The organism is Enterobacter cloacae complex sp. AR_0002, from assembly GCF_001922365.1.
Lineage (GTDB): Bacteria > Pseudomonadota > Gammaproteobacteria > Enterobacterales > Enterobacteriaceae > Enterobacter > Enterobacter hormaechei_C.
This window is the reverse complement of sequence record NZ_CP018814.1, coordinates 2810896-2867791: the sequence shown is the minus strand read 5'-3', so window position 1 is coordinate 2867791 and position 56896 is coordinate 2810896. Positions and strand designations below refer to the sequence as shown.

54 protein-coding genes, 3 tRNA genes, 5 pseudogenes and 1 other annotated feature (2 of these 63 running past the window's edge) are annotated in these 56896 nt (G+C 55.3%); of the genes and pseudogenes, 38 read left to right on the top strand and 24 right to left on the bottom strand.

Features of this window, described 5'->3' with window-relative positions; translation table 11 throughout:
• A pseudogene (locus AM329_RS14110) lies at positions 1-12 on the top strand (LuxR C-terminal-related transcriptional regulator); it begins 730 nt to the left of the window's first position.
• Positions 9-641, top strand: coding sequence for a DNA-binding transcriptional activator BglJ (gene bglJ, locus AM329_RS14105; protein WP_003856573.1), 633 nt, complete (start codon positions 9-11; stop codon positions 639-641). Before AM329_RS14110 ends, bglJ begins: the two are co-directional and overlap by 4 nt.
• A 37-nt stretch (positions 642-678) precedes the next feature.
• Here the strand turns inward: bglJ and AM329_RS14100 are convergent, their stop codons facing one another.
• The gene (locus tag AM329_RS14100; protein WP_003856572.1) at positions 679-1137 is read right to left on the bottom strand and encodes a YbaK/EbsC family protein; all 459 of its coding nucleotides are present in this window, start codon (positions 1135-1137) and stop codon (positions 679-681) included.
• A 328-nt stretch (positions 1138-1465) separates the two neighbouring features.
• On the opposite strand from AM329_RS14100, the gene AM329_RS14095 reads away from it, so the two are divergent.
• Complete coding sequence (locus AM329_RS14095) at positions 1466-2812, top strand: PTS cellobiose transporter subunit IIC (RefSeq protein ID WP_003856571.1); 1347 nt, start codon at positions 1466-1468, stop codon at positions 2810-2812.
• Positions 2813-2889: 77 nt separating this feature from the next.
• Here AM329_RS14095 and fhuF read toward each other — a convergent pair whose 3' ends face one another.
• Entirely contained in the window at positions 2890-3678 is a 789-nt protein-coding gene (gene fhuF, locus AM329_RS14090; RefSeq protein ID WP_032608458.1) for a siderophore-iron reductase FhuF, read from the bottom strand.
• A gap of 95 nt (positions 3679-3773) precedes the next feature.
• Complete coding sequence (locus tag AM329_RS14085) at positions 3774-4838, bottom strand: GGDEF domain-containing protein (protein WP_003856569.1); 1065 nt, start codon at positions 4836-4838, stop codon at positions 3774-3776.
• Positions 4839-5054: 216 nt separating this feature from the next.
• On the opposite strand from AM329_RS14085, the gene AM329_RS14080 reads away from it, so the two are divergent.
• Complete coding sequence (locus tag AM329_RS14080) at positions 5055-5324, top strand: DUF1435 domain-containing protein (protein WP_026080652.1); 270 nt, start codon at positions 5055-5057, stop codon at positions 5322-5324.
• A gap of 42 nt (positions 5325-5366) precedes the next feature.
• On the opposite strand, the gene AM329_RS14075 is transcribed toward AM329_RS14080, so the two are convergent.
• The 4 genes from AM329_RS14075 to rsmC form a co-directional block, all read right to left on the bottom strand.
• Positions 5367-5453: transfer RNA gene (locus AM329_RS14075), tRNA-Leu, on the bottom strand.
• Between the two features lie 32 nt (positions 5454-5485).
• Positions 5486-5571, bottom strand: a tRNA-Leu gene (locus tag AM329_RS14070).
• A gap of 28 nt (positions 5572-5599) precedes the next feature.
• Positions 5600-5686: transfer RNA gene (locus tag AM329_RS14065), tRNA-Leu, on the bottom strand.
• 145 nt (positions 5687-5831) lie between these two features.
• Positions 5832-6860: a 16S rRNA (guanine(1207)-N(2))-methyltransferase RsmC gene (gene rsmC, locus AM329_RS14060; RefSeq protein ID WP_023324121.1), complete on the bottom strand. Its 1029-nt coding sequence runs from the start codon at positions 6858-6860 to the stop codon at positions 5832-5834.
• A 102-nt stretch (positions 6861-6962) separates the two neighbouring features.
• Here rsmC and AM329_RS14055 point away from each other — a divergent pair, with 102 nt between their 5' ends.
• The 8 genes and pseudogenes from AM329_RS14055 (at position 6963) to AM329_RS14020 (ending at position 13328) form a co-directional block, all read left to right on the top strand.
• Positions 6963-7376 carry a DNA polymerase III subunit psi gene (locus tag AM329_RS14055; protein ID WP_003856566.1) on the top strand — a complete coding sequence of 138 codons (414 nt, stop codon included), beginning with the start codon at positions 6963-6965 and terminating at the stop codon, positions 7374-7376.
• Positions 7345-7788 carry a ribosomal protein S18-alanine N-acetyltransferase gene (rimI, locus tag AM329_RS14050; protein ID WP_003856565.1) on the top strand — a complete coding sequence of 148 codons (444 nt, stop codon included), beginning with the start codon at positions 7345-7347 and terminating at the stop codon, positions 7786-7788. The genes AM329_RS14055 and rimI overlap by 32 nt, the downstream gene beginning before the upstream one ends.
• Before the next feature lie 19 nt (positions 7789-7807).
• Positions 7808-8483 (top strand): annotated as a pseudogene (gene yjjG / locus AM329_RS14045) (pyrimidine 5'-nucleotidase).
• A gap of 92 nt (positions 8484-8575) precedes the next feature.
• Positions 8576-10165: a peptide chain release factor 3 gene (prfC, locus tag AM329_RS14040; protein ID WP_003856562.1), complete on the top strand. Its 1590-nt coding sequence runs from the start codon at positions 8576-8578 to the stop codon at positions 10163-10165.
• A 304-nt stretch (positions 10166-10469) separates the two neighbouring features.
• Positions 10470-11087 (top strand): molecular chaperone OsmY, encoded by a 618-nt coding sequence (osmY, locus tag AM329_RS14035; protein WP_003856559.1) that lies wholly within the window; start codon positions 10470-10472, stop codon positions 11085-11087.
• Between the two features lie 125 nt (positions 11088-11212).
• Positions 11213-11374: a DUF1328 domain-containing protein gene (locus tag AM329_RS14030; RefSeq protein WP_003856556.1), complete on the top strand. Its 162-nt coding sequence runs from the start codon at positions 11213-11215 to the stop codon at positions 11372-11374.
• 122 nt (positions 11375-11496) lie between these two features.
• A complete protein-coding gene (locus tag AM329_RS14025; RefSeq protein ID WP_003856550.1) occupies positions 11497-12549 on the top strand; it encodes a patatin family protein in 1053 nt (350 codons plus the stop codon).
• Positions 12546-13328: a TatD family hydrolase gene (locus AM329_RS14020; protein ID WP_032608462.1), complete on the top strand. Its 783-nt coding sequence runs from the start codon at positions 12546-12548 to the stop codon at positions 13326-13328. The genes AM329_RS14025 and AM329_RS14020 overlap by 4 nt, the downstream gene beginning before the upstream one ends.
• Here AM329_RS14020 and AM329_RS14015 read toward each other — a convergent pair.
• Both AM329_RS14015 and AM329_RS14010 read right to left on the bottom strand, forming a co-directional pair.
• Positions 13323-14182, bottom strand: a pseudogene (locus AM329_RS14015) (YjjW family glycine radical enzyme activase). The gene AM329_RS14020 and the pseudogene AM329_RS14015 sit on opposite strands and share 6 nt — an antisense overlap.
• Entirely contained in the window at positions 14157-15692 is a 1536-nt protein-coding gene (locus AM329_RS14010; protein ID WP_032608464.1) for a YjjI family glycine radical enzyme, read from the bottom strand. Before AM329_RS14010 ends, AM329_RS14015 begins: the two are co-directional and overlap by 26 nt.
• A gap of 262 nt (positions 15693-15954) precedes the next feature.
• On the opposite strand from AM329_RS14010, the gene deoC reads away from it, so the two are divergent.
• From deoC to deoD, 4 genes are all read left to right on the top strand, one after another.
• Positions 15955-16734 (top strand): deoxyribose-phosphate aldolase, encoded by a 780-nt coding sequence (deoC, locus tag AM329_RS14005; RefSeq protein WP_003856543.1) that lies wholly within the window; start codon positions 15955-15957, stop codon positions 16732-16734.
• A gap of 99 nt (positions 16735-16833) precedes the next feature.
• Positions 16834-18156, top strand: coding sequence for a thymidine phosphorylase (deoA, locus tag AM329_RS14000; protein ID WP_032608465.1), 1323 nt, complete (start codon positions 16834-16836; stop codon positions 18154-18156).
• Positions 18157-18209: 53 nt separating this feature from the next.
• Positions 18210-19433: a phosphopentomutase gene (deoB, locus tag AM329_RS13995; protein ID WP_003856540.1), complete on the top strand. Its 1224-nt coding sequence runs from the start codon at positions 18210-18212 to the stop codon at positions 19431-19433.
• A 125-nt stretch (positions 19434-19558) separates the two neighbouring features.
• Positions 19559-20278, top strand: coding sequence for a purine-nucleoside phosphorylase (gene deoD, locus AM329_RS13990; RefSeq protein WP_022650368.1), 720 nt, complete (start codon positions 19559-19561; stop codon positions 20276-20278).
• Positions 20279-20319: 41 nt separating this feature from the next.
• Here deoD and AM329_RS26130 read toward each other — a convergent pair.
• The 7 genes and pseudogenes from AM329_RS26130 to AM329_RS13955 form a co-directional block, all read right to left on the bottom strand.
• Positions 20320-20418: pseudogene (locus AM329_RS26130) on the bottom strand (hypothetical protein); the annotation flags it as partial.
• 86 nt (positions 20419-20504) lie between these two features.
• Positions 20505-20843 (bottom strand): annotated as a pseudogene (locus tag AM329_RS25900) (FimD/PapC C-terminal domain-containing protein); the annotation flags it as partial.
• 59 nt (positions 20844-20902) lie between these two features.
• Entirely contained in the window at positions 20903-21136 is a 234-nt protein-coding gene (locus AM329_RS13975; protein WP_022650371.1) for a hypothetical protein, read from the bottom strand.
• Positions 21137-21213: 77 nt separating this feature from the next.
• Positions 21214-21903 carry a DUF1120 domain-containing protein gene (locus AM329_RS13970; RefSeq protein WP_003856531.1) on the bottom strand — a complete coding sequence of 230 codons (690 nt, stop codon included), beginning with the start codon at positions 21901-21903 and terminating at the stop codon, positions 21214-21216.
• Positions 21904-21960: 57 nt separating this feature from the next.
• Positions 21961-22647 carry a DUF1120 domain-containing protein gene (locus AM329_RS13965; protein WP_022650372.1) on the bottom strand — a complete coding sequence of 229 codons (687 nt, stop codon included), beginning with the start codon at positions 22645-22647 and terminating at the stop codon, positions 21961-21963.
• Positions 22648-22885: 238 nt separating this feature from the next.
• On the bottom strand, positions 22886-23902 hold the full coding sequence (gene lplA / locus AM329_RS13960; RefSeq protein WP_023324128.1) for a lipoate--protein ligase LplA: 1017 nt from the start codon (positions 23900-23902) through the stop codon (positions 22886-22888).
• 39 nt (positions 23903-23941) lie between these two features.
• Positions 23942-24586, bottom strand: coding sequence for a YtjB family periplasmic protein (locus tag AM329_RS13955; protein WP_003856526.1), 645 nt, complete (start codon positions 24584-24586; stop codon positions 23942-23944).
• A 117-nt stretch (positions 24587-24703) separates the two neighbouring features.
• Between AM329_RS13955 and serB the strand changes: the two genes are divergently transcribed.
• From serB to nadR, 3 genes are read left to right on the top strand one after another with little or no spacing between them, the layout of a single operon-like run.
• Positions 24704-25672, top strand: a complete 969-nt coding sequence (serB, locus tag AM329_RS13950; RefSeq protein WP_003856524.1) for a phosphoserine phosphatase — start codon at positions 24704-24706, stop codon at positions 25670-25672.
• An 11-nt stretch (positions 25673-25683) separates the two neighbouring features.
• Positions 25684-27069: a DNA repair protein RadA gene (radA, locus tag AM329_RS13945; protein WP_003856523.1), complete on the top strand. Its 1386-nt coding sequence runs from the start codon at positions 25684-25686 to the stop codon at positions 27067-27069.
• 35 nt (positions 27070-27104) lie between these two features.
• On the top strand, positions 27105-28337 hold the full coding sequence (gene nadR / locus AM329_RS13940; protein ID WP_003856522.1) for a multifunctional transcriptional regulator/nicotinamide-nucleotide adenylyltransferase/ribosylnicotinamide kinase NadR: 1233 nt from the start codon (positions 27105-27107) through the stop codon (positions 28335-28337).
• Between the two features lie 97 nt (positions 28338-28434).
• Here nadR and AM329_RS13935 read toward each other — a convergent pair whose 3' ends face one another.
• Positions 28435-29436 (bottom strand): zinc-binding alcohol dehydrogenase family protein, encoded by a 1002-nt coding sequence (locus AM329_RS13935; RefSeq protein WP_032608467.1) that lies wholly within the window; start codon positions 29434-29436, stop codon positions 28435-28437.
• A gap of 108 nt (positions 29437-29544) precedes the next feature.
• Here AM329_RS13935 and AM329_RS13930 point away from each other — a divergent pair, with 108 nt between their 5' ends.
• Positions 29545-30444: a LysR family transcriptional regulator gene (locus tag AM329_RS13930; protein ID WP_022650376.1), complete on the top strand. Its 900-nt coding sequence runs from the start codon at positions 29545-29547 to the stop codon at positions 30442-30444.
• 91 nt (positions 30445-30535) lie between these two features.
• Here the strand turns inward: AM329_RS13930 and ettA are convergent, their stop codons facing one another.
• The gene (gene ettA / locus AM329_RS13925; RefSeq protein ID WP_003856515.1) at positions 30536-32203 is read right to left on the bottom strand and encodes an energy-dependent translational throttle protein EttA; all 1668 of its coding nucleotides are present in this window, start codon (positions 32201-32203) and stop codon (positions 30536-30538) included.
• A gap of 226 nt (positions 32204-32429) precedes the next feature.
• Here ettA and sltY point away from each other — a divergent pair, with 226 nt between their 5' ends.
• Positions 32430-34367 (top strand): murein transglycosylase, encoded by a 1938-nt coding sequence (gene sltY / locus AM329_RS13915; protein ID WP_032608468.1) that lies wholly within the window; start codon positions 32430-32432, stop codon positions 34365-34367.
• 55 nt (positions 34368-34422) lie between these two features.
• On the top strand, positions 34423-34752 hold the full coding sequence (gene trpR / locus AM329_RS13910; protein ID WP_003856511.1) for a trp operon repressor: 330 nt from the start codon (positions 34423-34425) through the stop codon (positions 34750-34752).
• 27 nt (positions 34753-34779) lie between these two features.
• On the opposite strand, the gene yjjX is transcribed toward trpR, so the two are convergent.
• On the bottom strand, positions 34780-35295 hold the full coding sequence (yjjX, locus tag AM329_RS13905; protein ID WP_022646994.1) for an inosine/xanthosine triphosphatase: 516 nt from the start codon (positions 35293-35295) through the stop codon (positions 34780-34782).
• Positions 35296-35343: 48 nt separating this feature from the next.
• Here yjjX and gpmB point away from each other — a divergent pair, with 48 nt between their 5' ends.
• On the top strand, positions 35344-35991 hold the full coding sequence (gene gpmB, locus AM329_RS13900; protein WP_006810187.1) for a 2,3-diphosphoglycerate-dependent phosphoglycerate mutase GpmB: 648 nt from the start codon (positions 35344-35346) through the stop codon (positions 35989-35991).
• On the opposite strand, the gene robA is transcribed toward gpmB, so the two are convergent.
• Positions 35988-36857 carry an MDR efflux pump AcrAB transcriptional activator RobA gene (robA, locus tag AM329_RS13895; protein ID WP_003856504.1) on the bottom strand — a complete coding sequence of 290 codons (870 nt, stop codon included), beginning with the start codon at positions 36855-36857 and terminating at the stop codon, positions 35988-35990. The two genes, gpmB and robA, sit on opposite strands and share 4 nt — an antisense overlap.
• 215 nt (positions 36858-37072) lie before the next feature.
• Here robA and creA point away from each other — a divergent pair, with 215 nt between their 5' ends.
• Positions 37073-37543: a protein CreA gene (creA, locus tag AM329_RS13890; protein WP_003856503.1), complete on the top strand. Its 471-nt coding sequence runs from the start codon at positions 37073-37075 to the stop codon at positions 37541-37543.
• A 48-nt stretch (positions 37544-37591) separates the two neighbouring features.
• On the opposite strand, the gene arcA is transcribed toward creA, so the two are convergent.
• The gene (gene arcA / locus AM329_RS13885) at positions 37592-38308 is read right to left on the bottom strand and encodes a two-component system response regulator ArcA (protein ID WP_003856501.1); all 717 of its coding nucleotides are present in this window, start codon (positions 38306-38308) and stop codon (positions 37592-37594) included.
• Positions 38309-38403: 95 nt separating this feature from the next.
• Between arcA and yjjY the strand changes: the two genes are divergently transcribed.
• The 7 genes from yjjY to AM329_RS13855 all read left to right on the top strand — a co-directional run bounded on the left by yjjY (position 38404) and on the right by AM329_RS13855 (position 45202).
• Entirely contained in the window at positions 38404-38544 is a 141-nt protein-coding gene (yjjY, locus tag AM329_RS25560) for a protein YjjY (RefSeq protein ID WP_001541509.1), read from the top strand.
• 399 nt (positions 38545-38943) lie between these two features.
• On the top strand, positions 38944-39630 hold the full coding sequence (locus AM329_RS13880; RefSeq protein WP_003856496.1) for a tRNA/rRNA methyltransferase: 687 nt from the start codon (positions 38944-38946) through the stop codon (positions 39628-39630).
• Between the two features lie 211 nt (positions 39631-39841).
• Positions 39842-39910, top strand: coding sequence for a thr operon leader peptide (thrL, locus tag AM329_RS13875; protein WP_015572623.1), 69 nt, complete (start codon positions 39842-39844; stop codon positions 39908-39910).
• Positions 39849-39966 (top strand) — a sequence feature (Thr leader region). Its footprint overlaps the gene before it by 62 nt.
• A 24-nt stretch (positions 39967-39990) precedes the next feature.
• On the top strand, positions 39991-42453 hold the full coding sequence (gene thrA / locus AM329_RS13870) for a bifunctional aspartate kinase/homoserine dehydrogenase I (protein WP_003856494.1): 2463 nt from the start codon (positions 39991-39993) through the stop codon (positions 42451-42453).
• A 1-nt stretch (position 42454) separates the two neighbouring features.
• Positions 42455-43384: a homoserine kinase gene (gene thrB / locus AM329_RS13865; protein WP_022650380.1), complete on the top strand. Its 930-nt coding sequence runs from the start codon at positions 42455-42457 to the stop codon at positions 43382-43384.
• 3 nt (positions 43385-43387) lie between these two features.
• A complete protein-coding gene (gene thrC / locus AM329_RS13860; RefSeq protein ID WP_003856490.1) occupies positions 43388-44674 on the top strand; it encodes a threonine synthase in 1287 nt (428 codons plus the stop codon).
• A gap of 246 nt (positions 44675-44920) precedes the next feature.
• Positions 44921-45202: a DUF2502 domain-containing protein gene (locus AM329_RS13855; protein ID WP_032608469.1), complete on the top strand. Its 282-nt coding sequence runs from the start codon at positions 44921-44923 to the stop codon at positions 45200-45202.
• A 31-nt stretch (positions 45203-45233) separates the two neighbouring features.
• On the opposite strand, the gene yaaA is transcribed toward AM329_RS13855, so the two are convergent.
• Positions 45234-46007 (bottom strand): peroxide stress protein YaaA, encoded by a 774-nt coding sequence (yaaA, locus tag AM329_RS13850; RefSeq protein WP_022650381.1) that lies wholly within the window; start codon positions 46005-46007, stop codon positions 45234-45236.
• Between the two features lie 66 nt (positions 46008-46073).
• A complete protein-coding gene (locus AM329_RS13845; RefSeq protein ID WP_023315364.1) occupies positions 46074-47507 on the bottom strand; it encodes a sodium:alanine symporter family protein in 1434 nt (477 codons plus the stop codon).
• A 262-nt stretch (positions 47508-47769) separates the two neighbouring features.
• On the opposite strand from AM329_RS13845, the gene tal reads away from it, so the two are divergent.
• The 3 genes from tal to AM329_RS13830 all read left to right on the top strand — a co-directional run bounded on the left by tal (position 47770) and on the right by AM329_RS13830 (position 50866).
• Positions 47770-48723, top strand: coding sequence for a transaldolase (gene tal / locus AM329_RS13840; RefSeq protein WP_003856481.1), 954 nt, complete (start codon positions 47770-47772; stop codon positions 48721-48723).
• Positions 48724-48833: 110 nt separating this feature from the next.
• Positions 48834-49421 carry a molybdopterin adenylyltransferase gene (gene mog / locus AM329_RS13835; RefSeq protein ID WP_003856479.1) on the top strand — a complete coding sequence of 196 codons (588 nt, stop codon included), beginning with the start codon at positions 48834-48836 and terminating at the stop codon, positions 49419-49421.
• A gap of 122 nt (positions 49422-49543) precedes the next feature.
• Positions 49544-50866 carry an MFS transporter gene (locus AM329_RS13830; RefSeq protein WP_032608470.1) on the top strand — a complete coding sequence of 441 codons (1323 nt, stop codon included), beginning with the start codon at positions 49544-49546 and terminating at the stop codon, positions 50864-50866.
• Here AM329_RS13830 and satP read toward each other — a convergent pair.
• Positions 50843-51409, bottom strand: a complete 567-nt coding sequence (gene satP, locus AM329_RS13825; protein ID WP_003856474.1) for an acetate uptake transporter — start codon at positions 51407-51409, stop codon at positions 50843-50845. The genes AM329_RS13830 and satP overlap by 24 nt on opposite strands.
• 295 nt (positions 51410-51704) lie before the next feature.
• Here satP and dnaK point away from each other — a divergent pair, with 295 nt between their 5' ends.
• The 4 genes from dnaK to nhaR form a co-directional block, all read left to right on the top strand.
• Positions 51705-53618, top strand: a complete 1914-nt coding sequence (gene dnaK / locus AM329_RS13815) for a molecular chaperone DnaK (protein ID WP_003856470.1) — start codon at positions 51705-51707, stop codon at positions 53616-53618.
• Between the two features lie 87 nt (positions 53619-53705).
• Entirely contained in the window at positions 53706-54851 is a 1146-nt protein-coding gene (dnaJ, locus tag AM329_RS13810) for a molecular chaperone DnaJ (RefSeq protein ID WP_008502040.1), read from the top strand.
• A gap of 173 nt (positions 54852-55024) precedes the next feature.
• The gene (gene nhaA, locus AM329_RS13805; protein WP_022650383.1) at positions 55025-56200 is read left to right on the top strand and encodes a Na+/H+ antiporter NhaA; all 1176 of its coding nucleotides are present in this window, start codon (positions 55025-55027) and stop codon (positions 56198-56200) included.
• A gap of 58 nt (positions 56201-56258) precedes the next feature.
• A protein-coding gene (gene nhaR / locus AM329_RS13800) for a transcriptional activator NhaR (protein WP_003856462.1) crosses the window boundary here: on the top strand, positions 56259-56896 show its 5' portion. The gene runs 262 nt beyond the window's last position; only the first 638 of its 900 coding nucleotides appear in the window; its start codon is at positions 56259-56261; the stop codon falls past the right edge of the window.

The window sequence follows — 56896 nt, the reverse complement described above, 5'->3', positions numbered from 1 at the left end:
GCTGCTCAATGAGCGCTGTGGGGTTGAAGCATCTCTTTGCGATGCCCAGCCTGAGCCATTACCAGGTGCACCTGTTTAGCAGATTCGCCAGCTTTAAAGCGGCGCTCTCGGATATCTCATTCTATGCGGTTATCTATTCACTGTCTGATGAGCGTGAGGAGCGGAGAAACTGTCTTGCCTGTTTACGGGATCTCACCTTCACCCACAGCGACGTCCAGCGTATTGTGCTGGCCTCTGACGAAATGGAGGCGAGGCTGGTCAGCCATCTTTCGCCTTCTCGCTTGCATGGAATCATCAGTAAATCGGTTCCGCTAAAGCAGCTAATGGAGGGCCTGAAGACATTACTCAGCGAAACGCATCAGGTGAACGACAACATGTACAATCACTGGTGTGTTAGCAATCGTATGTTAAGCCCAACCGAGAGGGCGATTCTGCGTTATATGTCATCGGGTTTTTCGATCCCTGAAATTGCAGCACAGCTTGAACGCAATATTAAAACTATCCGGGCGCATAAGTTTAACGCCATGGTAAAGCTGGGCGTCAATTCTGACGTGGGATTACTGGATGCGGCGGATATCCTGGCGCATCTCCCTGCCCGGGAAGTTCGTCGTTCCGCTCTCACCGTTCCTTCATTCTCTTAGCGTTAAATGATGCGCCAGAGTGCTTCTGGCGCATCGTTCAAATGCACACATCCACCCATTTTGCTGCGGTCAGTTCCGCCATTCTGTCGGGCGATATACGCACCGCACTGTGGATGGCGCCCGCTGCGGGTAACACTTCCGCGTATTGTTTTAATGTGATGTCACAGTAAACAGAAAGCGGGTTTTCCAGTCCGAAAGGGCAGACGCCGCCAACAGGATGACCTGTCAGGGTGACTACCTCATCGCTGCTGAGCATGCGGGCTTTTGCGCCGAATGTCTCTTTAAGCTTTTTGTTATCCAGACGCGCATCGCCTTTTGCAACCACCAGAATCACGTCATTTTTAATTTTTAGTGACAGCGTTTTGGCAATTTGGCCGGGTTCAACGTTGTGCGCGGCAGCAGCAAGGGCAACAGTCGCTGTGCTTTGGTTAAGCTCAATGATCTCTATATCCGGAGCGTGTTCGGCAAAAAACTGTTGTACAGACTGCAAACTCATTGATTCCTCCTGACAAATATCCTGCGTAATCTGTCATAAGAATTTAGTCGCTGTAAATATTCCTTAAGTAACAAATATCCGTCTGGGGCGATTTCTGGATCGCCTTCACATTCACAGAAACCGGTTACAGTAACCGGTTGCAGAGCGTGATGCAGAGATTAATACTGAGTGTGTAACTTCCCCTGTATCTAATAATAAGAGCTAATTATGAAACCATTCCGTTTGAGCAGTACCGCAGGTACACGATCCGGCAAGGTTGTGACGCTGATGTATGGAACAACGTGTGACGTGAGAACGTCCGAAACGAACGTATGACAGGAGATCTGCTATGTCTGCCAACCATGCTGCATTTAATCTGATTTTCCGCTTCGTTGAAAATTATGTTAGCCCTATTGCCGGGCGCATCTCTTCCCAGCGTCACGTTATGGCTATTCGTGACGGGTTTATCTCAGCGATGCCGTTTATGATTGTGGGCTCGTTTCTGTTAGTGTTCGCTTACCCACCTTTTTCGCCTGATACCACCTGGGGTTTTGCTCGCGCCTGGCTGGATATGGCGAAGCAGTTTGAAGGCCAAATTCTGACGCCGTTTGATATGACAATGGGGGTGATGTCCCTTTATATCTGTGCGGCTATTGCCTACAACCTGGGCAAACATTACGTTAAAACCCATCAGCTGGATCCGTTCATGTGCGCGATGCTGTCGCTGATGGCGTTCCTGCTGGTCGCCGCCCCTAAAACCAAAGGCGCTTTGCCGGTCGATAGCCTGGGAGGGACCGGTATTTTCACCGCGATTCTGGTGGCGATCTATTGCGTTGAGATGATGCGTTTCCTGAAAGCACACAATATCGGGATCCGCCTGCCAGACCAGGTTCCGCCGATGATCAAAAACTCGTTTGATCTGCTGATCCCGGTGCTGGTGGTGGTGCTGACGCTCTATCCGCTGAGTCTGCTGATCCAGTCGCAGTTCGGTATGCTGATCCCACAGGCCATCATGTCGATATTCAAACCGCTGGTCTCTGCGGCTGACTCGCTGCCTGCGATCCTGCTGGCGGTGCTGATTGGCCACCTGCTGTGGTTTGCCGGGATCCACGGCGCGGCGATTGTCTCCGGGATGCTGCAAATGTTCTGGCTGACGAACCTGGGGGCGAACCAGACCGCGCTGGCGGCAAGCCAGCCTTTGCCACACATCTTTATGGAAGCCTTCTGGACGTTCTTTATCGTTATCGGCGGATCGGGGGCGACGATGGGTCTGGTGTTCTGCTATCTGCGTAGCCGCTCCGCGCACCTGCGCTCTATTGGACGTCTGAGCGTGGTGCCAAGCATTTTCAATATCAATGAGCCGGTGATTTTCGGTACGCCGATTGTGATGAACCCGGTGTTCTTTATTCCTTTCCTGCTGGCGCCGATGGTTAATGCCGTGCTGGCATGGGCAGCGATGAAGTTTGATCTGATTGGCCGCGTGATTTCCGTCGTGCCGTGGACGGCACCGGCTCCGGTTGGTGCCGCCTGGGCGCTGGGCTGGGATTTCCGTGCAGCCATTCTGGTGCTGGTTTTGGCCTGCGTTTCCGCGATTATCTATTTCCCGTTCTTCAAGGTGTACGAGAAACAGTTGCTTCAGCAGGAAGCGGAAGAAGCACAGCGTAATGGAGAAGAGGAAAATCAGCAGGTCGCTTAGGTAAAAGCAAAACGGCAACGCAGGTTGCCGTTTTTAGTGTTGGTTCCCTCTCACTGCGGGTATCAGGCCGGGCCAGACTACTTAAGCGTGCAATCGCCGCACTGCTGGACGTCCGGCAGACGGTAGCGCTGACAGCAGGTACGACGTACCAGAAGTCCCTCACGCGGAACCACGGTGCGGTAAAGAGGGTTATCCCGTCCATCCGATAGCTGTCTGGCAAAGAAACAGCTCTGACGCAGTGCATCCACTTTCTCGTCGCCGAGCAGCGGCTTCATTTCCGTTAAATACCAGTGGATAAGATACCCGGTATTACTCCAGATCAGTTTGCCGTTAATCTCTCCCGTCGCTTCCAGCGCATCAATGACCGGAACCAGCGCTCTTGTAATCAGCCGTTCCATACGCGCCTGCGCTGACAGGTGTCTCGCGCTCGGATCTTCATGTACATCAATCCAGAAACAGGCAGCGCGCCCGGTTTCATGAAATTCAACATGAAAATGTTCCGACGAGAGATCGAGCATCGTTTCCTGGGTCAGCAGGGCTAGCATGACAGGCGGCACCATCAGCCCGATATACCACTGTGCCCAGAGGGATAACAGCGGTTTATTTTCCCGCGTCAGGGTAGGTTGGTTACGATAAATATGGTCGGAAAAGGTTGCCAGCAGCGACCGCAGCTCGGCAGGACGTTGCCACTCAGTCAGCGTCAGCGCATGATGCGGCGGTGCTTCATCCAGTTTGATGAAATCCAGCAGATGGGCGCGCGTTACGGCAATTTTTTCCCGAATGGCATCCGCAAGCGTCGTTTCCCCGGCGGAGAGTGGAGCTCGCCAGAGCAGGGGCTCAACGATGTGTGCGGTACGAGTCGCCATAGTGTGGATTACAAATCTAAATGATAATGATTGCCAATCCTAACTATAGATAAAACCAAGCGCAAGCGTTTTATCCTGGCGCTGTGAAGGCGGTTTCAGGCAGTATGAAGCTCTTCGCTCAGCAGAATGCTGTTACGTCCCATATGCTTGGCTTCATAGAGGGCTTTATCCGCTTTCGCCAGCGCGCCCTCAACGTCTTCACCTTCGAACATGGCGATGCCGATGCTGATGGTCACGTTAGTGGCGACGCTTTCGTTAAACATATGGGGGATTTTAAGATCGTAAACCTTCTGACGTATGCGTTCAGCCGTCTGGCGCGCTTGCTCCAGCGGGATGTTACTCAACAGCACCATAAATTCTTCCCCGCCAAACCGGGCGACAACATCGCGTGAGCGCACGGCGTCGCGTATCGCAGCCGAGACCCTGATCAAGGCCTGATCGCCCATCATATGGCCGTAATGGTCGTTGTAGGCTTTGAAGTGGTCGATATCCATCAGCAGCACGAAGTGCTCGCCAGCGTCAGGCCTGGGAAGGTTCTCCAGCCGGCTTTGCAGCCCGCGACGGTTATACAGGCCGGTGAGCGGGTCCATCATGCTGAGATCGGTCAGGGTTTCGCGCTCCTCCAGCAGTTCGGAAAGCAGCTCCTGGGCGAAACGGTCATTGCGCCGCTGAAGAACATGATGGATACCAATGGCGACCACCGGCAGCGCGAAAAAATAGGCCATTCTCAGCCAGTTTTCGGACGGGCTAAGCCACAGGCAGGATATAAATGCGGGAAATGAATGTAACGTAAAGGCTTTAATATTACTCGCGAACGCCAGAGACCCTATAAAAAGCACTGTTAATAGCGCCATCATTAAATAGGTCGCGTGATCGTGCGTGATTAACAGAAATTTAGAGACGATCTGCCAGGCCCATAAAAGACCAAAAATAGCTGAAACAACAGGGATATTTATTTTTCGCGTGCTGTTTTTCCAGTGCCAGATAAGTAAGCCTGTGCTGATAGTCAGTACGGCAAAGAGCGGGACTGATAACACACGTACGGAATAGAGAGGATTTGTTACCGAGAACAATGCTGATGCGGCGTTCAGAAATAAAAACAAACGTAAAGATAGCTGATATTTCTTGTTGACTAAAGACAGCCAGGATTGTGATGTCATATGCGTGCGTTTTTATTAAAACTCAATTAAAACAATGAGCAAGGTGTTGTTGTGTAATATTGGTCGCTACAAAATTGAATTTTTATTATCAGAAAAACTTTATCGGAAGTTAACAGGTGGGCAATTTATCACCTTACACATTCTCTGTCATTATGGGAAAGCAATTGCTGGCGCAATTTATTACGTCGCCTGCTGACAAGTGATAATTACTATCATATGATACTGGTTATCATTATCAGTGCGAGAGGTGAAACCATGTTGAGCAAAGCGCTGGGAAGTGGGTGGGGAATATTACTGCCTGGTTCCATTATCGGTGGGCTGATGTTTGCCGATCTCCCCATTGATGTCTGGAAAGCAATGATTGTTTCAGGCTTGCTGGTGACATCCGCGATGATCTGGCACAAACAGTTACGGCATTATGTCCTGCTGCCTTCATGCGTGGCGCTAATCAGTGGACTGCTGGTGATTCTGATGAGTTTGAAATAAAAGAGAAAAATAAGAGGGACTGCTGAGAGGATGTAAGATAATTGGTGCGAGGGGGGGGACTTGAACCCCCACGTCCGTAAGGACACTAACACCTGAAGCTAGCGCGTCTACCAATTCCGCCACCTTCGCACAGTCATCTTACTGGTTTGATATCGCCTCGTTGGTGCGAGGGGGGGGACTCGAACCCCCACATCCTAAGGACACTAACACCTGAAGCTAGCGCGTCTACCAATTCCGCCACCTTCGCCCAGTGCGAGCAATATCAACGTGATTTATGGTGCGAGGGGGGGGACTTGAACCCCCACGTCCGTAAGGACACTAACACCTGAAGCTAGCGCGTCTACCAATTCCGCCACCTTCGCATACCATCGACACTGTAAAAGTATCGTAACCACGGAGGCGCATTCTAGATGTTTTCAGCTTTACGTCAACAGAAAATTGCGCACGTTGTTTTGATTGCTGCAAAATTGGGCGATGGCAGCGTCAGCCATCGCCGGACCGGGGGGGTTACTTTTTCGCCTGGCGCGTCATCACGGTGCGATAGACCTTAAAGCGACCCGTCTGGGCGATCACTTCGTGGAAGCCAAAGGTTTCGTCCAGTACTTTCGGGTATGCGAGGAAGGCGTTCGCCACAATACGCAGCTCACCGCCGCTGTTGAGGTGACGGGTTGCGCCACGGATCAGCGTTTGCGCCGCTTCAAGGCTGGTCTCCATTCCGTCGTGGAACGGCGGGTTAGAGATGATCATGTCAAAGCGACCGGTCACGTCGGAGAAGACGTTGCTGGCAATCACGTCGCCTTCAATGCCATTCGCAGCAAGCGTGGCGCGGCTGGCTTCTACCGCCGGAGCGCTCACGTCACACAGGGTTAAACGCACTTTTGGTGAGTGACTGGCGAGAACCGTTGACAGCACGCCCGCGCCACAGCCGACGTCCAGCACTTTGCCCTTGGTATGAGGCGTCAGGGTGGACAGCAGCAGCTTACTGCCCGTATCGAGCGCATCACGGCTGAACACGCCCGGCAGGGTTTTAATGGTCAGGCCTTCAAGCTGGTACTCGTCCCAGAAGGCGTCGGCATCGAAGGTGGTCTGTTTTTCCAGACGACCATGGTACAGGCCGCAGCGACGGGCGCTGTCGATTTTCGTCAGCGGCGCCCAGGCTTCGAGCATCTGCTCTGCGCTACGCACCCCGCTGCGGTTTTCACCGACAACAAAAATATCGCAGCCGACCGGCAGCAGAGAAAGCAGGTTCATCAGCTGGAACTGGGCTTCCGGCTTGTTTTTCGGCCAGTAGTAAATGAGCGTATCGCAGTCAGCAATATCGCTCTGCTCCGCCGCCAGGCTAAAGCGCGCGCGCTCGCCCATCTGACGGCTCAGCACTTGCCAGTGGTGATAGTACTGGGTGTGGGCACGGCTTTCAGCACAGTCGAAACGTGCGGGCAGGTCATCCTGCATATCTCCGGCAAACAGAATACGGCTCTCTTCGAAATCATCACTGTGACGCAGCAAGACTTCACTTGCCGGGGTAAATGCAGACATGAATTGTTCCTCAATAAACTCAGGCGGGGATTATAGTAGGTAGATGGCGCAGTTTCGACACATTTGCTATATTTGCGCGCCTGAGAGACAGGAGTTTTCGCTATGACATCCCGACGAGACTGGCAGTTGCAGCAACTGGGCATCACCCAGTGGGCTTTGCGTCGCCCGACGGCGTTGCGGGGCGAAATAGCCATCTCCATCCCTGCGCATGTCCGCCTGGTGATGGTGGCAGAAGCGCCGCCTGCCCTGAACGAGCCCCTGATTGAGGATGTCCTTCGCAGCCTGAAGGTGACCCACGATCAGGTATTACAGCTGGCGCCCGAAAGCGTCGCGATGCTTCCCTCTGACAGCCGCTGTAACAGCTGGCGAATCGGGGCGGTGGATGAGCTACCCCTTGAAGGAAGCCAGATCAGTTCGCCAGCGCTGGACGAACTGAAAGCCAACCCAAAAGCGCGTAGCGCGCTATGGCAACAAATTTGCGAATATGAACACGATTTCTTCCCTCACGACGGCTGACCTGACCACCGCGTTCGCGATTGAAACCCGCGCCCATGCCTTTCCGTGGAGCGAAAAGACGTTTGCCAGCAATCAGGGCGAACGCTATTTAAATCTCCGCCTGGACGTTGACGGTGCGATGGCTGCGTTCGCCATCACGCAGGTCGTTCTGGACGAGGCGACGCTGTTTAATATCGCGGTCGATCCCGCATACCAGCGCCGCGGGCTGGGCAGGGAACTGCTTGAGCACCTCATTCGTGAGCTGGAAACCCGTGACGTTTTCACCCTGTGGCTGGAGGTGCGCGCATCCAATGTCGCCGCCATCGCGCTCTATGAAAGCTTAGGCTTCAACGAGGCGACTATCCGCCGTAACTACTACCCCACCGCAGAGGGACGTGAAGACGCCATTATCATGGCTCTGCCGATTGGATAACGAAAATAAGGTTGTAACGATGAAATGGGACTGGATTTTCTTTGATGCCGACGAAACGCTGTTTACGTTTGACTCGTTCGGCGGCCTACAGCGGATGTTTCTCGACTATAGCGTGACGTTCACCGCGGAAGATTTTCAGGACTATCAGGCGGTGAACAAACCACTGTGGGTGGATTACCAGAACGGAGCCATCACCGCGTTACAGCTTCAGCATCAGCGTTTTGACGTGTGGGCTGAACGGTTAAACGTGAGTCCTGGGGTGCTGAACGAGGCCTTCCTGAATGCGATGGCGGATATCTGCGCGCCGCTGCCCGGCGCCGTTTCTTTGCTGGATTCGCTGAAAGGGAAGGTGAAGCTTGGGATCATTACCAACGGCTTTACCGCGCTTCAGCAGATTCGCCTTGAACGCACCGGCCTGCGCGATCATTTCGACGCGCTGGTGATCTCCGAAGAGGTGCGTACCGAAGCCGGATCCGCGTATTTTCGATTATGCGCTGGCGCAAGCGGGCAATCCTGACCGCAATCGCGTGCTGATGGTGGGGGATACGGCAGAATCTGATATTCTGGGAGGTATGAGATCGGGCCTGTCGACCGTCTGGCTGAATGCGCATGACCGCATGCTGCCGGAAGGCATCGAGCCGACCTGGACCGTTACGTCATTGAACGAACTGGAGCAGCTCCTGTGTAAACAATGATTGCCTGCCCCCTGTTGATGGGTAAAATAGCCGCATTTTTCGTATTCCATGATGCGCGGCCTGCTGCCGCGCTTACCTAAGAAGAATTGATTATGACGTTGTCTCCTTATCTGCAAGAGGTGGCCAAACGCCGCACTTTTGCCATTATCTCGCACCCGGATGCCGGTAAAACGACCATCACCGAGAAGGTGTTGCTGTTCGGACAGGCGATCCAGACCGCGGGTACCGTTAAAGGCCGTGGCTCCAGCCAGCATGCTAAATCCGACTGGATGGAGATGGAAAAGCAGCGTGGTATTTCGATTACCACCTCCGTGATGCAGTTCCCGTATCACGACTGTCTGGTGAACCTGCTGGACACCCCGGGGCACGAAGACTTCTCCGAAGATACCTACCGTACCCTGACGGCGGTGGACTGCTGCCTGATGGTGATCGACGCCGCGAAAGGTGTTGAAGATCGTACCCGCAAGCTGATGGAAGTCACCCGTCTGCGCGATACGCCGATCCTCACCTTTATGAACAAACTCGACCGTGACATCCGTGATCCGATGGAGCTGATGGATGAAGTGGAAAACGAGCTGAAGATTGCCTGCGCGCCAATCACCTGGCCGATTGGCTGCGGCAAGCTGTTCAAAGGGGTTTACCACCTCTATAAAGACGAAACCTACCTGTACCAGACCGGTAAGGGTCACACCATTCAGGAAGTGCGCATCGTTAAAGGTCTGGACAACCCGGATCTGGACGCAGCGGTTGGTGAAGAGCTGGCCGCGCAGCTGCGCGATGAGCTGGAGCTGGTTAAAGGCGCGTCGCACGAGTTCGACCGAGAGCTGTTCCTGAGCGGTGAAATTACCCCGGTCTTCTTCGGTACCGCCCTCGGCAACTTCGGCGTTGACCATATGCTCGACGGTCTGGTGGAGTGGGCCCCGCAGCCAATGCCGCGTAAAACCGACACCCGCGAAGTAGAAGCAAAGGAAGAGAAGTTCTCCGGCTTCGTCTTTAAAATTCAGGCCAACATGGACCCGAAACACCGCGACCGCGTTGCCTTTATGCGCGTGGTCTCCGGTAAGTACGAGAAGGGCATGAAGCTGCGTCAGGTCCGTATCGGTAAAGACGTGGTGATCTCCGACGCGCTGACCTTCATGGCAGGCGACCGTTCGCATGTAGAAGAAGCCTATCCGGGTGACATCATTGGTTTACACAATCATGGTACCATTCAGATTGGCGATACCTTCACGCAGGGCGAGATGATGAAGTTCACCGGTATCCCGAACTTCGCGCCGGAACTGTTCCGCCGCATTCGCCTGCGCGATCCGCTGAAGCAGAAGCAACTGCTGAAAGGCCTGGTCCAGCTTTCCGAAGAGGGGGCTGTACAGGTGTTCCGCCCTATTGCTAACAACGATCTGATCGTGGGCGCGGTGGGTGTGCTCCAGTTTGACGTGGTGGTTGCCCGTCTTAAGAGCGAGTACAACGTGGAAGCGATTTACGAATCGGTGAACGTGGCGACCGCCCGCTGGGTTGAATGTTCAGACGTGAAGAAATTCGAAGAATTTAAACGTAAGAACGAAGTTCAGCTGGCGCTGGACGGTGGCGATAACCTGACCTATATCGCCCCGACCATGGTTAACCTGAACCTGACGCAGGAACGTTATCCTGATGTTCAGTTCCGCAAAACGCGCGAGCATTAATTCCCTCTCAAAGCACGGCAGCCGCCGTGCTCTTCTTTAATTCCTGTGTTATTAAACCCTTGCGGAATGTTCTTAATTCACCGCAATTTTTCGCTATTCGTTCGTTTTTTCCCCAATTCTGAATGCACCCCTCTGATTGTGATCTATATTTAACTCAGTGTTTAGCACCGGGCGTGGATGAATTAACTGTTCAATGCATGTCCATTGGTTCTCCATTTTGCCCCGGTGTTAATTCGCAATATATAAAACCAAGATTTAGGGAAGTATGTCGCCCAAATAACGGGCAAAACACAGGAATAAATCGATGAATATGACAAGACTGAAGATTTCTAAAACTCTGCTGGCTGTAACGTTGGGTAGTGTCCTGGTAAGCGGTTCTGCTCTGGCGGAATCCAGCACTATGGATAAAGCGCAAAGTTCCGCCAATACCGCAGGGGAAAAAATCGATAGCTCTATGAATAAAGTCGGTAATTTCATGGATGACAGCTCAATCACAGCAAAAGTGAAAGCCGCACTGGTGGATCACGACTCCATTAAGAGCACCGATATTTCTGTAAAAACCGACAACAAGGTTGTCACCCTGAGCGGTTTCGTTGAAAGCCAGACCCAGGCTGAAGAAGCCGTTAAAGTGGCGAAAGGCGTTGAGGGCGTAAGCTCCGTCAGCGACAAACTGCACGTACGTGACAGCAAAGAATCGTCCGTGAAGGGCTATGCCGGAGATGCAGCAACTACCAGCGAAATCAAAGCTAAACTGTTAGCTGACGACATCGTGCCATCCCGTATGGTGAAAGTTGAAACCACCGATGGTGTGGTCCAGCTGTCCGGTACGGTTGAGAATCAGGCACAGAGCGATCGTGCCGAGTCAATTGCGAAAGCTATTGATGGTGTGAAAAGCGTCAAAAACGATCTGAAAACGAAGTAAAGCAGTACCATTCGCCCGTAAGGCTTAAAACCGCGGGCGAAATAAAAACGATTCTGGAAAAGCCGGTGAGTGACCTGAGCGCTCACGTTTAGCGGCCGACATTAACTATGGTAAAGGAGAGGCTTATGTTTCGTTGGGGCATTATATTTCTGGTTATCGCGTTAATTGCCGCCGCATTGGGCTTTGGTGGACTGGCGGGTACCGCGGCATGGGCAGCGAAAATTGTCTTCGTCGTCGGTATTATTCTGTTCCTGGTCAGCCTGTTTACGGGTCGACGTCGCCCGTAGCAAACGCAATATTTACTAAACAAACTCAAGCCAGTCCTCGTGACTGGCTTTTTCTCGTTTGAGAACCACCGGGGAAGTGCGTTACTGTGTCTCATCACAATAATGAAAACAGGAAGGCATAGGTGGGGCAACGAATTCCCGTTACGCTCGGCAATATTGCGCCGCTGACGTTAAAACCGTTTCATGCAGGCCAGCTTGCGCTGGTCTGTGAAGGGGGAGGGCAGCGCGGTATTTTTACCGCCGGCGTGCTCGACGAATTTATGCGCGCGCAATTCAACCCGTTCGATCTCTATTTCGGTACCTCTGCCGGGGCGCAGAACCTCTCCGCCTATGTCTGCAACCAGCCCGGCTATGCGCGCAAAGTGATTATGCGCTATACCACCTCGAAAGAATTCTTCAATCCGGTACGCTTCGTGCGCGGCGGGAACCTGATCGATCTCGACTGGTTACTGGATGCCACCTCCAGCCAGATGCCGCTGGCCATGGATACCGCGTCACGACTGTTCGATACCGGCAAAGAGTTCTGGATGTGCGCCAGCCGTGGCGATGACTATTCGCCGGGTTACTTTTCGCCGCAGAAAGAGAACTGGCTGGATATCATCCGCGCATCCAGCGCGATCCCGGGATTCTACCGCACCGGCGCGTTGCTGGAGGGGATAAGCTATCTTGACGGTGGTATCAGCGACGCGGTGCCGGTACAGGAGGCGGCGCGGCGCGGGGCAAAAACCATTGTGGTGATCCGCACGGTGCCTTCGCAGATGTATTACACCCCACAGTGGTTTAAGCGGATGGAACGCTGGCTGGGCGACAGCAGCCTGCAACCGCTGGTGAATATTGCGAAGCAGCATGAAACCACCTACGGCGCGATGCAGCGTTTTATTGAAAAACCACCGGGCAAGCTGCGCATCTTTGAAATTTATCCGCCGAAGCCGCTGTTGAGCATGGCGCTGGGCAGTCGGTTGCCTGCGTTGCGTATGGATTACAAAACGGGGCGGCTGTGCGGGCGTTACTTCCTGGCGACCGTCGGGAAAATGCTGGCCGAGCAACCGCCTCTTCATCGGCATAAAAGCATCATTTTGCCGCCTGCCGTTGTGGCCAATGACGCGGTGGCGATGCCGCTGGTGGACGCGCCGCAGGCCAACGATGGCTTACTCGATAACGAGGATCTGGCGTGACGCGCTGCTTTATCGATACCCATTGCCACTTTGATTTCCCGCCGTTTAGCGGGGAGGAAACATCCAGTCTTGCGCGTGCGGCTGAGGCCGGTGTGAGAGCCATTATTGTGCCCGCTATTGAAGCGGCGAGATTCGACAAAGTTCTGGCGCTTGCCCGGGGGCACGATGCGCTGTATGCCGCGTTGGGTCTGCATCCGATCGTTATTGAGCACCATCTTGATGACCATCTCGACAGGCTGGATGCCACGCTGCAAAACGCGGATACGAAGCTGGTTGCCATCGGTGAGATCGGCCTCGATCTCTATCGTGAAGATCCGCAGTTTGAACGCCAGCAGACGATTCTGGACGCGCAGCTCCGGTTGGCAAAGCGCCACGATCTGCCGGTGATCCTCCACTCCAGACGTACCCATGACAAACTGGCGATGCACCTGAAGCGCATCGACGTGCCGCGCAGGGGCGTGGTCCATGGTTTCGCTGGAAGCCTTCAGCAGGCGCAGCGTTTTATCGAGCTGGGCTATAAAATTGGCGTCGGTGGCACCATTACCTATCCGCGTGCCAGCAAAACCCGTGATGTGATGGCACAGCTCCCGCTGACCTCGCTCCTGCTGGAAACGGATGCCCCTGACATGCCGCTGAATGGTTTTCAGGGCCAGCCTAACCGTCCGGAGCAGGCGGCGCGCGTTTTTGATGTGCTGTGTGAGTTGCGTCAGGAGCCTGAAGATGTGATTGCCAGCGCGCTGCTGGAAAATACCCGAGCGGTCTTCGGCATCACGCTATAGATAAAGGGCCGGGCGGATCACCGTGATCTGCTGCCGTTCCAGGGCCTGCGCCAGCGGCTCGATGTCCTCCGGCGTGGCGCTCCGCCATCGCGCCGCCTCCCCGTAAACCCCATGGGCATGAAACGCGTTGATCCGCACCGGAACGTTCCCCAACGTGTGGATAAAAGCGGTCAGCGATGGCAGATGTTGCAGATAATCACACCGATCGGGGATCACCAGCAGGCGCAGCTCCGTCAGGCGATGACGATCGGCCAGCCAGCGGATGCTCTGCTTGATCAGCGTGTTTTCGCGCCCGGTCAAAAACGGTGATGTTCATTGCCCCAGGCTTTCAGATCCACCATCGCGCCGTCAAACACCGGAAACAGCTTTTGCCAGCCGGTTTCGCTTAACAGGCCGTTGCTGTCCACCAGGCACGTCAGATGGCGCAGGGACGGATCGGCTTTGATTGCGGTGAAAAGCGCAACCAAAAACGGCAGCTGCGTGGTGGCCTCACCCCCGCTGACGGTCACGCCCTCAATAAACGGCGCGCACGTGAGAACCCGGGAGAGGATCTCCTCGACGCTATAGCGCTGCGCCATCGGCGTCGCCTGCTTCTGACACAGGTGCAGGCAGGTGTCGCACTGCTGACAGTGATTCTCCTGCCACCAGACGCGCCCGGCCTGAATCGTCAGCGCATCATGCGGACAGTGGGGTAAACAGTCGCCGCAGTCGTTGCAGCGCCCTATCGTCCACGGGTTGTGGCAGGTTTTGCAGCGCAGGTTACAGCCCTGGAGGAACAACGCCAGGCGGCTGCCCGGCCCGTCCACGCAGGAGAAGGGTATGACCTGACTAACTAAAGCGCATCTGCTGTTCATGACTTATCACGCGCGGCTGACGTTCCAGAATACGGGTATTGCGCGCGGCCTCCTCGCCGAGCCAGGTGGTGTTGGTGCGCGAGCCGGCCTCCCGGTATTTCTCCAGATCGGAGAGCCGCACCATATAGCCGGTAACGCGCACGAGATCGTTACCCGCAACGTTGGCGGTAAACTCGCGCATACCGGCGTTGAACGCCCCCAGGCACAGCTGCACCACAGCCTGAGGATTGCGTTTAACCGTTTCCTCCAGGGTGAGAATGTCGCTGATCCCGGAAGCGTAGTGCTTGTGGTGCGGCGCAACGGCCAGCAGGTGGCTGATGGGATCCGGCTCGCCGCCGTAGGGCAGGCGTGCGCCCGGCGTGGTGCCCGAGTCAGAGCTGATCCCCGACTGCGCATGTAGCATCGCGCGGTGCTGCCAGCCGTGTTTCACCGGCGTGTTTTCGACAAACTCCGCAAGCTGTTCACTGATGCGGTAGCCCAGCGCATTGGCCTGTTCGTTCTTACCGTAACGTCCCGTAATGCCTGCTTTCTCGCACAGCACGTTCACCGCTTCGGCCAGACCGTACATGCCAAACATCGGCACAAAGCGATCGGCATCAATCAGCCCCTCTTTTACCAGGAAGCTATTCTCAAAGAAGCCGGATTGTTCATATAAAAAATCGCAGCGCGCATTGATGATCGCGATTTGTTGCTGGCAGTAGTGGGGAAGGGTACGGGTGAAAAAGTCTTCCGGTGAGCGGCTGTGTTCCGCAATCGCTTTCAGGTTTAGGCGCACCAGCGTGCTGCCGCCGCCCGCCAGCGGCAGGGAGTTGTAACAGCTCACCACGCCATAGCGACCTTTTGTGAAAATTTTATCATTCACCGGGCCATTAGAAATATGCGGTTTACTACATTCACAAATGTTTTTCGCCACGCTCAGCAGCAGATCGCTGGGGGTTACATCCGGGTCGTAGATAAAGGTCAGGTTCGGCGCAACCTGCTTTAGTTCTGCATCCGCGCGAAGGATGGCTCGGGTGACAGGCGTATCCGCCGGGCCGATATTGGCATGCATAAACGCATCGGGCAGGGTTCTGTCCAGGTAACGCCAGAAACGTTTTATTCGGCTATCGATTTCATCCTGTGTTAGAATTTTAACATAGGGGCTGAGGATTTCATCGAGCTGGCCCAGATAGACCGGCATCGATGTGACGGACGGAACATGGTGATAAAGGATAGTGAGCAGCGAGAGGGCATCATCCAGATCTTTCGCCCCTTCCAGCTCCAGCCATTCTGAGCCGTTAGCCAGAAATTTAGCGTAGTCCGGCAGCACGTAGCGCGGTTTGTAAGGCGCATGGCCTTCGAACATGTCGCAGATGAATCCCTCGTCCAGCGCGGCGCGGGCCGCCTCTGGCAGAGCGGGATAGGGCAGATTGTTCTCCGCTTCCAGCGCCAGAAAATGACGTTTTTGTTCTGGGGTTAACACCGGGCTGGTCACAATGTGCTGGCAACGTTGTTGCAGGGCGTCGGGCATGTTCACTTCCTTGGTTGTTCTGCGGATAGTGAACGAATTGTAGGAAGCCAGCCTGGTGGCGCTTTTGATCAGAAAGGGGATATCGCCGATTTAGTCAGCAATTAACGCACTAAAATTTGAAGCAGATCTCATTACAGTAATGCAAATTTGCACACAGTTTTCATTAACTGTGATGAATGTCGAAGTGTGGATGCGGGTGAATGTTAGAATACTCACAGACCCGCAAGGTAAAATTTATACGGCACTGCCGTTGGAGAATGTTATGACCGATTTAACTGCAAGCAGCCTGCGCGCGTTGAAACTGATGGACCTGACCACCCTGAACGATGACGACACCAATGAAAAAGTCATCGCTCTGTGCCATCAGGCGAAAACGCCAGTGGGTAACACCGCCGCCGTCTGTATCTATCCGCGCTTCATCCCGATTGCCCGCAAAACTCTGAAAGAGCAGGGCACGCCGGATGTGCGCATTGCCACCGTAACTAACTTCCCGCACGGCAATGACGATATCGAGATCGCGCTGGCAGAAACCCGCGCAGCGATTGCGTACGGCGCAGACGAAGTTGACGTGGTATTCCCGTACCGCGCGCTGATCGCCGGCAACGAGCAGGTCGGTTTTGACCTGGTGAAAGCCTGTAAAGACGCGTGTGCGGCAGCAAACGTGCTGCTTAAAGTGATCATTGAAACCGGCGAGCTGAAAGAAGAGGCGCTGATTCGTAAGGCGTCTGAAATCTCCATCAAAGCGGGCGCGGATTTCATTAAAACCTCTACCGGTAAAGTGCCGGTCAACGCTACCCCGGAAAGCGCACGCATCATGATGGAAGTCATCCGTGATATGGGCGTGTCCAAAACCGTTGGCTTCAAACCGGCAGGCGGCGTGCGTACCGCAGAAGACGCGCAGCAGTTCCTGGCGATTGCCGACGAGCTGTTCGGCGCCGACTGGGCGGACTCCCGCCACTACCGCTTCGGCGCGTCCAGCCTGCTGGCCAGCCTGCTGAAAGCGCTGGGTCACGGCGACGGTAAGAGCGCAAGCAGCTACTAAGTTGAATTGCCGGGTGGCGCTACGCTAACCCGGCCTAAAGGATCGTGGGGCGGGTCAACATACCCGCCGCCATTCACCCGATTCCGCATGGAGGTTACCGTGTTTCTCGCACAAGAAATTATTCGTAAAAAACGTGATGGTCATGCATTAAGCGACGAAGAAATCCGCTTCTTTATCAATGGCATTCGTGATAACACCATCTCTGAAGGGCAGATTGCGGCTCTGGCGATGACCATTTTCTTCCACGATATGTCGATGCCTGAGCGCGTGTCGCTGACCATGGCGATGCGAGATTCAGGAACCGTTCTGGACTGGAAAAGCCTCAACCTCAACGGCCCGATTGTGGACAAACACTCCACCGGCGGCGTGGGCGACGTGACCTCCCTGATGCTTGGCCCGATGGTGGCAGCCTGCGGGGGTTACATCCCGATGATTTCCGGGCGCGGCCTGGGCCACACCGGCGGTACGCTCGACAAACTGGAAGCCATTCCGGGCTTCGATATCTTCCCGGATGACAACCGCTTCCGCGACATTATTAAAGACGTTGGCGTGGCGATTATCGGCCAGACCAGCTCTCTTGCTCCGGCTGACAAGCGTTTCTACGCGACGCGTGACATTACCGCGACCGTAGACTCCATCCCGCTGATCACCGCCTCTATCCTTGCCAAAAAACTGGCGGAAGGTCTGGATGCGCTGGTGATGGATGTGAAAGTGGGCAGCGGCGCGTTTATGCCAACCTATGAACTCTCTGAGGCGCTGGCCGAAGCGATCGTTGGCGTTTCCAACGGCGCGGGCGTGCGCACCACCGCACTGCTGACGGACATGAACCAGGTGCTGGCCTCCAGCGCCGGTAACGCGGTTGAAGTCCGCGAGGCTGTGCAGTTCCTCACAGGCGAATACCGTAACCCGCGCCTGTTCGATGTCACCATGGCGCTGTGCGTTGAGATGTTAATCTCCGGCAAGCTGGCCAAAGACGACGCTGACGCGCGCGCGAAGCTTCAGGCGGTGCTGGACAACGGCAAAGCGGCGGAGATCTTTGGTCGGATGGTGGCGGCGCAGAAAGGCCCGACCGACTTCGTGGAAAACTACGCGAAATACCTGCCCACCGCGATGCTCAGCAAAGCGGTCTATGCGGATAGCGAAGGCTTTGTCTCGGCTATGGATACCCGCGCGCTCGGCATGGCTGTCGTGTCTATGGGCGGCGGTCGTCGTCAGGCATCGGACACCATTGATTACAGCGTCGGCTTTACCGATATGGCCCGTCTGGGCGACAGCGTTGACGGCCAACCTCCGCTGGCGGTGATCCACGCGAAAGATGAAGCCAGCTGGCAGGACGCGGCGAAAGCGGTGAAGGCGGCAATATCTCTTGACGATAAAGCACCGGAAACCACACCGACGGTCTATCGTCGTATCACTGAATAGCGGTATACTGATCTGATCGCATTTTTATGAAGCACTAAGTACGGAGAACAATTATGAAACGTGCATTTATTATGGTGCTGGACTCATTCGGCATCGGCGCAACCGAAGATGCAGAACGATTTGGTGACGTGGGTTCCGATACCCTGGGTCACATCGCGGAAGCCTGTGCAAAAGGCGAAGCGGACAACGGTCGTAAAGGCCCTCTGAACCTGCCAAACCTGACCCGTCTGGGGCTGGTAAAAGCGCATGAAGGCTCTACCGGTAAGATCGCAGCCGGTATGGACGGTAACGCGGAAGTGGTGGGCGCCTACGCGTGGGCGCACGAGCTCTCTTCCGGTAAAGATACTCCGTCCGGCCACTGGGAAATCGCCGGCGTGCCGGTGCTGTTCGACTGGGGTTACTTCTCCGATCACGAGAACAGCTTTCCGCAAGAGCTGCTTGATAAGCTGGTGAAGCGCGCCAACCTGCCGGGCTACCTCGGTAACTGCCACTCTTCCGGTACCGTGATTCTGGACCAGCTCGGCGAAGAGCACATGAAAACCGGCAAGCCGATTTTCTATACCTCTGCTGACTCCGTGTTCCAGATCGCCTGCCATGAAGAGACGTTTGGCCTGGATAAACTGTACGAGTTGTGCGAAATCGCCCGTGAAGAGCTGACCGAAGGCGGCTACAACATTGGCCGCGTTATCGCGCGTCCGTTTATCGGCGACAAAGCGGGTAACTTCCAGCGTACCGGCAACCGTCACGATCTGGCTGTGGAGCCACCGGCGCCGACCGTGCTGCAAAAACTCGTCGACGAGAAAGACGGTCACGTGGTTTCCGTGGGTAAAATCGCGGACATTTACGCCAACTGCGGCATTACCAAAAAGGTCAAAGCGACCGGTCTGGATGCGCTGTTCGACGCCACCATCAAAGAGATGAAAGAAGCGGGCGATAAGACCATTGTCTTCACCAACTTCGTGGACTTCGACTCCTCCTGGGGCCACCGTCGCGACGTCGCCGGTTATGCTGCGGGTCTGGAGCTGTTTGACCGCCGTCTGCCAGAGCTGATGGAGCTGGTGGGAGAAGATGACATTCTGATCCTGACCGCTGACCATGGCTGTGACCCGACCTGGACCGGTACCGACCACACCCGTGAGCACATTCCGGTGCTGGTGTACGGCCCGAAAGTCAAACCGGGCTCGCTGGGTCACCGTGAAACCTTCGCGGACATCGGCCAGACGATTGCGAAATACTTTGGTACGTCTGACATGGAATATGGCAAGGCTATGTTCTAAACGGATTGGGTGAGGCCTGATGCCCTCACCCCGACCCTCTCCCACAGGGAGAGGGAAAACAGAATGTAGGCCGGGTAAGGCGCAGCCGCCACCCGGAAAAAACAACAATGTAAAAGGAACTGAAGATGGCAACTCCTCACATTAATGCAGAAATGGGTGATTTCGCTGACGTCGTATTGATGCCGGGCGACCCGCTGCGCGCGAAGCACATTGCAGAAACCTTCCTCGAAGACGTGCGTGAAGTGAACAACGTGCGCGGCATGCTGGGCTTCACCGGTACCTATAAAGGCCGCAAAATCTCCGTGATGGGTCACGGCATGGGTATCCCATCCTGCTCCATCTACACCAAAGAGCTGATCACCGATTTCGGCGTGAAGAAAATCATCCGTGTCGGCTCCTGCGGCGCGGTTCGCATGGACGTTAAGCTGCGTGACGTGGTGATCGGCATGGGCGCGTGCACCGACTCTAAAGTCAACCGCATTCGCTTTAAAGATCATGACTTTGCGGCCATTGCTGACTTTGACATGGTGCGTAACGCGGTTGACGCGGCAAAAGCGCTGGGCGTTGACGCGCGCGTGGGCAACCTGTTCTCTGCCGATCTGTTCTACTCGCCAGAAGGCGACATGTTCGACGTGATGGAAAAATACGGCATTCTGGGTGTGGAAATGGAAGCGGCCGGTATCTACGGCGTGGCGGCTGAATTCGGTGCGAAAGCGCTGACCATTTGCACCGTGTCTGACCATATCCGTACTCACGAGCAGACCACCGCTGCCGAGCGTCAGACCACCTTCAACGACATGATCAAAATCGCGCTGGAATCCGTTCTGCTGGGCGATCAAGAGTAATTTCGTTTTCTTCAGGGGGGCAGGTTTGCCCCCTATGGTGCTTACTTCGTCAACACTTCCCACATCAAATTGCTTTCCAGCGTCACCGTATCACCTACGTGATTAAACTGGCGGTCATTCAGCACCGGGGTGAGGGTGAGCTGGCACTCATCGGCGGACCACGAGGCAGGCGTAAAAAGCGTAGCCATTAGCGAAAAAGTCATCAGTAAATGTTTACCCAGGTGTTTCATTTACAGACTCCTTTAGCAGTTTCATAAAACGATTCTTTGTCCTGAGTCTCACTCAGGGATTAATCGATGCGGCAGATGCGCTGCATATTATCGTCAACGGCATAAAGTGCCGGGCTATTGGACATATCAGTGACAAAAACACGCCCGCTGTCCACCGCGCTGACCAGGTAGTTGTTTTTCTCATCCACGATACTGGTCCCTTTTGACAGTCACGAGCCGTCTGCACGTTTCACTTCGAGCATTACGCGACGGGTATTCAGTACTTTGAAATCCAGCTCCCTGAAGGCTGTATGGGCGACAGAAATGTTCTTGATGCCGTTGGGCAGATCCTGACTCAGGTTAAAGCCGATCCACATATGTTTATCGGTGTTTTTCGGCGGGATAGCCTCAAGGGTCACGCGTTTAACGTCACGCCTGTATCGTCAGGAAGATCGACAATGATGGTATAGATCAGGGCCGGGAAGGTGTCGGTATTTTTTACGTTCATGGTGCCGCTGTGAGTCGACTCTTCAATAACCAGCAGCGTGGTTTCTGGCACCATTCCGGCGGCATACGCCTGAGCAAAGAGAGCAGAGAATAATAACGGTGCGGCAATGGCGCACTGAGCGATCGTGGATTCAACTGACATCAAGATTAATCCTTTAACCTGACAAAATACCTCCTCTGTTAAGAGGAGGCATAGTTCACACTTTATCGGGTTGATAATCAGAGATATTTAACGGTAATCGTGGCCTGACCATCCAGGTTGGTATCATCGGTAATCGCGAGGGCCGCGGTATTCTGAATCGCCAGGGAGGTTTTCAGCGGAAATACTGCGGTCGTGAAAGGCAGCGGCGCAGTGGTGCCGGAAGCGGCCACGGTCATCATTTCCATGTTGGCGTTTTTGATGATACCGGTAGCGGTTTTCTGCCAGGACGGGCTGTCCACGGTACCGGAGATAACGTCTGATTTCACGCCGTCGGCGGTGACGTTCGCCACATCAGCAAAGATGGAGTAAGCGCCAATTTTCACGCCGCCCGCGGTTTTGCCCACGCCGTAGGACTGGGTGGTGTCGGAAACGTTGCCGCCCGCCGCGTCTGCGGTGTTAATGGTGATCACAGAAGCACCCGGATGGGTGTCTGCGCGGTCATCGCTGATGGTCCAGCCAGCTTTAGTGGCTACCGGGCAGGTGATGGTCAGGGAGATATCTTTCTGACCCAACTGGTTAACGCTGGTCGCGGAGAGATCCGCCAGGTGGATAAGACCATAATCCACCTCGCCGCCGCCGCTTAACTGCGGGGTGCAGGCGGCAACGGAGAGTAAACCGGTCACTTTCAGTACGGCGGTAGAGGCGGCGTTAGCGGCAGTCGCGGAGAGGGCCAGCGCAACGGCAGTGGCAACTAAAATCTTTTTCATTGTTGTTCCTTAACAAATGCAGGCCATCACGCTCAGTTCACAAGCGAAATGAGCCAGTTACAGATAATGCAAAGTGATGGTGGCCTGGCCGTCGATCGGGGTATCGTCGGTAATTGCCAGGGTGTCAGTTTTCTGCACCGCCAGCGCAACGCGCAGCGGGAATACGGCATTCATAAAGGGAACCAACGTCCGATCACTGCTATTTAGTGCGCTATACTGGATAGAACCGTCACTATGAGTGACGAGCTGCGAACCCGTATTCGCAAGTAACCACATTGGATCATCTGCTATCGCAGAATAACCTAATGCTTTGACGTTTCCATCTACGGTTACATTCGAATTCATACCCACGGAGTAAGCGCCGATATTGACGCCGCCAGCCGTTTTACCTACGCCGTACTGGTTAGTTGAACTCCATGCCTGATCGCCCGCGAAAGTGGCGTTATCGATGGTCATTTTCTTCATTGAATCTGCGTGATCATCGGTAATGGACCACGCTACTTTCGTTGCGGCAGAGCAGTTGATAGTCAGAGAAATATCTTTATAACCCAGCTGGTTATCTGCCGTTGCGGAGAGCGAGCTGATATATTTAGTGCCGAAATCAACGACAGCGCCATCGCTCAGCGTTGGGGTACAGGCGTTGTTGGTTAATACGCCTTTTAATTTTAATACCGCAGTAGAGTCGGCATGTGCAGTCGCAGAGAGGGTCATTGCAACAGCGGTTGCAATAATGATTTTTTTCATCGTTAATCCTTAACGTTCGAAACAGACTTGTGGAGAAGAAATAGAAAAACTATTTCTTGCTGTCTATTATTCTAGAGGAAAAGCTAACTTTACATTAAGGAGTGTTAATTTTTGAATGTAATTCCCCTTAATATATAAGCTATAAATATATATTTTGTGTATGTTTCCTGTTTATTTATATACGTGTGTTAATTTTCAGGAATAAGGGAAGCGTATTCACTTCCCTTATGTGTTTTTATTAACGCACCGCGCCAGCGATCCATTGGGAGAGATCCCGTAGCTCGCGCTCGTGGTCCGGGAAATCCACCCACAGCGCTTCGCACGCCTGTTGCAGACTGTCTGCATGATACAGACAGCCCTGTAAACGTGCGGCCAGCGCCTCCAGCGGTGCAGGATTGAGACTATCCGTAAAGACCTGCGTGCGGGTAATATGGCCCTTCTCCACGTCAAAGTGCAGTTCCACGCCGCCCCAGGTAAACCGTTCGTCCAGCAGGTGTGAAAAGGCCGGTGCCTGGCCGAAGTTCCACTCCCAGCTGCTCTGGCGCGCAAAGGTTTCCGCGAAGTTGGGCAGGTCCGGTGTTTTGTCAGGGGAGATCACTTCAGCTTCTACCCGCTCACCGTAATGTTCGAAGAAGGCTTCACGGATCGCATCGCAAATCTGCTCATGAGTAATCCCGGGCAGCAGTTCCACCAGATTCGCCACGCGCCCGCGCACGGAGGTAATACCCTTAGCCTGTAGCTTTTTCTTATCTGGATTAAGGTAGTTAGCCAGACGGCTCAGATCGGCATTCAGCAATAATGTGCCGTGGTGGAATCCCCGATCCATCGTTTCGCGATAGGCAGAGCCGGATACCTTGCGGTCGCCATCGGGCGTTTTGACCACCAGATCGTTACGTCCCGAGGCTTCAGCCGTCACGCCGAGCGAATTGAGCGCATTAAGCACAATGGAGGTCGAGATGGTTTTGTCGTATTCCGGCTTGCCCGCCATAAAGGTAAAGCAGGTATTGCCCAGATCGTGGAATACCGCACCGCCGCCGCTGCTGCGGCGCGCCAGGCGGACGTTGTCCTCTTCCATACGGCGGGTGTTACACTCTTTCCACGGATTTTGCGCGCGGCCAATAACGACCGTATCAGCGTTGCGCCAGAGAAACAGGACGCGCTGGGTGGCAGGCATCTGGCGGAAGATGCACTCTTCTACCGCCAGGTTAAACCAGGGATCGTAAGAGTCAGAGATTAGCAGGCGTAACGTCGACATGGCAGAGTTCCTTTTCCGAATCATCCGCCTACTTTATCACTATTCTTTCTTCTCGCTCTCTTCCTCTTCGGGAACCGACTTGCTGGCGGTTAACAGGAACGGCGACTGCTGCCAGCGGGTGCGCTTGCCCTGGAGCAACGTACGTGCCAGTACCACGCCAATCGCCAGCGAGAGCAGCAGCATCAGGCGCAAAATATTGGTGGTGTTATCTACCTGTTTGGCTTCGGTTGGCAGGGTGTGGGTGTCGAGTGTCAGACGTAAATAGCCGAGCGGACCATTTTTGCCCTGAATGGGTTCGACGATTTGTTGGTTGAAATAACCACCGGCTTTTTTGCCATCCAGCGCCAGCCTGTCGCGCACGTCGACATGCTCACCCGCGCGGGCAATCAGGTCGCCCTGTTCATCGTACACGCCCGCATCCAGAATGCGGCTGTTTTCCGTAAGCTGGCGCAATACCAGGGCTATTCGCTTATCATCCGGCGTTTCGGTGCGCATAGACGGCGCAACGTTGAGCGTCACCTGGCGCGCCAGCGTCCGGGCCAGCTCCTCAAACTGCGGGTTACGCTGTCGTTGGTGATTCTGGCTAAACCAGGATGCCCCCTGCATCAGCGCCACTAATAGTGCGAGACAGATCAGGACAATCACGGCGCGATGAAGCCGGAATTTCAGTTTTGCGCGAGCCATATTCCACCTGCTTAAAATTTACGGCTTAATGTTGCCAGAAGTGATGGTTACAGGGTAGCCTCATGCGTTATTTTCCCTCTGGAACCTTCCGGCGCGAACGAAATTACAGGAGCTTCAATGCCGAACATTACCTGGTGCGACCTGCCAACGGATGTCTCTTTATGGCCAGGATTGCCGCTCTCTTTAAGTGGCGATGAGGTGATGCCTCTCGATTACCACGCTGGCCGTAGCGGCTGGCTGCTGTACGGACGCGGCCTGGATAAGCAACGCCTCACCCAGTATCAAACCAAACTGGGCGCAGCGATGGTCATCGTTGCGGCCTGGTGTGTGGAAGATTATCAGGTCATTCGCCTGGCGGGTTCCCTGACGCAGCGCGCCACGCGTCTGGCGCACGACGCCGGGCTGGACGTTGCTCCCCTCGGCAAAATTCCGCACCTGAAAACGCCCGGCCTGCTGGTAATGGACATGGACTCCACCGCCATTCAGATCGAGTGTATTGACGAGATTGCTAAACTGGCGGGCAGCGGAGAGCTGGTGGCGGAAGTCACCGAGCGCGCGATGCGCGGCGAGCTGGATTTCACCGCCAGCCTGAGACAGCGCGTGGCGACCCTGAAGGGGGCCGATGCTAACATTTTGCGTCAGGTGCGCGATGAACTGCCCCTGATGCCTGGGCTTACGCAGCTGGTACTCAAGCTGGAGACGCTCGGCTGGAAAGTGGCGATTGCCTCCGGCGGGTTCACCTTCTTTGCCGACTACCTGCGTGACAAGCTGCGTCTGACCACCGTGGTGGCAAACGAGCTGGAGATCATGGACGGCAAACTCACCGGACAGGTCATCGGCGACATCGTGGATGCGCAGTACAAAGCCAATACGCTGACGCGTCTGGCAGAGAAATATGCCATCCCGGTCGAGCAAACCGTCGCCATCGGCGATGGCGCGAACGATCTGCCGATGATCAAAGTTGCCGGGCTGGGTATTGCCTACCATGCCAAACCGAAAGTGAATGAAAAGACGGAAGTCACTATCCGTCATGCTGATCTGATGGGGGTGTTCTGTATTCTCTCCGGCAGCATTAATCAAAAATAACGAGGTAAACCGTGGCGAAAGCTCCAAAACGCGCATTTGTCTGTAATGAATGTGGTGCGGATTATCCGCGCTGGCAGGGGCAATGCAGCGCCTGTCATGCCTGGAACACCATCACCGAAGTGCGTGGTGTGGCGGCTTCGCCGAGCGTGGCCCGCAATGAACGGCTGAGCGGCTATGCGGGCAATGCAGGCGTGTCGAAGGTACAAAAACTTTCGGATATCAGCCTTGAGGCGCTGCCGCGCTTCTCAACCGGATTCAAAGAATTTGACCGCGTGCTCGGCGGTGGCGTAGTGCCGGGCAGCGCCATTCTGATCGGCGGTAACCCGGGCGCGGGTAAATCGACCCTGCTGCTGCAAACGCTCTGCAAGCTCGCCGAACAGATGAAAACCCTGTACGTCACGGGGGAAGAATCACTCCAGCAGGTGGCGATGCGCGCGCACCGCCTCGGCCTGCCGACCGGCAATCTGAATATGCTGTCGGAAACCAGCATCGAGCAGATCTGCATGATCGCCGAAGAAGAGCAGCCGAAGCTGATGGTGATCGACTCCATTCAGGTGATGCATATGGCTGACATTCAGTCGTCACCGGGAAGCGTGGCGCAGGTGCGTGAAACCGCGGCCTACCTGACGCGCTTTGCCAAAACGCGCGGCGTGGCGATTGTGATGGTTGGTCATGTGACCAAAGACGGCTCGCTGGCGGGACCGAAAGTGCTTGAACACTGTATCGACTGCTCGGTGATGCTCGATGGCGATGCGGATTCCCGTTTTCGTACCCTGCGCAGCCATAAAAACCGCTTTGGCGCGGTGAATGAGCTGGGCGTGTTTGCCATGACCGAGCAGGGGCTTCGCGAAGTCAGCAACCCGTCGGCCATCTTCCTGAGCCGTGGCGACGAGATCACGTCCGGGAGTTCGGTGATGGTGCTGTGGGAAGGAACGCGTCCGCTGCTGGTTGAAATTCAGGCGCTGGTGGATCACTCGATGATGGGCAATCCGCGGCGCGTGGCGGTCGGTCTGGAACAGAACCGCCTGGCGATCCTGCTGGCGGTGCTGCACCGTCACGGCGGTCTGCAAATGGCGGATCAGGATGTGTTCGTCAACGTGGTTGGTGGGGTGAAGGTTACGGAAACCAGCGCGGACCTGGCGCTGCTGCTGGCAATGGTCTCCAGCCTGCGCGACAGACCGTTGCCGCAGGATCTGGTGGTATTTGGTGAGGTAGGGCTGGCCGGCGAGATCCGCCCGGTGCCGAGCGGTCAGGAGCGTATCTCCGAAGCGGCAAAACATGGCTTCCGCCGCGCGATTGTTCCGGCCGCCAACGTGCCGAAAAAAATTCCGGAAGGGATGCAGGTTTTCGGCGTTAAAAAACTCGCAGATGCGTTAAATGTCTTTGACGACTTATAATTACGTATTCGATTTTGCAGGAGGCACCGTAATTTATGTCATCATTTGACTACATCAAGACCGCTATCCGCCAGAAGGGCTGCACGTTGCAGCAGGTGGCGGACGCCAGCGGCATGACCAAGGGCTACCTGAGCCAACTGCTGAACGCCAAAATCAAAAGCCCCAGCGCGCAGAAGCTGGAAGCGCTGCACCGTTTTCTGGGGCTTGAATTTCCGCGGATGCAAAAGAACATTGGCGTGGTGTTCGGTAAGTTCTACCCGCTGCATACCGGGCATATCTATCTGATCCAGCGCGCCTGTAGCCAGGTCGACGAGCTGCATATCATCATGGGTTATGATGAAACCCGCGATCGCCAGCTGTTTGAAGACAGCGCCATGTCGCAGCAGCCCACCGTGCCGGACCGCCTGCGCTGGCTGCTTCAGACCTTTAAATATCAGAAAAATATTCGTATTCATGCCTTTAACGAAGAGGGCATGGAGCCGTATCCGCACGGCTGGGACGTGTGGAGCAACGGCATCAAAGCGTTTATGGAAGAGAAGGGCATTGCGCCTAACTGGATCTACACCTCTGAAGAGTCCGACGCGCCGCAGTTCCGCGAGCATCTGGGTATCGAGACGGTGCTGATCGATCCTAAACGCACCTTCATGAACATCAGCGGGGCGCAGATTCGCGAGAACCCGTTCCGTTACTGGGACTACATCCCGACCGAGGTGAAGCCGTTCTTCGTGCGTACGGTGGCGATCCTCGGCGGCGAGTCGAGCGGGAAATCGACGCTGGTCAATAAGCTGGCGAACATCTTCAACACCACCAGCGCGTGGGAGTATGGCCGCGATTATGTCTTTTCACACCTTGGCGGCGACGAGATGGCGTTGCAGTATTCCGACTACGATAAAATCGCGCTCGGTCATGCCCAGTACATTGATTTCGCGGTGAAATACGCCAATAAAGTCGCCTTTATTGATACCGATTTCGTCACCACGCAGGCGTTCTGCAAAAAGTACGAGGGGCGCGAGCACCCGTTTGTGCAGGCGCTGATTGACGAATACCGCTTTGACCTGGTGATCCTGCTGGAAAACAACACCCCATGGGTGGCCGACGGCATGCGCAGCCTGGGCAGCTCCGTGGACAGGCGTGAGTTCCAGACCATGCTGGTAGAGATGCTTAACGAGAACAACGTTGAGTTTGTCCATGTGGAAGAGTCGGACTACGACACCCGTTTCCTGCGCTGCGTCGAGCTGGTGAAGGAGATGATGGGGGAGCAGGGGTAAAAGATTTACCCCTCACCCTAACCCTCTCCCAAAGGGAGAGGGGACTTTAATCACCCTCTCCCTTTAGGAGAGGGCCAGGGTAAGGGAATCAGTCCAATCAATACTCAACCACCACCTTCCCACGCATATGCCCCTCCAGCACCTTGCGGTGCGCTTCGGTAATGCTTTCCACGCTTAGCCCGTGCAGCGTTTCGCTGAGCGAACTTTCCACTACGCCGTTATCCACCAGCTTCGCGACTTCGTCCAGGATCTCTCCCTGACGCGCCATATCCGCCGTCTGATACATGCTGCGGGTGTACATAAATTCCCAGTGCAGCGCGGCGGATTTGGACTTCAGCTTGTCCTGGTTCAGCGGATGTTCATTCTCAACGATGGAACAGATATGCCCCTGCGGTGCAATCAGGTCGCTGACCGCATCCCAGTGCCCGTCGGTGTCGTTGAGGATGAAAATGTAATCCACAAAGGTCAGCCCGTGCTTCGCCAGTTCGCCTTTCAGATCGCGGTAGTTCACCACCACATCTGCACCGCGATCGCGGCACCACCGGGCGGAATCTTCACGGGACGCCGTTGCGATCACCTTTACCTTGCTGTTGTGCTTCGCAAACGGGATCGCCAGCGATCCCACCCCGCCCGCGCCGCCAATAATCAGCAGCGTTTTATCTGCGTCGGCATCCTGAATCTTCAGCCGTTCAAACAGGCCTTCCCACGCGGTGAGCGCCGTCAGCGGCAGTGCAGCCGCGGCGGCCCAGTCAAGGCTTGCAGGCTTGTGCCCGACAATGCGCGCATCGATCAGCTGATGTGTGGTATTGCTGCCCGGTCGGGTGATATCCCCCGCGTACCACACTTCGTCACCCGGTTTGAATCCGGTGACGCCAGCCCCAACGGCTTTTACGATCCCGCTGGCATCCCACCCGAGAATGTGCGGCTCCTTCAGCCCGCTTTTAGCAATGCCTGCATGTACCTTGGTGTCCACCGGGTTTACGGAGACGGCTTTCACCTCCACCAGCAGATCGTGTTCGCCGGGCTGCGGCATCGGCGGGGTGATTTCAACGAAGGTGGAGGGATTTTCTGGGTTAACGGCAATGGCTTTCACTGACATGGTGTGCTCCTCAATGGCATTCGTTTTGTTGAGGCTAGTCTATTAAGTGGTCAGCCGCATGATAAGATGGACAATCCAGAACTCAGCGTTCGTACAGAGTGAACAATCATGTTTAAACAGCTTCAGGATATGGCACTGTTTGCGCTGGTGGCCGAGATGGGCAGCTTTACCGCGGCGGCGCAGAAGGCGGAACTGCCAAAATCCAGCGTCAGCCAGCGCATTAGCCAGCTGGAGCAGCAGGTGGGGATCCGTCTGTTGAATCGCACGACGCGCAGAATAAGCCTGACGTTTGCGGGCGAGCACTATCTGGTGCACTGTCGCGAGATGCTGGCGGCCAGCGAGCGCGCGGAGTATGCCATTCAGCGGCTGCGAGAAAACCCCAGCGGGCGGCTGCGGATCACCTGTCCGGCAGGAATTGGCGCGACGCTGCTGGCGCATATGAATGCCGAGTTCCAGCTTCGCTATCCGGACGTGTCACTGGATGTGTCGATCTCAGACGACGTGGTGGATCTGGTCGAGTCTGGCTTTGACGTGGCGCTGCGCACCGGCAAACCGCAGGATTCTTCCCTGATTGGCCGCATGATTGGGCACTGTCCGCGCTACATGCTGGCCTCGCCCGACTACCTGGCACGCCGGGAGCCGTTAATTCATCCCCGACAGCTGGTGGAGCATCGCTGCATTACGCACCGGGCATGGTCGGAGTGGCTTCTGCGAAGCGAGAATGAGGATTACCGCTACCTGCCGGATAACGCTCATATGACGGATAATCTGGTGTACGCCAGGGAATGCGCCATTGCCGGGGCGGGGATCACGCTGTTACCCGCATTCCTGCTGGAAGATAAGATCGAAAAGGGCGCGCTGGTGAAGGTGTTGTCGGCGTGGAGCGTTGAGGGAAACGATCTCTGGCTGGCCTACCCGAGTCGTAAGCTCAATTCGCCTGCGCTGATGAGCTATATCGACTTTGCGATGCAGTTTGATGAGGTGAAGCGGTATTACGTGGGCGGGTGATTTTGTGCGGCCTGATGCCCTCACCCTGGCCCTCTCCCATGGGGAGAGGGAACAAACATAAAAAACGGCAACCGAAGTTGCCGTTTTGCTTTTATTTCGCAATACGCTTGTACTTAATACGCTTCGGCTCCAGCGCGTCTGCGCCCAGCGTGCGTTTCTTGTACTCTTCGTATTCGGTGAAGTTACCTTCGAAGAACTCCACCTTACCTTCGTCCTGGTAGTCCAGGATGTGGGTCGCGATACGGTCCAGGAACCAGCGGTCGTGCGAGATAACCATCGCGCAGCCCGGGAACTCCAGCAGGGCGTTTTCCAGTGCGCGCAGGGTTTCGATGTCCAGGTCGTTGGTGGGTTCATCGAGCAGCAGAACGTTGCCGCCAACCTGGAGCAGTTTTGCCAGGTGCAGACGACCGCGCTCACCGCCGGACAGCTCGCCCACGCGTTTGCCCTGGTCGGTGCCCTTGAAGTTAAAGCGGCCAACATAGGCGCGGCTTGGCATCTCGGTGTTGCCGATACGCATGATATCCAGACCGCCGGAGACTTCTTCCCACACGGTTTTGCTGTTGTCCATCGCGTCGCGGAACTGGTCAACGGAGGCCAGCTTCACGGTCTCACCCAGGGTGATAGAGCCGCTGTCAGGCTGTTCCTGACCAGACATCATGCGGAACAGGGTGGATTTACCCGCGCCGTTCGGACCGATGATGCCGACGATAGCGCCTTTCGGAACGGAGAAGGTCAGATCGTCGATCAGCACGCGGTCGCCGTAGGACTTACGCAGGTTAGTCACTTCAACCACTTTATCCCCCAGACGAGCTCCAGGTGGAATAAACAGTTCGTTGGTTTCGTTACGTTTCTGGTATTCGGTGTTGTTCAGCTCTTCGAAGCGTGCCAGACGGGCTTTGCCCTTAGACTGACGGCCTTTCGCGCCCTGACGCACCCACTCCAGCTCTTTCTCAATAGACTTACGGCGGGCGGCTTCCTGAGACGCTTCCTGCGCCAGACGCTGGTCTTTCTGCTCCAGCCAGGAGGAGTAGTTGCCTTCCCACGGAATACCTTCGCCGCGGTCCAGCTCCAGGATCCAGCCCGCAACGTTGTCGAGGAAGTAACGGTCGTGGGTAATCGCTACCACGGTGCCTTCGAAGTCATGCAGGAAGCGCTCCAGCCACGCCACGGATTCGGCATCCAGGTGGTTGGTCGGTTCGTCGAGCAGCAGCATGTCTGGTTTTTCCAGCAGCAGGCGGCACAGCGCCACACGGCGGCGTTCACCACCGGACAGGTTTGCGATTTTCGCATCCCAGTCTGGCAGACGCAGGGCATCAGCCGCGCGCTCCAGCTGCACGTTCAGGTTGTGACCGTCGTGCGCCTGGATAATTTCCTCATATTTGCCCTGCTGAGCGGCCAGTTTGTCGAAGTCCGCATCCGGCTCGGCGTATTTGGCATACACTTCATCCAGACCTTTCAGGGCGTTAACCACCTCGGATACCGCTTCTTCAACGGATTCACGCACGGTGTGCTCCGGGTTCAGCTGAGGTTCCTGCGGCAGGTAGCCAATCTTAATGCCAGGCTGCGGACGGGCTTCACCTTCGATGTCTGTATCGATGCCGGCCATGATGCGCAGCAGGGTGGACTTACCGGCACCGTTGAGACCCAGAACACCGATTTTTGCGCCCGGGAAGAAGCTCAGCGAGATATTTTTAAGAATATGACGTTTCGGCGGGACAACTTTGCCGACACGATGCATGGTATAAACGAATTGAGCCACGTTGGACTTCGCCTCTTTTATCGTGATGAGAATGAATTTCAGCCTCGAAGTGTAGCCTTTTTCACGCCCTAATCCCAGCCAGGAACGTCGGGAGTGTTAAAACGCGCAAGAAAGGTAAAAAAGTGTCCATGACGTGGCGCGTTGTGGGATGCCTGGTTAGCATAAGTTGATGTAACTTTGACGTGGCAAGACGCTGCAACTGACGAAAAACAATGAGGAAGAGCTTGTGGAAAAAGCCAAACGGGTGGTCTGGCGTCTGCTGGCTGCCAGCGTATGCGTAATGGCGGTAAGCCAGGCGGTGCATGCCGATTCACTGGACGAACAACGTAGCCGCTATGCCCAGATTAAGCAGGCATGGGACAACAGGCAGATGGATACCGTGCAGGCGCTGATGCCGACGCTGAAGGATTATCCGCTGTATCCGTATCTGGAGTATCGCCAGATTACTGACGATCTGATGAATCAACCAACCGTCACCGTGAACAACTTCATTCAGGCGAACCCGACCCTGCCGCCTGCGCGCACCCTGAAGTCCCGGTTCGTGAACGAGCTTGCCCGTCGCGAAGACTGGCGCGGCCTGCTGGCCTTCAGCCCGGACAAGCCGGGCGCGACGGAAGCGCAGTGTAATTACTATTACGCGAAATGGGCTACCGGCCAGCAGGAAGAAGCGTGGGCCGGCGCAAAAGAGCTGTGGCTGACGGGCAAAAGTCAGCCCAACGCCTGCGATCCGCTTTTCAGCGCCTGGCGCGCGTCGGGGCAGCAGGATCCGCTCTCCTACCTCGAACGTATTCGCCTGGCGATGAAGGCCGGGAACACGCGGCTGGTCACCGTGCTGGCGGGGCAAATGCCGGCGGATTATCAGACCATTGCTTCTGCCGTTATCGGCCTGGCAAACGATCCGAACACCGTCCTGACGTTTGCGCGTACCACCGGCGCGACCGATTTTACCCGCCAGATGGCGGCGGTGGCCTTTGCCAGCGTGGCGCGTGATGATGTGGAAAACGCCAGGCTGATGATCCCGCAGCTGGTGCAGGCCCAGCAGCTTAATGACGATCAAACTCAGGAGCTGCGCGATATCGTGGCATGGCGACTGATGGGAACAGATGTCACCGACGAACAGGCGCGCTGGCGTGATGATGCGGTGATGCGTTCAAACTCTGTCTCGCTGGTGGAGCGTCGCGTGCGCATGGCGCTGGGAACGGGCGATCGTCGTGGCCTCAATACCTGGCTGGCGCGTCTGCCGATGGATGCCAAAGAGAAAGATGAATGGCGTTACTGGCAGGCAGACCTGCTGCTGGAACGTGGTCGTGACGATGAAGCCAAAGAGATCCTCCACTCCCTGATGCAGCAGCGCGGATTCTACCCGATGGCGGCGGCGCAGCGTCTGGGCGAGGAGTACACGCTGAAGATCGACAAAGCGCCAGCCAACGCGAACCCGGCGCTGACGCAGGGGCCGGAAATGGCGCGCGTGCGCGAGCTGATGTACTGGAATCTGGATAATACCGCGCGCAGCGAATGGGCGAATCTGGTCACCAGCCGTACCACTGAAGAGAAAGCGCAGCTTGCCCGCTATGCGTTTGATAATCGCTGGTGGGATCTGAGCGTGCAGGCGACGATCGCCGGCAAACTGTGGGATCATCTCGAAGAGCGTTTCCCGCTGGCTTATAAGGATCTGTTCGATCGCTACACCAGCGGCAAAGATATTCCGCAAAGCTACGCGATGGCCATTGCCCGTCAGGAGAGCGCCTGGAACCCGAAAGTGCGTTCACCAGTGGGTGCCAGCGGCCTGATGCAGATTATGCCGGGCACCGCGACGCACACGGTGAAGATGTTTAATATTCCAGGCTCCAGCAGCCCGTCCCAGCTGCTGGATCCGGAGACCAACATCAACATCGGTACCAGCTACTTGCAGTACGTCTATCAGCAGTTCGGTAATAACCGTATCTTCGCGTCAGCGGCGTACAACGCCGGGCCAGGCCGCGTGCGGACATGGCTTGGTAACAGCGCAGGGCGTATCGACGCCGTGGCGTTTGTCGAGAGCATTCCGTTCTCGGAAACGCGCGGCTATGTGAAGAACGTGCTGGCCTATGACGCCTACTATCGCTACTTCATGGGGCAGAAAGATACCCTGATGAGCGATGCCGAGTGGCAGAGACGTTACTGATCGGCGTGGGTTGTGTTATGCTGTACTCGCTAATGAGTACAAGAGGCAGCATAACATGACCCAGCATTCCCCGTATTCCTCGGCCATGGCCGAACAGCGTCATCAGGAGTGGCTTCGTTTTGTGGAGTTGCTCCGCCAGTCTTACGACAAAGATCTGCATTTACCGTTGCTACAGCTGATGCTGACGCCCGATGAACGCGAAGCGCTGGGCACGCGGGTACGCATTATTGAGGAACTGCTGCGCGGCGAAATGAGCCAGCGCGAGCTGAAAAACGAGCTGGGCGCGGGCATCGCGACCATTACCCGTGGTTCAAACAGCCTGAAGTCGGCGCCGGTTGAACTGCGTCAGTGGCTGGAAGCGGTATTGCTGAAAAACGCCGGATGACGGCTTCGCCTTATCCGGCCTACAGACTTAACGATAAATCGCGTTATGGAACGGACTTAACGCCAGAATTACGGCCTGGTGGTAAACGCTCGAACGGGTGAGCTTGCCCGCGGTAAAGACGCCAATCGCCCCCTCTTTACGACCAATCTCATCAATGCCGGTATAGTGCGACATTACCGGCCCCAGCGCCTCACCCGCGCGGACTTTCTCCAGTATGACCTCCGGCAGCGGCAGCGTGGCAGAACGCGCTTCGCCGCGCTGCTCGCGGCTTTCGATGACAACCCAGCTGAAGGTCGCTCCTTCGTCGATACCAGCTTCAATCGCGACCCAGAAGTCAGCGTCTGGCGCGGCGGCTTTTGCATTCGCCACGCGATTTCGTGCGCCAGCGCGTGTTTCCTCGCTGCCAAACGGCTGTTCCGGCACACCGCTCTCGACGCCGACGGCGTCAATATGGCAGGATCCTTCGCCAAAGATCTCTTCAAATGCCCTTAGAATTGCCTGAATTTTGGCAGGATTGGTGGTAGCAGAGACAACATGGTGCATAATTAAGCTCGATTTAAAAAATTCATCGCAGTATAACGGAAAAAAAGCATGTTACAGGTATACCTTGTTCGCCACGGTGAAACGCAGTGGAACGCCGAGCGACGTATTCAAGGCCAGTCAGACAGTCCTCTCACCGACAAAGGTGTGCAGCAAGCGTGGCAGGTGGCGGAGCGCGCCAGAACGCTGGGCATCACTCACGTCATCTCCAGTGATTTAGGCCGCACACAGCAGACGGCACGCATCATCGCCGATGCCTGTGGCTGCGACGTGACCCTCGAACCGCGTCTGCGCGAGCTGGATATGGGCGTGCTGGAAAAACGTCCTATCGATACGCTGACGGAAACCGAAGAAGGCTGGCGCCGCACGCTGGTGAACGGCACTGAAGATGGTCGCATCCCTGAGGGTGAATCCATGCAGGAGCTGAGCGTGCGCATGCATGCCGCGCTGGCCGAGTGCCTGAAACTCCCGGCAGGTAGCCGACCGCTGCTGGTGAGCCACGGTATCGCGCTGGGTTGTCTGGTGAGCACCATTCTGGGACTGCCGGCTTACGCCGAACGCCGTTTGCGTCTGCGCAACTGTTCCATTTCCCGTATCGACTATCAGGAAAGTGCCTGGCTGGCATCGGGGTGGGTGGTTGAGATGGCAGGGGACATTTCGCATCTTGATGCCCCTGCACTGGACGAATTGCAGCGTTAACGACGTACCGGAATCAGGAATTCCATACGCAGATTGATAGGGCCTTCTTCCGGTTTAGCATCTTGCGCCGGATAGTAGCGCTCAATGTCCTGACCTTTACGGCGATTCAGATTCAGCATCGGCATGCAGGTCCCGTAAACGGTCAGGATGAACTCCTGAACGCCCGTTCCTAAACCTTCGTATGAGAACATCACATACTCGCCGCCTTCCAGCACGACAGGCTTCGAGCCATGAATGTAACCGTTCGCCATATCAGGCGTCAGCGCCGTGGTATAGAACACCTCCTGCTCGTCATCTTTTTCCTGGCTTGGATGCGTTTCGTTCAAACCATACAGAATCGGCGGGATCGCCGGAGCATGGCTTAAAAATTCGCGCCAGAACTGAACGCGCATCTGATGGCGGAACTCGGAGATCTGCTCAAGGGAACAGGAGTAGCTCTGCGTGGTGCCGACCAGGTGCGTTTCTGGCAGGGTGATGATTTCATATTTTGGCATCGCAAACTCGCCCAGACGCAGCGGCGGACGCATACCAAAGGAGCTCCAGTCCGGCGAGCGGCGATAAAGCGCTGGCGTTAACGAGAACTGCTTTTTAAAGGCGCGGGTGAAAGTTTGCTGTGAATCGAAACGATATTGCAGGGCAATATCAAGGATTGGTCGCGCGGTCAGGCGCAACGCAACAGCAGACTTTGATAAACGACGTGCGCGAATATAGGCACCGATAGCATGACCGGTGACATCCTTGAACATCCTTTGCAGATGCCACTTGGAATAGCCTGCTTTTGCCGCCACATTATCCAGTGACAATGGCTGGTCGAGATGACCTTCCAGCCAGGTGAGCAGGTCGCGAATAATTCCAGCCTGATCCATATACTATCCTCATCCTTAAAACTGCCGCAGGTGCCTGTTTACAGGTTAGCGGATAATAGCATTTTTTGACGTTTTAGCATTCAGTGTTTTTTTTGCGCATAAATGCTTTTTATGGTGATTTATGTGCGGATATATTCTAATCCTGTGATCTTGCTACATTTTTATCTAACCTGTTGAATAATCGCTCAGCGTAATTTTTTATGAATGGTAACAATATGAAATACAAGGTTTTAGTCTTTGCAGCACTGGCGCTGATGGCAGGGCGCGTGGCGCAGGCGGAGCAAATTGGCTCCGTGGATACCGTGTTTAAAATGTTTGGGCCGGACCACAAAATTGTGGTGGAGGCGTTTGACGATCCGGACGTTAAAAACGTCACCTGCTATGTCAGCCGGGCGAAGACCGGCGGGATTAAAGGCGGCCTGGGGCTGGCTGAAGACACGTCTGACGCGGCCATCTCCTGCCAGCAGGTTGGACCGGTGGAATTGAGTGACAAAATTAAAAACGGCAAAGCGCAGGGCGACGTTGTATTCCAGAAACGGACCTCGCTGGTGTTCAAAAAGCTACAGGTGGTCCGTTTTTATGATGCGAAGCGTAACACCCTGGCTTATCTGGCCTACTCGGACAAAGTCGTGGAAGGCTCACCGAAAAACGCGATTAGCGCGGTGCCGATTATGCCGTGGCATTAATAAAAAAAACGGCGCAAATGCGCCGTTCTTTACTGCGTGACGTGAGGATTACTCCTGGAGGTCACCGCAGAAACGATAGCCTTCACCATGGATCGTGGCGATGATTTCCGGCGTATCAGGCGTAGATTCGAAATGTTTACGAATACGACGGATGGTTACGTCAACGGTACGATCGTGTGGCTTCAACTCACGACCGGTCATTTTCTTCAGCAGTTCTGCACGAGACTGAATCTTGCCCGGGTTCTCGCAGAAGTGCAGCATCGCGCGGAATTCACTGCGCGGCAGTTTGTACTGCTCACCGTTCGGGCTAATCAGCGAACGGCTGTTGATATCAAGTTCCCAGCCGTTGAATTTGTAGCTGTCGACGCTACGACGCTCTTCACTGACCGTACCCAGATTCATGGTGCGGGACAGCAGGTTGCGTGCACGAATGGTTAACTCGCGAGGGTTGAACGGCTTGGTGATGTAGTCATCCGCGCCGATTTCCAGACCAAGAATTTTATCAACCTCGTTGTCACGGCCTGTCAGGAACATCAACGCGACGTTCGCCTGTTCACGCAGTTCGCGCGCCAGAAGAAGCCCGTTTTTGCCCGGCAGGTTGATATCCATAATCACCAGGTTGATATCATTTTCAGAAAGGATCTGATGCATCTCTGCGCCATCGGTCGCTTCAAAGACATCGTAGCCTTCTGCTTCGAAAATGCTCTTTAACGTGTTGCGTGTTACCAACTCGTCTTCAACGATAAGAATGTGCGGGGTCTGCATGTTTGCTACCTAAATTGCCAACTAAATCGAAACAGGAAGTACAAAAGTCCCTGACCTGCCTGATGCATGTCGCAAATTAACATGATCGGCTTAACGTGACTAAAGTACGTAATTGCGTTCTTGATGCACTTTCCATCAACGTCAACAACATCATTAGCTTGGTCGTGGGTACTTTCCCTTTGGACCCGACAGTGTCAAAAACGGCTGTCATCCTAACCATTTTAACAGCAACATAACAGGCTAAGTGACACCGGACACCCAATAAAACTACGCTTCGTTGACATATATCAAGTTCAATTGTAGCACGTTAACAGTTTGATGAAATCATCGTAGCTGAATGCTAGCCTTTGTCACAATTTTTCAATAAACCAACTAGTTGCGGACATTGATTGATAAACGGTACGAATCCAATCAGAAATGAGTATTCATATGGTCATTATCATTACAAAACATAAGGATAATGGTCTTCTGTTAACATTCTAACTGATTGTTCAGCCACAAAATAGTTTAGCTTTTTTTAATTGTTATGAAACGCTATTTCGGTGATTTGTGTTGCAAAAATGTAAATTCGTGCTGCGTAATATGTTGAACTGAATCACATTTTTACCTGCTAACTGACTAAAAAGAGAGCGTAAATGCATCTGTCGATTGTGCTGGTGGCACCAGCAAGAGCTGAAAATATTGGCGCTGCGGCGCGTGCCATGAAGACTATGGGTTTTACCGATTTGCGTATTGTGGACAGCACGGCGCATCTGGAGCCTGCTGCGCGCTGGGTGGCGCACGGTTCGGGTGATATTCTCGATAATATAACCACTTACGCTACGCTCGCCGACGCACTCCACGATATTTCGTTTACCGTCGCGACGACCGCGCGCAGCCGGGCGAAGTTTCACTATTACGCCACGCCTGCTGAACTGGTGCCGATGCTGGAAGAGAAAAGCCAGTGGCTGGAGAAAGCCGCGCTGGTGTTTGGGCGAGAAGATTCCGGGCTGACTAACGAAGAGCTGGCGCTGGCTGACGTGCTGACGGGCGCGCCGATGGTGGCGGATTATCCGTCACTCAATCTGGGGCAGGCGGTGATGGTCTATTGCTATCAATTAGCATCCTTAATACAAATTTCTCAGCCACCGGTGACAGTTTCGGATGAAAACCAGCTGGCGGCACTGCGTGTTCGTGCAGATAAGCTTCTTGCGCAGTTGGGCGTCGCTGACGATCAAAAAATGGTGGACTGGTTACAGCAGCGCCTGGGGCGTCTTGAACAGCGCGACACGGCAATGCTGCACCGATTGCTTCATGATATTGAAAAAAAATTAGCCGAGTAAAATAGTGCCATAGGTTTTTATTATGGCCGATCCTGCTGATGTCTGGGGTTGCAACTGGGGTATTCCGATGAAAATAAATCTGCCCGCAGCGGGACGTGAGAATGTCCCGAATTGTGATCGAATTAAAAATTCATTGACTTAAGGGGCTCGATCCTTTAACCCTAAAAGAATAGAGCACAGACAGATAATAATGACAGAGTACACAACATCCATGAAACGCATCAGCATCACCACCATTACTACAACCATCATCATTACCACAGGTAACGATGCGGGCTGACGCGTACAGGAAAAACAGAAAAAAGCCCGCACCTGAACAGTGCGGGCTTTTTTTTCGGCTAAAGGAAATGAGGTAGAACCATGCGAGTGTTGAAGTTCGGCGGTACGTCAGTGGCAAATGCAGAACGTTTTCTGCGTGTTGCCGATATCCTGGAAAGCAACGCCAGGCAGGGGCAGGTTGCCACCGTGCTCTCTGCCCCGGCCAAAATCACGAACCACCTGGTGGCGATGATTGAAAAAACCATCGGTGGTCAGGATGCACTGCCGAATATCAGCGACGCCGAGCGTATCTTCGCCGATCTGCTTCAGGGGCTGGCCGACGCCCAGCCTGGTTTCCCGCTGGCGCAGCTGAAAAGCACCGTTGAACTTGAATTTGCCCAGATTAAACACGTTCTTCACGGTATCAGCCTGCTTGGCCAGTGCCCGGACAGCATCAACGCGGCGCTGATTTGCCGGGGTGAAAAACTCTCTATCGCCATCATGGCAGGCGTGCTGGAAGCGCGCGGTCACCACGTGACGGTCATCGATCCGGTTGAAAAACTGCTGGCTGTGGGCCACTACCTCGAATCCACCGTCGACATTGCCGAGTCGACACGCCGTATTGCGGCGAGCAAAATCCCGTCTGACCATATGATCCTGATGGCAGGCTTTACCGCCGGTAACGAGAAGGGCGAACTGGTGGTGCTGGGGCGTAACGGCTCTGACTACTCCGCTGCGGTGCTGGCGGCCTGTTTACGCGCAGACTGTTGTGAGATCTGGACTGATGTCGACGGCGTTTATACCTGCGATCCGCGCCAGGTGCCGGATGCCAGGCTGCTGAAGTCGATGTCGTACCAGGAAGCAATGGAGCTTTCCTACTTCGGCGCTAAAGTTCTTCACCCGCGTACCATCTCCCCGATTGCCCAGTTCCAGATCCCTTGCCTGATTAAGAATACCGGTAATCCGCAGGCGCCGGGTACGCTGATTGGCGCCAGCGCGGATGAAGATGACCTGCCGGTGAAAGGCATTTCTAACCTCAATAACATGGCGATGTTCAGCGTCTCCGGCCCGGGGATGAAGGGCATGGTCGGCATGGCGGCACGCGTCTTTGCCGCTATGTCCCGCAACGGGATCTCCGTGGTGCTGATCACGCAGTCTTCTTCCGAATACAGCATCAGCTTCTGCGTTCCGCAGGGCGATTGCCTGCGCGCCCGTCGCGCGCTGGAAGAAGAGTTCTATCTGGAGCTGAAAGAAGAGCTGCTGGAGCCGCTTTCCATTCAGGAGCGTCTGGCGATTATCTCGGTGGTCGGCGACGGTATGCGCACCCTGCGCGGTATCTCCGCCAAATTCTTTGCCGCGCTGGCGCGGGCCAATATCAATATCGTGGCGATTGCCCAGGGCTCATCCGAGCGTTCCATTTCCGTTGTCGTGGATAACGATGACGCCACTACCGGCGTGCGCGTGGTGCATCAGATGCTGTTCAACACCGACCAGGTGATTGAGCTGTTCCTGGTGGGCGTCGGCGGCGTCGGCGGCGCGCTGCTGGAGCAGGTAAAGCGTCAGCAGGAGTGGCTTAAGAAGAAACATATCGATCTGCGCGTCTGCGGCATTGCGAACTCGAAAGCGTTGCTGACTAACGTCCACGGTCTGAACCTGGAAAACTGGCAGGCGGAGCTGGAAGAGGCGAAAGAGCCGTTTAACCTGGGCCGCCTGATCCGTCTGGTGAAAGAATATCACCTGCTTAACCCGGTGATCGTTGACTGTACCTCCAGCCAGGCGGTGGCCGATCAGTACGCGGATTTCCTGCGCGAAGGTTTCCACGTGGTGACGCCGAACAAAAAGGCCAACACCTCGTCGATGGATTACTATCACCAGCTGCGTCTGGCGGCGAGTAAGTCGCGCCGCAAGTTTCTGTATGACACCAACGTGGGCGCGGGCCTGCCGGTCATCGAGAACCTGCAAAACCTGCTGAACGCGGGCGACGAACTACAGCGTTTCTCCGGCATCCTCTCCGGCTCCCTGTCGTTTATCTTCGGCAAGCTGGACGAAGGGATGAGCCTGTCGGAAGCCACCCGCGCCGCGCGCGAGCTGGGTTACACCGAGCCGGATCCGCGGGACGACCTCTCCGGTATGGACGTGGCGCGTAAGCTGCTGATCCTGGTGCGCGAGACCGGCCGCGAGCTGGAGCTTTCGGATATCGTGATTGAGCCGGTGCTGCCAGCAGAATTTGATGACAGCGGTGACGTCAGCGCCTTTATGGCGAATTTACCTCAGCTTGACGATGCCTTTGCCGCACGCGTTGCGAAAGCCCGTGATGAAGGTAAGGTATTGCGCTATGTTGGCAACATTGAAGAAGACGGCGTCTGCCGGGTGAAGATTGCCGAAGTGGATGGCAACGATCCGCTGTACAAGGTGAAAAACGGCGAGAACGCTCTGGCGTTCTACAGCCATTATTATCAGCCACTGCCGCTGGTGCTTCGCGGCTATGGCGCAGGGAATGATGTGACGGCGGCAGGCGTGTTTGCCGATCTGCTGCGTACCCTGTCATGGAAGTTAGGAGTTTAAGATGGTTAAAGTATATGCCCCGGCTTCCAGCGCTAATATGAGCGTCGGATTTGACGTGCTGGGCGCGGCGGTAACGCCGGTGGACGGTTCGCTGCTGGGCGATACGGTTACGGTTGAGGCGGCAGAGCGCTTCAGCCTGAATAACATCGGCCGTTTCGCCAGTAAGCTGCCGTCTGAACCGCGCGAGAATATTGTTTATCAGTGCTGGGAACGCTTCTGTCAGGAGATTGGCAAAAACGTGCCGGTCGCCATGACGCTGGAAAAGAGCATGCCGATTGGTTCGGGGCTGGGCTCGAGCGCCTGCTCGGTGGTCGCCGCGCTGGTGGCGATGAATGAGCACTGCGGCAAGCCGCTGAACAACAGCCGTCTGCTGGCGCTGATGGGCGAGCTGGAAGGGCGCATCTCCGGCAGCATTCATTATGATAACGTGGCGCCGTGCTTCCTTGGCGGCATGCAACTGATGATTGAAGAAAATGGCATCATCAGCCAGCAGGTGCCAGGGTTTGATGAGTGGCTGTGGGTGCTGGCCTATCCGGGCATTAAAGTGTCTACTGCCGAAGCGCGTGCGATCCTGCCGGCGCAGTATCGTCGTCAGGACTGTATCGCCCACGGGCGTCATCTGGCGGGCTTTATTCATGCCTGCTACACCCGACAGCCGCAGCTGGCGGCGAAACTGATGAAAGACGTTATTGCCGAGCCGTATCGCACGAAGCTGCTGCCGGGCTTTAACGAAGCGCGACAGGCATCCATGGATATCGGCGCACAGGCGTGCGGCATCTCCGGCTCCGGCCCGACGCTGTTCGCCTTATGCGACAAGCCAGACACCGCGCAGCGCGTGGCGGACTGGCTCTCTAAACACTACCTGCAAAATCAGGAAGGCTTTGTTCATATTTGCCGTCTGGACACGGCTGGCGCACGAGTACTGGGATAACGAATGAAACTCTACAACCTTAAAGATCATAACGAGCAGGTCAGCTTTGCGCAGGCGGTAACGCAGGGGCTGGGCAAAAATCAGGGGCTGTTCTTCCCCCACGACCTGCCGGAATTTCAGCTGACCGAAATCGATGAACTGCTGAAGCAGGACTTTGTCACCCGCAGCACCAAAATTCTGTCTGCGTTTATCGGCGACGAAATCCCACAGGAGCTGCTGGAAGAGCGCGTGCGTGCGGCGTTTGCTTTCCCGGCGCCGGTGAAGCAGGTGGAGCCTGACGTTGGCTGTCTGGAGCTGTTCCACGGCCCGACGCTGGCGTTCAAAGATTTCGGCGGTCGCTTTATGGCGCAGATGCTGACCCACATCAGCGGCGACAAACCGGTGACCATTCTGACCGCGACTTCAGGCGATACCGGTGCGGCGGTGGCCCATGCGTTCTACGGCCTGAAAAACGTCCGCGTGGTGATCCTCTATCCGAAAGGCAAAATCAGCCCGCTTCAGGAAAAACTGTTCTGCACCCTTGGGGGCAACATTGAAACCGTGGCGATCGACGGCGATTTCGATGCCTGTCAGGCGCTGGTGAAGCAAGCCTTCGATGACGAAGAGCTGAAGGCGGCGCTGGGGCTGAACTCTGCCAACTCCATCAACATCAGCCGTCTGCTGGCGCAGATCTGCTACTACTTCGAAGCGGTGGCGCAGTTGCCGCAGGACGCGCGCAATCAGCTGGTGGTTTCCGTGCCAAGCGGGAACTTCGGCGACCTGACGGCAGGCCTGCTGGCGAAATCACTCGGCCTGCCGGTGAAGCGCTTTATCGCCGCCACCAACGCCAACGACACCGTGCCGCGTTTCCTGAAGGACGGAAAATGGGCGCCGAACGCGACTCAGGCCACGCTCTCCAATGCGATGGATGTGTCACAGCCTAACAACTGGCCGCGTGTGGAAGAGCTGTTCCGCCGTAAGGTCTGGCGTCTGGGCGATCTGGGTTACGCAGCGGTGACGGACGAAACCACGAAAGCCACCATGCGCGAGCTGAAAGCGGTGGGCTATACCTCTGAGCCGCACGCGGCGATTGCCTATCGTGCCCTGCGCGATCAGCTTCAACCGGGTGAGTATGGCCTGTTCCTCGGCACCGCCCATCCGGCCAAGTTCAAAGAGAGCGTGGAAGCGATCCTGGGGGAAACGCTGCCGCTGCCAAAAGAGCTGGCCGAGCGCGCCGACCTGCCGCTGCTGTCTCATGAGCTGCCCGCAGACTTTGCCGCGCTGCGTAAGCTGATGATGACCCGAGCGTGATTTTTGACGGGTGGCGGCTACGCCTTACCCGACCTACAACGGCTCAGAACGTAGGCCGGGTAAGGCGAAGCCGCCACCCGGCTTTTTTATGGAGAAATTAAGGAGAAATACAGCAGGAAAAAAGCAGAAATTCCCAATAAATGCGGTCACTTAGCGTTTAGGATTGCAGAGAATAACATCCCCCGTTCCCATCACGTACTCTCCTTACATCGGCCCACGTTGGGCAAGAAGAATAAGGAGTCACCTATGTCTACACTGAAACCTGCACTTATCGCGCTTTCACTGATGCTGGTCGCTCCGATGGCGGTGCAGGCAGCTGAAATCACCCTCGTGCCCGCGGTAAAACTGCAAATTGGCGATCGGGATAATAATGGGCACTACTGGGATGGCGGCCGCTGGCGCGACCATGACTGGTGGAAAGCGCACTATGACTGGCGCGATAACCACTGGCGTCCGCACGATGAACATCGCGATCGTGACGATCACCACCGTCATGACGATCGTCGCCCGGACCGGAAGCACCATTAACACAAACCCCGCCAGCTGGCGGGGTTGTCTTTTATTGCTCGTGACGCTTAAACACCAGCTCGTTTTTTCCTGACGATGCCTCGTCGAAGAAATACCCTTCACTGTTAAAGCCGGTGAGCTGCTCTGGCTTCGTCAGGCGGTTTTGAATGATGAAGCGGCTCATCAGACCGCGCGCTTTTTTGGCGTAGAAGCTGATTACTTTAAATTTGCCGTTTTTCTCGTCGAGGAATACCGGCTTGATAATGTCCGCATCCAGCTTTTTCGGTTTCACCGATTTGAAGTACTCATCGGAGGCCAGGTTGATCACCACGTTGTCCCCCTGGGCTTGCAGCGCCGCGTTAAGCTTGTCGGTAATGACATCGCCCCAGAACTGGTACAGATCTTTACCTTTAGCGTTTTCCAGGCGGATACCCATCTCCAGACGATACGGCTGCATCAGATCCAGCGGGCGCAGCACCCCGTACAGGCCGGATAACATGCGCAGATGCTGCTGGGCAAAATCGAAATCGGCTTCGCTAAACGTTTCTGCTTGCAGGCCAGTGTAGACGTCACCTTTGAAGGCCAACAGCGCCTGGCGGGCGTTGGCGGGCGTGAAGTCAGGCTGCCACTCATGAAAACGGGTGGCGTTCAGGTCGGCGAGTTTATCGCTGATGCTCATCAGCGAAGCGATTTGCGGAGCCGAAAGCTTACGTGCCTCGTGGATCAACTGTTGCGAGTAGTCCAGCAATTCCGGCTGGGTATAACGCTCAGTGGCGAGCGGGCTCTGGTAGTCGAGCGTTTTGGCAGGTGAAATCAGAATCAGCATATCCAGTCCTTGCAGGAAATTTAGAGCGACTTTAACAAAAAATCGCCCTGAATTGATCGATAGCTGTTATTGCCGCGGCAAATCATCCCAGGTGCCAGGGGCAATTTGTGACTCGATTTCGGGATAGCGTGAAGCGTCAAAGACGGGCTGTACGCCGAGCTTGCGCTGACGCAGATAATCGCGCGCGATCAGCGCTACAACCGGTGAAAGCAGCAAAATGGCCGTCAGGTTCGTGATGGCCATCAGCGCCATAATGACGTCCGCTATTTGCCAGACCAACGGCATGCTGAGCAGGGAGCCGACGAAAACCATTCCCAGCACACCCGCGCGAAGGACGTTGCGGGTCAGACGCGAATTGACTTTCAGGAAGATAAGGTTGTTTTCGGCATAGATATAGTTCACCGCAATGGAACTAAAGGCAAAAAGTCCCACGACAAGTGCGACAAGGCCCGCGCCCCAGCCGCCGACGAGGGAGACCAGCGCCTGTTGTACCCAATGAATGCCTGCCGTACTACCGGACGGTTGCTCAGCGGCACCGGCCAGCAGCATGATCATCGCGCTGGCGGAGCAGATAACAATAGTGTCTGTGAAGACGCCAATCATCTGTACAATGCCCTGCGCGGCGGGATGCGGGGGCCAGGATGCGGCCGCTGCGGCGGCATTCGGCGTGGAGCCCATTCCCGCTTCGTTGGAGAACATGCCTCGCTGAAAACCCGCAGTGAGAGCCTGGCTAAGGGTGTAACCCAACGCGCCTGAAGCCGCTTCGCGCCAGCCGAACGCGCTTTGGAAAATGGTGACGATGACGTTCGGCACCTCGTCAATATGTATCGCGCATACCATCAGGCTGGTTGACACCCACAGCAGCGCCATCAGCGGAACCAGCCACTGCATCAGGCGGGCAACCCCTTTTAGCCCGGTCACAATGGTCAGCAGGGTGAGAAGGGCAAGCGCGCCGCCCGTCAGCCACTCCGGACAATTAAAGGCAAAGCGCAGCGCGTGGGCGACGGAATTTGCCTGAACGGTATTGAAAATAAGGCCATAGGCAATCAGCAAAAAGATCGAGAACAGAACGCCCATCCAGCGCATTCCCAGTCCGCGAGCCATATACCAGGCGGGACCGCCGCGGAACTGACCTTTGCCGTCTTTTTCTTTGTAGAGCTGTGCAAGCGAGCATTCAGCAAAGGAGGTGGCCATACCGATAATCGCCGTCACCCACATCCAGAATACCGCGCCCGGACCGCCCGCGCCGATCGCCAGCGCGACACCGGCCAGGTTACCGCTGCCGACGCGCGCGGCAAGGCTAGTACAGAGCGCCTGAAACGAGGTCAGGCCGCCCGGCTGTGGGGTGACGCTGTTTTTCAGACTTCTGCCAAATTTGCGGATATAGCGAAACTGAATCAGACCGCTGCGCCACGTAAACCAGATACCTGCTCCTGAAAGCAGGTATATCATGATCGAACCCCAGAGGACTTCGTTAATAAAGAAAAAGAAATCAGGCACTAACGTCCCTCTTGTTGATGCCAAAGTGAATATGTAAGCGCTACCACTGAGTGTGCATGCTGTTACTTAGCAGCCTGTTAATATTCTGAGTTTATCATACTCTGCCTAAGCGCACTGTCTGCGGTTGCGCTGCCTCTCACTCGTGTTATCATCAGGGCAGACCGGTTACATCCCCCTAACAAGTAAACCTGTCATTTTTCCGCTGCTGGCAAGCTGTCGGTAGTGTGAATTATCCAGGGCACGTTAAAAGAGAAACACTATCATGACGGATAAATTGACCTCCCTTCGTCAGTTCACCACTGTCGTCGCTGACACCGGAGATATCGCGGCAATGAAGCTGTACCAGCCGCAGGATGCCACAACCAACCCTTCTCTGATCCTTAACGCCGCGCAGATCCCTGAGTATCGCAAACTTATCGACGAGGCGGTGACCTGGGCAAAAGCACAGAGCAATGACCGCGCGCAGCAGGTTGTGGATGCCACTGACAAACTGGCAGTGAACATCGGTCTGGAAATCCTGAAGCTCGTTCCTGGCCGTATCTCTACCGAAGTTGATGCTCGCCTGTCCTACGACACCGAAGCCTCTATCGCCAAAGCAAAACGCCTGATCAAACTGTACAACGATGCGGGCATCAGCAACGACCGTATCCTGATCAAACTGGCCTCTACCTGGCAGGGCATCCGCGCCGCTGAGCAGCTGGAAAAAGAAGGCATCAACTGTAACCTGACTCTGCTGTTCTCCTTCGCACAGGCGCGTGCATGTGCCGAAGCTGGCGTATACCTGATTTCTCCGTTCGTGGGCCGTATTCTGGACTGGTACAAAGCCAACACCGACAAGAAAGAGTACGCGGCGTCTGAAGATCCAGGCGTGATTTCTGTGACTGAAATCTACGAATACTACAAACAGCACGGCTATGAGACCGTTGTTATGGGCGCAAGCTTCCGTAACGTCGGCGAAATCATCGAGCTGGCTGGCTGTGACCGCCTGACCATCGCCCCTGCGCTGCTGAAAGAGCTGGCAGAAAGCGAAGGTGCTATCGAGCGTAAACTGTCTTACACTGGCGAAGTGAAAGCGCGCCCTGAGCGCATCACCGAGTCCGAGTTCCTGTGGCAGCACAACCAGGATCCAATGGCCGTAGATAAACTGGCGGACGGTATCCGTAAGTTTGCTATCGACCAGGAAAAACTGGAAAAAATGATCGGCGACCTGCTGTAATCATTCTGCGTGACCGGGCTCCCGGTCACGCGTCTTTCCCCCGCCTCTGTCTGAATTTTCTCTCTGCGTGTATCATTCCCTTTAATCAGTACTTTTTGAATGGAATGGATATGAATACCTTACGCATCGGCTTAGTGTCGATTTCTGACCGCGCCTCCAGCGGTGTTTATCAGGATAAAGGCATCCCTGCTCTGGAAGCGTGGCTGGGCAGCGCGCTCACTACCCCGTTTGAGATCCAGACTCGCCTGATCCCGGATGAGCAGCCGATCATTGAGCAAACCCTGTGTGAGCTGGTGGATGAGATGAGCTGCCACCTTGTGCTGACGACGGGCGGCACCGGCCCCGCGCGCCGCGATGTGACGCCGGACGCGACGCTGGCTATCGCCGATCGTGAAATGCCGGGCTTCGGTGAACAGATGCGCCAGATCAGTCTACACTTTGTCCCGACGGCCATTCTTTCCCGTCAGGTCGGGGTGATCCGCAAACAGGCGCTGATCCTGAACCTGCCGGGGCAGCCGAAGTCGATAAAAGAGACGCTGGAAGGGGTAAAAGCCGAGGACGGCAGCGTTATCGTCCACGGTATCTTTGCAAGTGTACCGTATTGTATACAACTGCTTGACGGTCCGTACGTGGAAACTGACGGCAACGTGGTAGCAGCATTTCGCCCTAAAAGCGCTCGCCGCGAAACAATCTCCTGAAAATGATTAAAATGTGACATAAGCGCCAGCCGCAGTAGCGTGTAAATGGATTTACGATATAGTAATTTTTTCTTTACGATTGCTGTAAAAAATAATCCACAACACATGCGCAATGGTTCGCTATGTCACATAATCCCCGACCTCTGAATCGACAGGACTACAAAACCCTCACGCTCGCTGCCCTGGGCGGCGCGCTGGAGTTTTACGATTTCATCATCTTTGTCTTCTTCGCCGCCGTTGTGGGGGCGCTGTTTTTCCCGGCGGATATTCCTGAATGGCTGCGTCAGGTACAAACCTTCGGCATTTTCGCTGCCGGCTATCTGGCGCGTCCGCTGGGCGGCATTGTCATGGCGCACTTTGGCGATCTGGTTGGGCGCAAGAAGATGTTTACCCTCAGCATCCTGCTTATGGCCGTGCCGACGCTGGCGATTGGCCTTTTGCCTACCTATGAGTCGATGGGCATTATCGCCCCGTTATTGCTGCTGCTGATGCGTATTCTCCAGGGCGCGGCCATCGGCGGGGAAGTGCCTGGCGCGTGGGTGTTTGTCGCTGAGCACGTCCCGGTGCGCCGCATCGGCATTGCGTGCGGAACGCTGACCGCGGGGCTGACGATCGGGATCCTGCTTGGCTCCGTAGTTGCAACCATCATCAATACCAGCATGACACAACAGGCCCTTCACGACTGGGGCTGGCGTATACCGTTCCTGCTGGGCGGGGCGTTTGGGCTGGTGGCAATGTACCTGCGACGCTGGTTGCAGGAGACGCCAATATTTCTGGAAATGCAGCAGCGGAAGGCGCTGGCGCAAGAACTGCCGGTGAAAACCGTAGTAGTGCGGCATAAAAAAGCGGTAGTCGTGTCGATGCTTCTGACCTGGCTGCTGTCTGCGGGTATCGTGGTGGTCATTTTGATGTCGCCGGTCTGGCTGCAAAAACAGTACGGTTTTGCGCCTGCCGTGACGTTACAGGCGAACAGTATCGCGACAATTATGCTCTGCTTTGGCTGTCTGGCCGCCGGGCTGGCGGCGGATCGTTTCGGCGCCAGCGTGACCTTTATTGTCGGCAGCCTGCTGCTGGCCGCGTCGAGCTGGGCATTCTATCATCTTGCGGGCACCCATCCTGAACAGCTGTTCCTGCTGTACGGTGTCGTCGGGCTGTGTGTGGGCGTCGTTGGCGCCGTACCGTACGTGATGGTCCGCGCCTTCCCGCCGGAGGTACGCTTCACCGGAATCTCTTTCTCTTATAACGTCTCGTATGCCATTTTCGGCGGGCTGACCCCGATTGTGGTGACGGTGTTGATGGGGCTGTCGCCCTTTGCACCTGCGTGGTACGTGCTGGCGTTATCGCTGATGGGGCTGGTATTGGGGGTGTGGCTTCGCCAGTCAGAGGGACGTCGTGCCCGCGACGCGGGCACGACAGAGGGATCAGTGTTTTTCACCAATCGGTAGAATGGTGCGGTCGAACTGCTCGTTCAGCACTTCACCCATGGCCAGGTAGATTGCGCTTGCGCCGCAAACCAGACCGACCCAGCCGGCAACGTGAACGATGCCTTCGTTATCCGCCAGGTGACCGATGGCCAGCAGGGCGAACAGGACGGTCAGGCTCAGGAAGACGAATTGCAGCGCGCGGTTCGCCTTGAGGGTGCCAAAGAACATGAACAGGGTGAACACGCCCCACAGTCCCAGGTACACGCCCAGGAAATGGGCGTTTGCCGCCTCCGCCAGGCCCATTTTAGGCATCAGCAGAATCGCGACCAGAGTCAGCCAGAAAGAACCGTAAGAGGTAAAGGCGGTTAAGCCGAAGGTGTTGCCTTTCTTATATTCCAGCAGGCCCGCAAAGATTTGTGCGATACCGCCGTAAAAAATGCCCATCGCCAGGATAATGCCGTCCATCGGGAACATCCCGATATTGTGCAGGTTCAGCAGAATGGTGGTCATGCCAAAACCCATCAGGCCCAGCGGAGCCGGATTAGCCAACTTAGTGTTGCCCATAAGTCCTCAAAAAATCATCATTAATATGGTGAAATGGTTAAACCCGCGCCAGTTCTCCCTGACGGGGCGCAGCATCATAATGGGCGGCATCGACGCCGTCTATGATCTCACCGGGGTGAAATTAAAAAATTTTTTATCCTTCCCCCTTGATGGATGCCGTTGTGACCCCATCTTGTAAGCAACCGCAGTGTGTGGACCTGAAAAAAATCAAATCTGGGCAGTTGAAAAAGCACGTTCTGCCCTTATTACAGGTACACAACCACATGTTGACTGAATTTTTAGTGGAGACGTTTAGATGGGTAAAATTATTGGTATCGACCTGGGTACTACCAACTCTTGTGTAGCGATTATGGATGGCACTACTGCACGTGTGCTGGAGAACGCCGAGGGCGATCGCACCACGCCTTCTATCATTGCTTATACCCAGGATGGTGAAACTCTGGTTGGTCAGCCGGCTAAACGTCAGGCAGTGACAAACCCGCAAAACACCCTGTTTGCGATCAAACGCCTGATTGGCCGCCGCTTCCAGGACGAAGAAGTTCAGCGTGACGTTTCCATCATGCCTTACAAAATCATCGCAGCCGATAACGGCGATGCATGGCTTGATGTGAAAGGCACCAAAACTGCACCTCCGCAGATCTCTGCTGAAGTGCTGAAGAAAATGAAGAAAACTGCGGAAGATTACCTGGGTGAACCGGTAACTGAAGCTGTTATCACCGTACCTGCTTACTTCAACGATGCTCAGCGTCAGGCAACCAAAGATGCTGGCCGTATCGCAGGCCTGGAAGTAAAACGTATCATCAACGAACCAACCGCAGCAGCACTGGCTTACGGTCTGGATAAAGAAGTTGGCAACCGTACTATCGCGGTTTACGACCTGGGTGGTGGTACCTTCGATATTTCTATTATCGAAATCGACGATGTTGACGGCGAAAAAACCTTCGAAGTTCTGGCAACCAACGGTGATACCCACCTGGGTGGTGAAGACTTCGATACCCGTCTGATCAACTACCTCGTTGACGAGTTCAAGAAAGATCAGGGCATTGACCTGCGTAACGACCCGCTGGCTATGCAGCGCCTGAAAGAAGCCGCTGAGAAAGCGAAGATCGAGCTGTCTTCCGCTCAGCAGACCGACGTGAACCTGCCGTACATCACCGCAGACGCGACCGGTCCAAAACACATGAACATCAAAGTGACCCGTGCGAAACTGGAAAGCCTGGTAGAAGACCTCGTGAACCGTTCTATCGAGCCACTGAAAGTTGCATTGCAGGACGCTGGCCTGTCCGTGTCTGACATTCAGGACGTTATCCTGGTAGGTGGTCAGACTCGTATGCCAATGGTTCAGAAGAAAGTGGCTGAATTCTTTGGTAAAGAGCCACGTAAAGACGTGAACCCGGACGAAGCGGTTGCTATCGGTGCTGCGGTTCAGGGTGGTGTACTGACCGGTGAAGTGAAAGACGTACTGCTGCTGGACGTTACCCCGCTGTCTCTGGGTATCGAAACCATGGGTGGCGTGATGACTCCGCTCATCAACAAAAACACCACTATCCCGACGAAACACAGCCAGGTGTTCTCTACCGCTGAAGACAACCAGTCTGCGGTAACCATCCATGTGATTCAGGGTGAGCGTAAGCGCGCGGCGGATAACAAATCTCTGGGTCAGTTCAACCTGGACGGTATTAACCCGGCACCACGCGGCATGCCACAGATCGAAGTCACCTTCGACATCGATGCTGACGGTATCCTGCACGTGTCTGCGAAAGACAAAAACAGCGGTAAAGAGCAGAAGATTACCATCAAGGCATCTTCTGGCCTGAACGAAGCGGAAATCGAAAAAATGGTTCGTGATGCCGAAGCTAACGCGGAATCCGACCGTAAGTTTGAAGAGCTGGTTCAGACCCGTAACCAGGGTGACCATCTGCTGCACAGCACCCGTAAGCAGGTTGAAGAAGCGGGCGATAAACTGCCAGCGGAAGACAAAACTGCAATCGAAACTGCACTGAGCGCGCTGGAAACGTCTCTGAAAGGCGAAGACAAAGCGGACATCGAAGCGAAGATGCAGGAGCTGGCACAGGTTTCTCAGAAGCTGATGGAAATCGCTCAGCAGCAGCACGCACAGCAGCAGGCGGGCGCTGATGCTTCGGCGAACAACGCGAAAGACGACGATGTTGTCGACGCTGAGTTCGAAGAAGTGAAAGACAAAAAATAATCGCCCTGATGCAGGGTAAGTAATCGGCACGGGCGTAGGAGAATTCTCCACGCCCGTGCTCGCATGTTAAGGGGCTTAAAAAAACCAATGGCAAAGCAAGACTATTACGAGATTTTAGGCGTTCCGAAAACTGCGGAAGAGCGTGAAATCAAAAAGGCGTATAAGCGCCTGGCCATGAAATTCCACCCTGACCGTAATCAGGGTGACAAAGAGGCTGAAGCCAAATTTAAAGAGATTAAAGAAGCCTACGAAGTCCTGACCGATGCACAAAAACGTGCGGCCTATGATCAGTACGGACACGCGGCCTTTGAACAGGGCGGCATGGGCGGCGGTGGATTTGGCGGCGGCGGCTTCGGCGGCGGCGCTGATTTCAGCGATATCTTTGGTGATGTATTTGGCGATATCTTCGGTGGCGGGCGTGGCCGTCAGCGCGCGGCGCGCGGCGCAGACCTGCGCTACAACATGGACCTGACGCTGGAAGAAGCGGTTCGCGGCGTCACCAAAGAGATCCGTATTCCGACGCTGGAAGAGTGTGACGTTTGCCACGGCAGCGGTGCGAAAGCGGGGACTCAGCCACAGACCTGCCCAACCTGTCACGGTTCCGGTCAGGTGCAGATGCGCCAGGGCTTCTTCGCGGTGCAGCAGGCCTGTCCGCACTGTCATGGTCGCGGTACGCTGATTAAAGATCCGTGCACCAAATGTCATGGTCACGGTCGCGTGGAGAAAACCAAAACGCTGTCCGTTAAGATCCCGGCAGGCGTCGATACGGGCGACCGCATCCGTCTGGCAGGTGAGGGTGAAGCCGGCGAGCACGGCGCACCGGCAGGCGATCTGTACGTTCAGGTTCAGGTGAAGCAGCACGCCATCTTCGAGCGTGAAGGTAACAACCTGTACTGTGAAGTGCCGATCAACTTTGCGATGGCGGCGCTGGGCGGCGAAATCGAAGTGCCGACGCTGGACGGTCGCGTTAACCTGAAAATCCCTGGCGAAACCCAGACCGGGAAACTGTTCCGCATGCGCGGCAAAGGCGTTAAATCCGTTCGCGGTGGCGCGCAGGGTGACCTGTTATGCCGCGTGGTCGTGGAAACGCCGGTCGGCCTGAACGATAAGCAGAAACAGCTGCTGAAAGAGCTTCAGGAAAGCTTTGGTGGCCCGACAGGTGAGAAAAACAGCCCGCGCTCCAAAAGCTTCTTCGATGGCGTCAAAAAATTCTTCGACGATTTAACCCGCTAACCCGCCAGCTGGTTACTATCATTTAAAGCCCGGAAGCGATTCCGGGCTTTTTGCTTTATAGCGTTATACCTCGGTTAAACTGAATCTATAACCAATATTAATCTGTTTTTACCGATCTGTTTGCGCTGATATTATGGTTTTACCGAGGTATTGTTGTAAAAGAGAGTTTAAACGTGAAATTACTACACCGTTTCTTTAGCAGTGAGGCATCCGGCGGCGTCATCCTGATTATTGCTGCTGCGGCTGCCATGCTGCTCGCCAATATGGGCATGACACGCGATCTCTATCACGCATTTCTGGAAACGCCCGTCGAGCTGAAGGTCGGGGCGCTGGAAATTAATAAGAACATGCTGCTGTGGATCAACGATGCGCTGATGGCGGTGTTCTTCCTGCTGGTGGGCCTGGAGGTTAAACGTGAGCTGGTGAGCGGTTCGCTTGCCAGCCGTCAGCGTGCGGCGTTTCCGGTGATCGCGGCGATTGGCGGGATGATCGTTCCGGCGTTGCTCTTTCTCGCATTTGCGTGGCAGGATCCGGTTGCTCGTGACGGCTGGGCGATCCCGGCCGCAACGGATATCGCGTTTGCGCTCGGGGTCTTAGCCTTGCTCGGTAGCCGCGTCCCGGTAGCACTGAAAATTTTCCTGATGGCGCTGGCGATTATCGATGATCTGGGCGCTATCGTGATTATCGCGCTGTTCTACACCAGCGATCTGTCCGTTCTGTCTCTGAGCGTGGCGGCCGTGGCTATTGCGGTGCTGGCGTTGCTGAACGTCTTCAACGTCCGACGCACGGGGATTTATATTCTGGTGGGGATGGTGCTGTGGACGGCGGTGCTGAAGTCTGGCGTGCATGCCACGCTGGCGGGCGTCATCGTTGGCTTCTTTATTCCGCTGAAGGAACAGGACGGCAAATCGCCTGCCAGACAGCTGGAGCATGTGCTTCATCCGTGGGTGGGTTTTATGATCCTGCCGCTGTTTGCGTTTGCCAACGCGGGTGTTTCCCTGGCCGGGGTTACCCTGGACGGACTCACCTCTGTGCTGCCGCTGGGTATCATCGCCGGTCTGTTTATTGGTAAGCCGCTGGGCATCAGCCTGTTCTGCTGGCTGGCGCTGAAGCTGAAGCTGGCGTCATTGCCAAACGGAACCACCTTTAGCCAGATTATGGCCGTTGGCGTGCTGTGCGGTATTGGATTCACCATGTCGATCTTTATCTCGACGCTGGCGTTTGGCGCAAGCGCGCCTGAGCTTATCGTCTGGGCGAAACTCGGCATTCTTATCGGGTCGTTCCTGGCCGCGGTTATGGGTTACACCTTGTTGAAGGTGAAGTTGTCCGGACAGGCTGTCCAGGCATAACAGGAAACCGGGAGAAGGGAAGCCTTCTCCCGATAAACTATCAGGGAGTGAAAACGTGATGTCTCATTTGAACTATAACCATCTCTATTACTTCTGGCATGTCTACAAGCAGGGCTCGGTCGTGGGTGCCGCAGAGGCGCTCTACCTGACGCCACAGACTATCACCGGGCAAATCAAAGCCCTGGAAGAGCGCTTGCAGGGAAAGCTTTTTAAGCGGAAAGGGCGTGGCATTGAGCCGAGCGAGCTGGGTGAACTGGTATTCCGCTATGCGGACAAGATGTTCACCCTGAGCCAGGAGATGCTGGATATCGTTAACTATCGCAAAGAGTCGAACCTGCTCTTTGACGTGGGCGTGGCGGATGCGTTGTCCAAACGGCTGGTAAGCGGTGTGCTGGATGCGGCGGTGGTGGAAGATGAACAGATACATTTACGCTGCTTTGAGTCCACTCACGAGATGCTGCTGGAACAGCTGAGCCAGCATAAGCTGGATATGATTATTTCGGATTGTCCTATCGATTCCACGCAGCAGGAAGGCTTGTTCTCGGTGAAAATTGGCGAATGCGGTGTCAGTTTCTGGTGCATCAATCCACCGCCGGAAAAACCGTTTCCGGCTTGCCTGGAAGAGCGCCGCTTGCTGGTTCCGGGGAGGCGGTCCATGCTCGGACGTAAGCTGCTGAACTGGTTTAACTCGCAGGG

What these genes read in the sequence shown, in the direction of transcription:
- AM329_RS13955 (WP_003856526.1), bottom strand. Translation starts at nt 24,586, where the DNA reads ATGGCTCGCGCAAAACTGAAATTCCGGCTTCATCGCGCCGTGATTGTC.
- deoC (WP_003856543.1), top strand. Translation starts at nt 15,955, where the DNA reads ATGACCGATTTAACTGCAAGCAGCCTGCGCGCGTTGAAACTGATGGAC.
- nadR (WP_003856522.1), top strand. Translation starts at nt 27,105, where the DNA reads ATGTCATCATTTGACTACATCAAGACCGCTATCCGCCAGAAGGGCTGC.
- AM329_RS13855 (WP_032608469.1), top strand. Translation starts at nt 44,921, where the DNA reads ATGTCTACACTGAAACCTGCACTTATCGCGCTTTCACTGATGCTGGTC.
- gpmB (WP_006810187.1), top strand. Translation starts at nt 35,344, where the DNA reads ATGTTACAGGTATACCTTGTTCGCCACGGTGAAACGCAGTGGAACGCC.
- thrC (WP_003856490.1), top strand. Translation starts at nt 43,388, where the DNA reads ATGAAACTCTACAACCTTAAAGATCATAACGAGCAGGTCAGCTTTGCG.
- bglJ (WP_003856573.1), top strand. Translation starts at nt 9, where the DNA reads ATGAGCGCTGTGGGGTTGAAGCATCTCTTTGCGATGCCCAGCCTGAGC.
- AM329_RS13930 (WP_022650376.1), top strand. Translation starts at nt 29,545, where the DNA reads ATGTTTAAACAGCTTCAGGATATGGCACTGTTTGCGCTGGTGGCCGAG.
- AM329_RS13935 (WP_032608467.1), bottom strand. Translation starts at nt 29,436, where the DNA reads ATGTCAGTGAAAGCCATTGCCGTTAACCCAGAAAATCCCTCCACCTTC.
- dnaJ (WP_008502040.1), top strand. Translation starts at nt 53,706, where the DNA reads ATGGCAAAGCAAGACTATTACGAGATTTTAGGCGTTCCGAAAACTGCG.
- rsmC (WP_023324121.1), bottom strand. Translation starts at nt 6,860, where the DNA reads ATGTCTGCATTTACCCCGGCAAGTGAAGTCTTGCTGCGTCACAGTGAT.
- mog (WP_003856479.1), top strand. Translation starts at nt 48,834, where the DNA reads ATGAATACCTTACGCATCGGCTTAGTGTCGATTTCTGACCGCGCCTCC.
- AM329_RS13975 (WP_022650371.1), bottom strand. Translation starts at nt 21,136, where the DNA reads ATGTCAGTTGAATCCACGATCGCTCAGTGCGCCATTGCCGCACCGTTA.
- creA (WP_003856503.1), top strand. Translation starts at nt 37,073, where the DNA reads ATGAAATACAAGGTTTTAGTCTTTGCAGCACTGGCGCTGATGGCAGGG.
- AM329_RS13830 (WP_032608470.1), top strand. Translation starts at nt 49,544, where the DNA reads ATGTCACATAATCCCCGACCTCTGAATCGACAGGACTACAAAACCCTC.
- robA (WP_003856504.1), bottom strand. Translation starts at nt 36,857, where the DNA reads ATGGATCAGGCTGGAATTATTCGCGACCTGCTCACCTGGCTGGAAGGT.
- AM329_RS14095 (WP_003856571.1), top strand. Translation starts at nt 1,466, where the DNA reads ATGTCTGCCAACCATGCTGCATTTAATCTGATTTTCCGCTTCGTTGAA.
- deoD (WP_022650368.1), top strand. Translation starts at nt 19,559, where the DNA reads ATGGCAACTCCTCACATTAATGCAGAAATGGGTGATTTCGCTGACGTC.
- trpR (WP_003856511.1), top strand. Translation starts at nt 34,423, where the DNA reads ATGACCCAGCATTCCCCGTATTCCTCGGCCATGGCCGAACAGCGTCAT.
- arcA (WP_003856501.1), bottom strand. Translation starts at nt 38,308, where the DNA reads ATGCAGACCCCGCACATTCTTATCGTTGAAGACGAGTTGGTAACACGC.
- AM329_RS14080 (WP_026080652.1), top strand. Translation starts at nt 5,055, where the DNA reads ATGATACTGGTTATCATTATCAGTGCGAGAGGTGAAACCATGTTGAGC.
- AM329_RS13970 (WP_003856531.1), bottom strand. Translation starts at nt 21,903, where the DNA reads ATGAAAAAGATTTTAGTTGCCACTGCCGTTGCGCTGGCCCTCTCCGCG.
- tal (WP_003856481.1), top strand. Translation starts at nt 47,770, where the DNA reads ATGACGGATAAATTGACCTCCCTTCGTCAGTTCACCACTGTCGTCGCT.
- AM329_RS14100 (WP_003856572.1), bottom strand. Translation starts at nt 1,137, where the DNA reads ATGAGTTTGCAGTCTGTACAACAGTTTTTTGCCGAACACGCTCCGGAT.
- deoB (WP_003856540.1), top strand. Translation starts at nt 18,210, where the DNA reads ATGAAACGTGCATTTATTATGGTGCTGGACTCATTCGGCATCGGCGCA.
- satP (WP_003856474.1), bottom strand. Translation starts at nt 51,409, where the DNA reads ATGGGCAACACTAAGTTGGCTAATCCGGCTCCGCTGGGCCTGATGGGT.
- yjjX (WP_022646994.1), bottom strand. Translation starts at nt 35,295, where the DNA reads ATGCACCATGTTGTCTCTGCTACCACCAATCCTGCCAAAATTCAGGCA.
- rimI (WP_003856565.1), top strand. Translation starts at nt 7,345, where the DNA reads ATGAACACGATTTCTTCCCTCACGACGGCTGACCTGACCACCGCGTTC.
- AM329_RS14055 (WP_003856566.1), top strand. Translation starts at nt 6,963, where the DNA reads ATGACATCCCGACGAGACTGGCAGTTGCAGCAACTGGGCATCACCCAG.
- AM329_RS13965 (WP_022650372.1), bottom strand. Translation starts at nt 22,647, where the DNA reads ATGAAAAAAATCATTATTGCAACCGCTGTTGCAATGACCCTCTCTGCG.
- prfC (WP_003856562.1), top strand. Translation starts at nt 8,576, where the DNA reads ATGACGTTGTCTCCTTATCTGCAAGAGGTGGCCAAACGCCGCACTTTT.
- dnaK (WP_003856470.1), top strand. Translation starts at nt 51,705, where the DNA reads ATGGGTAAAATTATTGGTATCGACCTGGGTACTACCAACTCTTGTGTA.
- lplA (WP_023324128.1), bottom strand. Translation starts at nt 23,902, where the DNA reads ATGTCGACGTTACGCCTGCTAATCTCTGACTCTTACGATCCCTGGTTT.
- AM329_RS14030 (WP_003856556.1), top strand. Translation starts at nt 11,213, where the DNA reads ATGTTTCGTTGGGGCATTATATTTCTGGTTATCGCGTTAATTGCCGCC.
- serB (WP_003856524.1), top strand. Translation starts at nt 24,704, where the DNA reads ATGCCGAACATTACCTGGTGCGACCTGCCAACGGATGTCTCTTTATGG.
- yaaA (WP_022650381.1), bottom strand. Translation starts at nt 46,007, where the DNA reads ATGCTGATTCTGATTTCACCTGCCAAAACGCTCGACTACCAGAGCCCG.
- fhuF (WP_032608458.1), bottom strand. Translation starts at nt 3,678, where the DNA reads ATGGCGACTCGTACCGCACACATCGTTGAGCCCCTGCTCTGGCGAGCT.
- AM329_RS14085 (WP_003856569.1), bottom strand. Translation starts at nt 4,838, where the DNA reads ATGACATCACAATCCTGGCTGTCTTTAGTCAACAAGAAATATCAGCTA.
- thrA (WP_003856494.1), top strand. Translation starts at nt 39,991, where the DNA reads ATGCGAGTGTTGAAGTTCGGCGGTACGTCAGTGGCAAATGCAGAACGT.
- AM329_RS14010 (WP_032608464.1), bottom strand. Translation starts at nt 15,692, where the DNA reads ATGCCCGACGCCCTGCAACAACGTTGCCAGCACATTGTGACCAGCCCG.
- thrB (WP_022650380.1), top strand. Translation starts at nt 42,455, where the DNA reads ATGGTTAAAGTATATGCCCCGGCTTCCAGCGCTAATATGAGCGTCGGA.
- AM329_RS13880 (WP_003856496.1), top strand. Translation starts at nt 38,944, where the DNA reads ATGCATCTGTCGATTGTGCTGGTGGCACCAGCAAGAGCTGAAAATATT.
- osmY (WP_003856559.1), top strand. Translation starts at nt 10,470, where the DNA reads ATGAATATGACAAGACTGAAGATTTCTAAAACTCTGCTGGCTGTAACG.